This is a genomic window from Sphingomonas gellani (genome assembly GCF_900110035.1).
GTDB lineage: Bacteria > Pseudomonadota > Alphaproteobacteria > Sphingomonadales > Sphingomonadaceae > Sphingomonas > Sphingomonas gellani.
In genome coordinates this window covers 499,740-553,249 of the sequence record NZ_FOCF01000001.1, presented here as the reverse complement: position 1 = coordinate 553,249, position 53,510 = coordinate 499,740, and the positions used below count along the sequence as shown (strand labels likewise).

Genomic DNA, 53,510 nt, shown 5'->3' with positions numbered 1-53,510 from the left:
CGCCGTGAAGCGGCTCGGCTATGGCGCGATGCAGCTCGCCGGACCCGGCGTGTTCGGCCCGCCGCGCGACCATGATGCGGCGCTCGCCGTGCTTCGCGCCGCAGTCGAGGCTGGGGTCAACCACATCGACACCAGCGACTTCTATGGCCCGCACATCACCAACCGACTGATCCGCGAAGCGCTGTCCCCCTACTCCGATAACCTGCTGATCGTCACCAAGATCGGCGCGCGACGTGGTAATGATGCGTCCTGGCTGCCCGCGTTCGAAACGGACGAACTGACCCGTGCGGTCGAGGACAATCTGACGAACCTGGGGCTGGAGGCGCTCGACGTCGTCAACCTGCGTCTGATGTTCGATGTCCACGGGCCCGCCGAGGGATCGCTCGCCGCGCCACTGAAAGCGGTGGCGGATCTCCAGCGCCAGGGGCTGGTGCGCCATATCGGGCTGAGCAACGTGACGCCGACGCAGTTCGAGGAAGCCCGCGACATCGCCGCGATCGTCTGCGTGCAGAACCAATACAACCTCGCCCACCGCGACGACGATGCCTTTATCGACGCGCTAGCGGCGGAGGGTATCGCCTATGTCCCCTTCTTCCCGCTTGGCGGGTTCAGCCCGCTCCAGTCGGCGGCGCTCTCCGACGTAGCCGCGCGGCTCAAGGCCACGCCGATGCAGGTGGCGCTCGCCTGGCTGCTCCAGCGCTCGCCCAACATCCTGCTCATCCCGGGCACGTCGTCAGTGGCGCACCTCCATGAGAACCTCGCCGCGGCATCGCTGACGCTGCCCGAGGATGCAGTGGCCGAACTCAATGCGATCGGCGGATAATCAGGCCGGTCGGTTGGCGAGCACCGCGTCGAGCAGGCCGGGAAAGCGCCGGTCGAATTCGGCGCGGCGCAGCGTGTTGATCATCTCGCGCCCGGCCTGTGTCGTCTCGATCAGCCCCGCCCCGCGCAGCAACTTCAGGTGGTTGGACAGCGTGCTCTTCGGGATGGACTCGCACGGTGCGGCATCGGTGCAGGCAGATGGTCCGCTGGTCGGACAGATGGCCGGTCACGATCGGGATCTTCGCCACCGTGGCCTTGAGCTTCTCGAGCGAGGCGCGCCCCGGATAGCGGGTCATGCCCTCGCCACCGGTCCCCTTGTGGCCGGGCAAATCGTTGCGGAACTCGATGAAGACCTCCTGGTCCTTCAACTCGTCCGACACGGTATGGCGGGCGGAGTGCATCGCCTGACCGCGCTTCCGGTCGGGCACGCTCGGCGCGATATAGATCCACCACAGCTTGTAGAAGACGTCGCCCAGCTTCCGCTTGGTATCGCCGCCGGGCACGAATGCGGGGAACAGCAGTTGCTCCCCCGCCGCGCGCATTGCCTCGACATAGCGCAGGAAGCCGAGCCGGATCAGTTCGTCGGCAATGACGATCACGCGCCGGGCGGACTTGTTCTTGATCCGCCCGGTGATGGTGGGGCGGATCAGCAGATAGTCGATGCCATGCCGCTCCTCGACATCGTCGAGCATGAGCTTCGCCAATTCCTCGCGCCGCGCGCCGGTGTACCAGACGAGCAGCAGCAGGTAGTACAGGCCATCGTGGATGACCTTGGAGCCGGGCTTCAGTCGCTCCTCGACGCCGACGCAGCCGGTCCAAGGCGGCAGGCGGAAGATCGCCTCGCCCTGCTCACGTGTATAGCGCAGCCGCGCCTCGCGTTCGTCTTTGTCGATCGGGGCCGTGAACTCACCGAAGTCGATCGGTTCGGCGATGGGCACCGCCTTGCGCGTGAAGCTGTGGATCTGGCCCAGCTTGTTGAAATGCTTGTTGGCGGTGCCGGTGGACAAGCCGATCTGATCGATGGGCACATCGCCCGTCTCGACCCGATCGGCGAACACGACTGCCGCCTGTTCCAGGCTCTGCCCGAGGTCGTGGTCGCCAGCCGCCTTGCCATAATTGACGGAGAGCTGATCGAACCATTTGTCGAGCTTGACGATGTCCGCCTTGGTAACCCGCCACATCGGCGTGCCGGACGGCAACGACTTCTGCAGCAGCACGGCGGCCCAGCGGATCTGGCGCAAAGTCTGTTCGCCGACGCTGTCCTTCTCACGCTTGCCGCCCTTGCGATGCTCCAGCAGGCGGGGCGTTGTGGCGATCATTCGTTCCGCCACCTCGACGGGGGTGCAATGCAGCCAGTCCTCTGGCACCCCTGGAGCCGTACCGACCGGCGCAGGATGAACGCCAGCGACGGGCGAAGGCGACGGCTGCGCGGGTGTAGGCGTGGCCGAACTGCCAGGCGCCACCGCCCTGGGCGTGGCCGCACCTCGCAGTTGCGCCTCTGCGGCGGCATAGACATCGCGGTACGCCGGGTAGAGGGCGAGTTCCAGCATCCAGCGCAGCCGGTCATCGATCGCGAAACCGGCGGCGGCAAGATGGCGATCGATCTCGTCCTGCCGGATCGGGTCGATCCCTTGCTCCTCCCGCATGGCGATGATCGTGCGCAGGTCGGCGATCCGCTGCGCGCTCCAGCCCTCCGCCTGCAACTTCCGCTCTTCGGCCGGCAGGAAGGACATGCGACCGCCCTGGTTTTTCAGGCGCTCGAAATAGTCGACGAACGCCAGATTGGCGGCCGAGTGGTCCTCGACATCGTACGGCGTCGATCGCTGCAGGGTGCAGACCTCCGCCAGACGCTCCTCGTACATCGCCTTGGCGATCGCCTGGAGCTCCTGCTCGGTGATATCGGTCTTCTGCCTGGCCCGCCTGTCGAGCATCTCCAGCACCCTCGGCGTCACCGCCGTGAGCGCCGCCCCCATGTTGCGCGCTGCCTTCCGGTCGGTGGTCCGCAGCGACAGCCGAATATCTAGGGTGCCATTATCCAATAAACGATGAATTCGGCGCCACCAGAAAATGTGTCCGCGCCGATATACATGTTGAAGACAGTCCAAAACCGCGGCCTTCCCGGCCAGCGCATTGGCACAATCCGATGCACAATTGTGCAGGTGCCAACGGCCGCCCCTGATAGTCAGCCAGCATCTTCAAACACTTAGCAGCCAATTGGCTGGGATTTCAGGCAGATGGCTGGGGCGGCAGGATTCGAACCTGCGTATGACGGTACCAAAAACCGTTATAGGTCATTGAAGTTGCTCCGAATGATTGCGGAAACGTCCAGTTATCCACAACGCGTTTCTGCGGTTTTCTCAGCGATTTGCGGAACGGCTTGGGCGGCGCGCGCCTCCAGTTTGGCAACGGCACTATCGCTCAGGGCAGCGGTCATCGCCTGATAGGTGTCGAGCATCCGGTTGACGGTCGTCACGGTCCAGCCGAGCATCGCTGCGATCTCTGACGGCGTCGCGCCAGCCTCGGCCAGCGCCGTGCAGGTGGTTCCGCGCAGGTCGTGGAAATGCAGCCCGTTCAGACCGGCCGCGACCACCGTCGATCGCCAGTGGTGGTCGAAGTTGACCGCCTGTCCCTTGTCGCTCACCGTCCACGGCTTGCCGTTGTGGGAAAGGATGGTGGCCGTCCTGCGCGGCTCCGCATCGAGAAGAGCCTTCAGCGACTTCGTAACCGGCATGTCTACCAGCCGCTTGCGCTTGCCCTGGCGGAACCGGAGGCGCGTGCCGTCATAACTGGACCAGCCGAGCTTCAGCAGATCGACCTTCCGCTGCCCGGTACTCAGGCCGAGCTCGAACGCCAGCAGGATGGAGGGCGACGCAGCAGCCCGCAGCGCAACGATGTGCGGCGGCAGCCACAGGTGTTCGGATCGATCGGCTCGATAGACCTTCTTGGGTCGCGTCGCATGGTTGTGTCGAAGCAGGCCCCGATCGCGCGCCCACTCCAGCACGATCCGCAACACGCCGAACACCGCGTCGGCCTGTCGGGCCGATGCCTCGGCCATCTTGTCACGCCAGGCGAGAAAGCGCGGCCTGATCTTCGGATCCTCCAGCACCTCGATCGGATGGCGAGCGTACTCCGCCTCGATCTTGGCGATAGCGCCGGCGTAATCACGCTTGGTCCGCGGGGCGAGGCGGGCCCACTCCGGTGATTTCTGATAGGCGTCGAGCAGCGCTTGCATGGTGCCGCTGGCGCGCGCCTTCTTGGGCGCCCCGATGGCCTCGTGATAGGCGCGCATGAAGGCGGGCGTTCCGGGCCCCCACGCCTCGTCCTCATCACCGGCAAGCGGCTTCAGCGCACCAACGCCGCGCATCGTGTAGTAATAGCGGACCGTACCGTCTCGCAGCACCTTCCGGTGGCGATAGACCCCCTTAAGCGGCGCGCGCATTTTCCGCTTCCCACTGCTCGAGTGGTGACAGTTTGCGCGACGTCGCGATGCCGGTGGTCTGATCCAGCACGCGATCATGCTGGCGCACGTCATACCGCGTCGTGCCCTGCACCGCGCCGGGCACAAGGCCCCTCGCCTGCCACGCGTCGTACGTGGCCGGGCTGATCCCGCCCAGGTACTCGCAGATGCCCTCCTTCGTCTGAAGGCGCGCGTTAGGGTTGAAGCTGCTCACCCGCCCTCCCCTTCATCTGTGGTGGATGCCATGATCGAGGCGTCTTTCGCGTAGCACGGGCCGCCCATGAACCGATCGGCGTCTGCCGGAAGGTTCGAAACCGGGAAGCATGGCAAGCATGCGGTAAAGCCGTCGTCATCCGTGCGGTACTTATCGCTCCGCAGCTTCGCCCCGCACGCGCCACAGGCTGGACGCTCACCCATGGGCTTCATCCTTCGTCTGGAGGGCGGCGCGGGTGAAACAGCGGGCGAACTCACCCTGATCGTCACCGCATCGAAAGCAGGAGCCGTCGTGGTTGACTGGCGCGCCTTTGCAACGCCGTGTTTCTGAAAGTGCGTCAACCTCGGCCATGAACCGGGCTTTTGCGGCCAAGGATGTGGCAACCCTCATTGGGTCCACATCGCGCATCATTTGTTCAAGCCCCATGGCGCGTGCCCCACGCTGCGATGATTGCTCGAGCACCGACACGTCCGGTCCAGTCCATATCCAGGCTGTCGTCCAGCACATCTGCTAGCCAATCTTCGTCTGGCGCTACCTCCCCCTTATCGGTCGCGGGAGAGAGGGCGGCGACCTCAACCGGCTGGACCAGCAACGCTGCCCGCGCGATTTTATCCGTCGTCCCGCCCCAGAATGCCTCGCCGGTGCCCATGCAGTACGCGTCGGTCGGCCCATATTCGGTTTTGAAGCCGAGAGTGCCGTTGAAGATAAATGGCCCTGGCGGACAATTGCCGAGGCTGACCCGCTCCACAGGCACAGGCACCTCGTCTGACGGTGTGGGGGTCCGCTTGGGCCAGCGCGGATCATCAGATGCCTGCGACATGGCAAGTTCGCTCGCGCGCTCGTTGTCGTTGGTCACGCCCCCTCTCCCGTGGGTGTAGGGGCGGTAGCGTTACGGGCACGCAATGCCTTCAGCCGGGTTGCAGCTTCCAGAAGCGAGCCCAGATGCCAGCGCCACACGAGCGCAGTCTGAGAAGGCACCTCCCGCTGTTGCTGGACATAAGCCTTCCGACATGCCTCAATCGACGCCTCAAGCCGATCATTCGGACGCTCCGCTTTCAGCGGGTCCACACCGATATCTGGCCACCCACTCGGCACGGTAACGACATCGCTGCCTGACGAGAGGCGGTGGCGGGCGAAGACTTGGACGATAGGGTCATCGTCGCTCTTTCCACGCTCAATGCCACGCCTAATCTGGGCTTGGATTTCGACAGTCGCACCGTAGCGAAAGCGCCGGTAGATATCCGCAGCCGCATCCCTATCCGCCTGCGTCACCGGCACAGGGCCGCTTGGATCAGTATGGGTCATGCGGTGGGTCCCTGACCGGAGAGTTCGGCAGCGGCCTTCACGCAAAGCGCCGCGATCTTCGCGCGTGACGCCGCCATGTGCGCTTCCACGATGGGAACGGCCAACTCCCACGCCACGTGGTACATGCGGCGACTGCTGTCCCCGCTGGGGACGCCCAGCTGCAAGCCATCTTGCCGCCGTCCGAAGGCATCGCGCACGTCGGGCGGCTTGTGCCACGTCTTGGCTTCCGCCAGTTCCGCAAGCAGCTTTTCGGCCGTCTCAACTTCACGATATGCGTAAGCGATATCGCGTGCGGTTTCGAACGAGATCATGCCCTCACCTCCTGGTTGCCCTGACCACGCGCTTCCTCCGCGATCAGGGTGGGGTCCGGTGTGGGAGCCTTTGAGGCGGAAGCGACCGGGTAGAGGGATGGGACGACCTCGCCGCGAGCGGTGCGGACCATGCGGCCCCACTGGCCCGCGCAGGTCCGGCGGATCGCCTCGACGGAGGCGACGGCACTGCCCACGATCACCAGCTGACTGGTGACGCCGAGGGCTTGGTACACGGTGTCGGTCCAGGTCATGCGACGGGAGCCTCATTCCAGAGCCGTTCTGCGACATCGAACGGCGGACGACGGGTGGCCTGCACGCGGACGTGGCCGGGCCGGGTGGACTGGGCCGCGGTGCGTCGGCAGCGGAGGATATGGCCGGGAGCCACGGTGACGGTGCGGCACTGCGCGGGCATCAGGCCATGATCCCGTGTCCGAAGTAGCGGCGCGTCGGCCGGTCCCCGGCGGGCACGAACGGCTCGCCGGCCTCGATCACCTGCGCGCTGCGGAGCGACGCCTTGCGCTGCCGGCGCATCGCCCCGGCGGGGAACGGCGCCTTCACCGTGGCTTCAGGGGCCTTCAGGGTGCCGATGCTGGGGAGCGACACCGAACGACCGTCACGCAGCTGCGCGAGGATGGCGGCGAACACCGCGTCGACCTGCGCAATGGCAGCCTCGCGATCCTGACCGTCTTCGACCAGGCGCCTTACGATGCCGGGATCAGCCATGTCCGGTGTCCTTGTGCGTTGAGGTTGTGGGAGGCGCCGCGCTCAGGCGCAGGTATGTCAGCGAGGCTTCGCCTGCGGCGGCCTTGAAGCTGGCAGTGACCCGGTCGTGCTCGGCGAGGACGCGGCTGGCTTCCGCCTCATCACGATCGCGAGCGGCCGATTCCGTGATGATCGTCAGGGCGGTCGACAGCTCGCGGACGGTAGGCTTGCGACGTCGGGCGCGGCGCAGGCTATGCGCCTGCTCTACCACCAGCAGCAGCGCGCGGCCGGCAAGGCGGCGGTCGGCATCCAGTCGGAGCTTCTCGCCCCGCAACCGGAAGCGCTCCTCTGCGTCGGCCATGTCGACCTTCCGCGCGGTCAGTGTGCTGTAGTCCTTGATCGGATCGCACCGGGCGACTTGCGCTTGGAGGCGACGCAGCCGGACGGCGTCGAACTCCATCTCGCCGATCGCGGTGTCCAGGTCGGGGCAGTTGGTCATGGTCATCGCGGTGCGCCCCCATGCTCGGCGAACAGCGCGTCGGCAGCCGCGACCTGATCGATGCCGTGCAACTCGTTCCAAGGGCCGTGGCCAATCGTGTGGATCGCTTGCGGCCCGGTGCGGTGGCACTTGTGGCAGACCGGCAGCACCAAGCTATGCCGGCGGGTCAGCCGCTTAAATCCGTCGCTGACCACGTGGTGCACCTCAACCGGCCGTTGCCGGCAGGCGATGCAAGGCATGTCAGCGACAATCGCGTGGAAAGCGCGCTCTGCGGCAGACTTGGCCTTGCGGCTGTTCGTCGCCCGCTTGGCCCGGCGCGGGGTGTCGCGCTTTCGGCGGAGCGGCGTGCGACGGGTAAGAGGCGCAGACCTCCGCATCAGCCGGCAGCCCGGTCCAGATAATCACGACAGGCGGCGGCAAGCGCATCCTCGCCGTCCTTGCGCGGCAGGCCGATGCTTGCCGCCTCGGCGTCGTGCGACGCGATCAGCACCGCTTCCAGCCCGCTGGCCAGGCAGTGGATCACCTCATCCGCATACCGGCGGAACCGGGTGGCGAAGTGCTGACCACCGCGGGCGAGGATCAGAAGCTCGGGCAGGGCATCGGCGGCGTGGCCTGCGGCGTCGGCCAGCAGCGGCGCGATCGCGGCGGGGACAGGCGTTGCGCCCTCCCCTGCCCCGTCGATCAGAAATCGTTCTGTGGCGCTATCCAGTTCGGGCTGGTGAAGCACTGACGTTCCTCCAGGCCGCGTGGTGCGGCTATGAGAAGAACGTTAGTCGGATGTTTCCGACACGTCAAGCGCCAGTCGGATATTTCTTACTCATCATCCCATACAGGATCGGGCCAGAACCCGGCATCGTCGTTTGCTGTAGATTCGGTGTTTGGCAGGCGATCAGCCTGCACGCTCGGCACCGGTAGCAACGGCTGCTCGCCGTCGAACGCCACCCGTGCCCAGCCACCGAACGATGCCTTGCCCTGGAACACGGCCACAATCTCCCGGCCCTCACCGATCAGCTTCCCGATCCACGGCGCCCGCTCTGCGGTGACATAGCCCAGCTGCACACCACGGCAGGAGTAGACCGCGACGGCATAAGGGTCCTTGGGATTCTTCGGCTCGGGGCGGAGCTCGACCGGCTCACCGGGAGCGCACAGGTTCAATTCGAACCACCGAGTCGGGCCGCGACGGTTGGGATGGTCAGCGCCGACGATCGCAAGCGACAGCGCCAGCACTTAGCCGGCGAAATGGGCAATCAGAGAAAGGCCCCCTGTGATCCCGCCTACCGTGAGGGCAATGATGCCTACGCCGGTGGCAATCCACTGCCATTGCCAGCTCCGTAGATCCGCCTTTGTTGGAAGCTGAACAAGCTTGTCGTTCACCTTGTCGAGCTTGCTGTCGATAGACGCGAGCGCCGCGCTAACGTGCTCCATCTGAACCTCAAGCCGAGTGACGCGCTGTGTCATGGCATCTGATGTGCCCCCTCCTCCCCCTCCGCGCAAGGGGAGGTCGCCAGTCCCATGGTTTCGACCGCGAGACGCCTGCATAGCGCGCCAAGCTTCGCGCTGCGAGTCATCTATGCTCATTCAGCCGACGTCCAACCCGTGAGCTCCTGAAAGCGCTTAAAGGCATCGATGTTGATTTCGTCGAGACGCTTTTTTTCCTCTGTCAGATCGACACCCGTTTTTGCCTCAATCTTCTCTAGGGCAACGATAATGGGGTTAATAGTTATCGCGATTGACAGGTAAGCGCCGCCCGCTTCGCCGCGAACGGCTGCGCGATTCCATTCGTCCTTATCAAACGGCATTACAGATCCCTCGCAAACCGGATCACCCTACCCCAGATCACCACCTCGTCGGCGTCGACCTCGTAAGGCTCAATCGTCTTGTTGTCGGATATGACCAGGATGCGCTGACCGCCCGCGATCGGCCGCAACCGTTTGATGGCCGCGCCGCCATTGATCGAGGCTGCATAAATCCGGTCGGCGTGCAGCAACTGGTTCTGTGTCGTGTCGATCCACACCAGATCGTTCGGGACCAGCGTGGGAAACATGCTGTCCCCTGCCCCGCCAGCGAGACGCAGCCGGTGCGGCGGTGTGCGGGTGAACGAGCGGATGTAGCCGGCGTCGAAGTGCAGCGCTTCCTGCTCGACGTAATCGTCTACCAGCGCGCCCGGCCCCATGGGTAGAGACAGGTCCAAACGGGCAATCTCGACCATTTCGCCTGCATCGGCGGTGCGGGTTGGCAGATGGTCAGAAGCGGCATCAGGGTCACCGGACGCAGCCCGGTACAGATCAGCTTCCGTGCAGCCGATCGCGCCCAGCACCTTCCGCATGTTGTCCGATCGCGGCGACCCGCCGGCGGCTTTCTTCAGGTCGGTAAAGTACCCACGGTTAACCCCTGCTCGCTTCGCCCACTCGCCCTCCAGCAGGTTGGATGGCTTCAGCACCATGAGCGCTTCGTAGAGGCGCCGGCCCTTCAAATCTTCGGCAGATGCCATGTCGGACATGTCCCACACGGCGGCTTTTGTCGGAAGCCTGAAGTTTCCGACTTGCGATGTCGGATACATCCGACTATGTTTCCGACATGCTGAACGACGCGGACATACTTGCCGACATCGAACGCTTTCGAGCGAAGCACGGTGTCCCCGCCACTACCTTCGGTCGACAGGCTATTGGCGACGCAAATCTGATCGCAAACCTTGCGGCGGGCCGCGAACTGCGCCGGGCTACCGAGGCCAAGGTCCGCAGCTTCATGGCCGAGTACCGCCCCACCCAACCCGAAGGGATTGCGGCATGACCCGCTCGCACGAAGCCATCGTCGGCGGTTGGCGGCGTCAGACCGAGTGGGAAATCGCTCAATGCCTGCGGCCGATCATTCCGGCCGAGGCATTGAGCGATCTTTTGCGGAGTATGCGGACTCCAGCACGTGGCTCGTCCAATGGTTGAAGAACCGCCTTGCCGGCCCGTCCGGCGCAATTTCGGCGCGCAGCGATCCGTAACCAGCAAGCTGTACGCAGTCGGCTCCTGTGATTGCTCCGGATCGAGCAAGCTGCTCAATGAGGCGCGCCATGACATTCGCCGCCAAGTCGGCTTGTTCACGGGCGAAATCATATCCCATTCATCGTCTCCGGTGGTTGTTCGCACCAGCACCGTAGCCGAAGCCGGGGGCGTCGCAACCGCTCCCGGCGGAGGGCTGGCAGCATGACCACGTGTCGCTGCGGCGCTTGGGACGGCCACCCGGAAGCCCGGTCGTGCACCGTCGCTGATTGCGACCTTCGCCAGCCCTGTTCCCTTACCGATGCGGTGGTCCCCTCCCACCCGTGCACCCGCATCGGGGCCGGCGGCGTGACCGCCACTGCCGCCGGCCATCATTCACCCGAACCCATGGAGATTGCTGCATGAGTCCGCTTCTCGTCATTGCCGCGGCAGTCGCCATCCCCGCGTCGATCCTGCTCGCGATCGGCTTCGGCTGCTCCGTAGCGGGGCTGGTTCGCCATCGCCGCGACCAGCGCGCGAGCGATCGCCAAGCGGACTGGGCGCGGGGCGGCATGCAGGGTGGTGCTGTTCATGGGATGGGCGATAACCTGTGATACCGCGCAACGTCCTTCCGAAGCGCAGCGGTCCCGATGAAGCGACCTTCGCCACGCTGTTTGTCGCAGGACTCGCCCGCGTCGCGGCCAAGCTGGGCAAGGGCGCGCTGGCGGATCGCATGGGCCGTACCACGCGGTCGCTCGACAACATTCTGGGCGGAGGCTCCACCAGCGGCAAAGCGATGTTCGACGCGCTGCTGGCGGACGAAACCGCGCTGGACGAGGTGCTGGCATCCTACGGGTTCCGCCTGTGCCCGCTCCACTCCGAGGCCGCGAATGACCTGACCGTCGCCGCTGGCGTGATCGACGCCATGGGCGAGCTGGTCCGCTCCCGGTCGGACGGCCACCGCGACCACAACGAAACACTTGCCGTTGCCACGCTGCTCCGGCCGCACCTGCCCGCGATGCAAGCCATCGTGCGTGAGGCGGACGAACTGCGCGGCGCCGCCTAACCCCAAGGATCTAGCGCGGGTCCAACCCCGCAGGAGTTGAACAGATGGCTGGAATGATGGCGCGGGAGCCTGCTTCCGCGAACGAGAACGTGTGCCAACTTGGGTTAAGGAACGCTGCTCCTAACTGCGGTATGCTTGGAATTCGCCTGAGGTATCCTCTCGGCGCAAACTCGCCGGCTCCGCTGTGGCCCCACCTTTCAGCGGAGCCGGTGTCCTTCCGTTCGGACCGCCTTCACCGGTTCGAGCCCACGGCGCTCCCGACGCAGCTGTTCCGCCTCGGTCGATCAACCCTGGGGTGGCATCCGATCGTGGTGCCGGCGCGGGTGGCGGCATGAGCCAGAACCGCTCCACCGCAGTTATGCAGCGCCGGGTTGAGGCGCACGACAGCCTTGACGACTTCCCAACGCCACCTTGGGCAACGCGCGCCCTGTGTCGCTGGCTCGACGAACTCAGCCGTCCCCCGCTGGAGTTGATGACCTGCCGCGAGCCGGCGGCGAATCGCGGGTATATGGTCGCACCGCTCCGTGAGGCGTTCCACCACGTCGAGGCGTCGGACGTGCACGATTATGGCGCGGGCTTCCCTGTCGCCGATTTCCTCTTCCCCGGCCCCCTAGCCGAGGTCGACTGGACCATCACCAATCCCCCTTTCCGCCTGGCCGAGCAGTTCATTGCGCGAGCGATGGAGACCAGCCGCATCGGCGTAGCGATGATCGTGCGCGGCGCGTTCCTGGAAGGCGTTGGCCGGTACGAACGGTTGTTCGCAGTCAACCCGCCTTCCGACGTGCTGCAATTCTCCGAGCGCGTGGTGATGCACAAGGGCCGGCTGGCGCCGGAAGGCTCCACGGCGACCGCCTACGCGTGGCTGGTCTGGATCAAGGGCTGCGAGGACGTGACCCGCCTTCGTTGGATCGCGCCATGCCGGAAGCGGCTGGAGCGAGACACCGACTACGTCGCGCCGATGGTGGAGGCCGCATAGTGGCTGATCCTGTAGACCAGGCGAACGACTTCGCCGCCGCTGCGGCGGATCGCACCATCGCTGCCGCACGCGCGGCGGTGCGTCCCGATCCGGTCATCGGCACCTGCAACGCATGTCTGGAAGAGGACATGCCCGTGCTGACCTGTGGCGGGATGCTCCGCTGCACGGAATGTCGGGCCAAGTGGGAGAAGCGGCGGTGAGCCGGCCCGAAACCTCCGAACTCGTCGGCCGCCGCGTGAACGACGTCGCCGCGATGCTGGGCAAGAGCCGGTCGGCCGCGAAGGCGTGGTTGAACCAGAACGGCTTCCGCATCTCCGACGAGATCGTCCGGCAGCCGAAGTCGGCCAACGAACTCCAGCATGAGATCGCGACCCGCATCGCCGCGGCACCGCCCTCGGCCCCGTGCTTCCTCTGCGGCGCGGCGCGCGGCTGCGAACATCGGGAGCGCATGTGATGCAAGGACCTGTCACCGGTTCCTCAAACGAGGAACAACGTGCCACGCTGGCAAGCCCGGTCGTGCGGATGGTCGGACTGGAGCGCGCTGCCGAACTACTCGGCAAGGGCGGTCAAAAGGAAGTGGCCGACGCCATCGGCATATCCTCCCGCGGGCTTCGGTACAAGACGGATGGCCGTAGCCCGATCGACGGCACCGATCTGGTCTTCACGGCCAAGCTGCTGAACGCGCGCTCTGCCGCCCTGGCTGAACACGCCCGCAAGCTGCGCGAAGCGGCGGGGGTGGTGGCGTGATGCGCTATCTTGACGTCTGCGCAGGCATCAGCGCCAGCACGGTAGCGTGGAAGCCGCTCGGCTGGGAGGCTTCGGCGTACAGCGAGATCGAAGCCGCGCCGCGCGCGATCCTCGCGCACCACTATCCGGACACGCCGCTGCACGGCGACTTCACCACCATCCAGGGCGACGAATATGGGCCAATTGACCTTCTTGTCGGAGGCACCCCCTGCCAGGACTTCAGCGTCGCCGGCCTGCGAGCGGGACTGGATGGCGACCGTGGCAACCTCAGCCTTGAGTTTCTCCGGCTTGCTGATCGCACACGGCCCCGCTGGCTGGTGTGGGAGAACGTCCCCGGCGTCCTGTCCATCAACGGAGGACGGGCATTTGGCGCCATCCTCGGAGGGCTGGGGCAACTCGGGTATGGGTTCGCCTACCGAGTTCTGGACGCTCAGTTCTTTGGAGTTCCACAGCGGCGCCGTCGCGTGTTCGTTGTCGGATATCTTGGAGACTGGCGACGTGCCGCTGCGGTACTTTTTGAGCGCCACAGCCTGTCGGGGCATTCTGCGCCGCGCCGAGAAGCGCGGGAGGGAGTTGCCGACCGCGCTCCATTCGGCCCTGGAGAGTCGAGCAGCGGTGCCGGACGGACGGCCAACGGGAGGCCCCCCGACCAGGCATTCGGCGGTGGAGCAAACTGTCATCCCACCGATGTAGCTACCGCCGTCGCCGCCCATTCAGGTGGCCGCTACGACCTCGACTGCGAAACCTTCGTCGCTGAGCAAGCTGCTACTCTCGCGGCTGGCGGGAACGTGACTGGCGGCAATCGCTATCCGGGCATGTCGGCGGAGACGGCCGGTACAATGCTTGTCGCCCACGCGCTGCGCGGCGAAGGCTTTGACGCCAGCGAAGATGGCACGGGGCGTGGTACGCCGTTGGTGCCGGTGCCGTTCGACACGACGCAGATCACCAGCGCGGCGAACTATAGCAACCCCAAGTCGGGCGACCCATGCCATCCGCTCGCGCGCGGGATGCACCCGCCGGCCGTGGCGTTCACGGCCAGTGAACAAGCGAACAGCTTCGCATGGGAACGCGACATCTATCCTACGCTGAACGCACAGATTCCGAACGACAGCAGCAACATCCAGCAGGGTATACGCCTCGGCTCTGCCGTCCGCCGCCTCACTCCCCGCGAGTGCGAGCGCCTCCAAGGTTTCCCCGACGACTACACGCTGGCCCCGCATCGAGGAAAGCCGATGGCTGACGGACCCCGCTACAAGGCTCTGGGCAACTCCATGGCCGTTCCTGTCATGCGGTGGATCGGCGAGCGGATCGCGGCGGTGGACGCGCTGTCCGCGCCCGGGAGCATCGCAGCATGAGCGGCGAGCGCATCCACCACGTCATCCGCATCGGGAGCGTCGGCGCGACCGGGCGCGAGGCAAAGGACCGCGCCACCTCTGATCGCGTTATCGCGACCGCCCGCCCCGGCTATTACGTCGGTCGCTGGATCGTCCGTGACCACGACGCCACTTTGACAGGCCTGTGCGGGCCTTGGGGGCGCGTGTGAGCAGACCTCTACAATCCCGCACAACTCCGCAGCGCTTGCACCTCGATTGCAGGATTTCCGGTTGGAAACTGCTGAGCAGTTTCAAGGAGGTCGCCAAGAGCCTCTTCCATTGCAGCCGTTACCTCCGGCTGGTCATCACCGATCGCGGCAACGATCGTAGCAACTACCTTGCCGATGCTGAGCAGGTACTGCTGATTGAAGCGGGCAGCGTAGTTCGGCATCCGAGACATCCTTTTCCATTCGAGCAGAAGCAAAGTCCGCCCTCGCCTACTAAGACGATCGGCGAGAAAGGTCTCTGTGAAAGCCGGCACCTTCTTCCGGGCACGGCACGATCATGAGCGTCCGCATCATGACGGCGGTGTGGAGCATCGCCCTGCCCGACAGCGAGAAGATCGTGCTTCTCGCGCTGGCGGACTGTGCCAACGACGAGGGGCTGTGCTGGCCCTCCATGGCCACCTTAGCAGCCAAGTGCAGCAAGAGTGACAGGACCGTTCAGGCGGCGATCAAGTCCCTGGTCGCGGCGGGGCAAATGAGCCGGCAGGAGGTCCCCGGCCGGGGCTGCCGCTACATCATCCACCCCACCCCCGCAGCGGCTTCACCCCCGAAGCCGCTGCGGGGCGAAGCCGCTTCACCCCCGAAGGGAACGACGCCGACCCCCGAAGCCGCTTCGGACAAACCGTCAAGAACCATCACCTCTCCGGAGGCTTCGCCTCCTACGAGGCGCACGCGCCAAGCCGACCCCAAGGCCCAGCCTACCCGCATGCCTGATGACTGGAAGCCAATTCGCTTCGCCGACGGCACCGTGGCGCGGGAGATCGTCGATCGCCGCGGACGGGAATGGGGCCGCGCCGCGCTGGAGAGCTTCCGCAACTGGGCCGCAAACGCGGATGACCGGGTCGGCCGCAAGCGTGACTGGCAACGAGCATGGGCAAACTGGATCATCGAACAGGACAATCGAGATGGACGACGCACTGGGACACGAGCCGACGGCATGGGAGGAAACGGGCGCGGTCATTCGGCAAGCGGTATGGGACGCACGGTCGACGCTGGCCAACGCTGGCTCCAACGTCGCCAGGCGGGCTGATGACGCCGAGTTCATCTCGATCCTGACACCGTGCCTCAATCTTGTCGCACCGGTCGGCATGGACGTGGACACGCAGGACGCATGGCTGGAAGCCGCCACGATCGTGCTGGCGGACGTGCCGGCCGACCTCCTGCGAAAGGGGGCCGCTGTGGCCATGAAGTCGGCCGACCACCATTCCAAGGTCGTGCCGGCGATCATGGCCGAGGTGCAACGGCTGCGCGCCAACGACTTGCATGTCGCGCGCGTCTGGCAAGGTGCCGACAATCGGCCCGAAGCCCTGCCCGCGCCTGGCAGCGAGCGTCCGAATGCGGCCGAGCTGGACGAAATCTGCAAGCGGTTCAGCGTTGGACGCTACGCCAACAACCGCGCCGCTACGTCGTCGCCGCATGCACCAGCGCAAGTGCCGACCAACGCCGATCCCGACCGGCCCTGCCGCGCGCCGACCGCGGAGGATTACAAGCGCTTGTTCGGGATCGACCCTGAGGAAGAGCGGCGCAAGGGTGAGGCGATGCGCGCTGCCGCTGCGGCTCCGCACTCGGATGCCGCATGATATGCTCAAGCGCGAGTTCGCGTGTCTCTGCGGCTACCGATCACCCCAGCAAGAAACCTGCTGCGGTCAACCGATGTACCCGGTCGGGCAGCGTCCCTGGGTAATCATGTTCCACAAGTGTTCTATATACGATCAGGTGAGCGGGAGTTGATAATGGGGCGGGCTAGCGGCGGCATTGCTGACCAGGCGACGAACCGGTGGTGCATCCTGCGGACCTCAGGCGGACGGACACTGGCGCTGGCCGATTTCCTGATCGCGGCAGGGCTGGAGGCGTGGACGCCGCGCAAGACGTTCAAGCGGGACAAGCCGGGGCGCTGTCGGCTGATCGACGGGCGCAAGCCAACGGTGGAGATTGCCGCGGCGATCCTGCCGACCTTCGTGTTCGCCAGGGCGCGGCACCTGCCAGCGCTGGCCGATATGCTCGCCGATCCTGCCAGCCTGCACCCACCGTTCTCCATTTTCCGCCACGCCGGCCGCATTCCGGAAGTCGGGTCGGCCGAGGTGCAGGGTTTGCGCAACGAGGAAGCCGCCGCCGCCGAGCTGCTCCGCCAGCGCCGTGATGCGGAGAGCCGGGCCGAGGCAGATGCGGTGCGGATCGCCGCAATTAAGAGCGAGGAAGCGCGCCGCCGGGCGATCCGGCAGGCGGAGCATGAGCGGCGCATGGCATTGCGCAAGGAGGTGCGGACGCTCAGCGCTGGCGATCAGGTCGACGTGACCCAGATGCCCTCCCTCGCCGGGCTGGTGGGCACGGTGGTGGAGGGCTACGGCAACTGCGCGCTGGTCAGCTTCGGTGGCGCGCTCGCGATGAAGATCGAGGCTTGGCGATTGTCGCCCCATGATGTAGATAGCGTGGCAGCCTGAGAGGGCACCGCCGCCATAGCGGCATCGGGGCTAGATGATCTGGGACGTAGGCGCCTTGCACTCCCCACTACCAACCACCGGAGCGGTGCGCTCCGGGCGGTGTCCGAAGGCATCCTCAAATCTACTACGGTGAGCCAGATTAGCGGCTAGCCCGTTCCTTGCCTGAGGAACGGCATGGCTCACTCCTCGGGTCGGTCATAGATGTCGGGGAGTTCCTCGTCACCGCGAGATCTGGCCACGTGGACCTGCTCGACACAGAGTTCGTTCGCCCATGCGAGCCCGGCCGCCTCGGCAGCCTCATAAGTTGCGTAAGGCTGGCCACCGGTGATCGAAACCGACTCTGTGACGTCGCTGTCGCCGCACTTCATGAGAGCCGATCCGGCCAACTCAAATCTGCCATCGCTTGTCGTCTGGATCTGGATGCAATCGCATGTTTCAGAAGCGACTTCGCCTTCCGGTAGTCGAATGATCTCCATACAACCTCCTGCCGTTGTCGTGATCAACGGTATGCAGAATATTTTGATCCACCACCACGGCCCCGCCCGTGCCTCCATGCTGATCGCTGAGGGTGAGAGGATCGCACGGGCGATTTGGCGGGTGTTCCGTGGGTAAGCTGAAGGCGATCGGCAGCAACCTGTCGTCGCTCTCACCGCGCCTCGGCTCGCTGGAGCCGGCAGCGCGTACCGTCGACCAGCAGCGGACGCTCTTCGCCCCCTGGCGCAAGTGGTACAACACGACCCGCTGGCGTGCCTTGCGCATGGCCATCCTGACCCGTGACCGCTTCACCTGCCAGTGGCCCGGATGCGGCTACATGACCGCCGACACGTCACAGCTGGTCGCTGACCACAAGCGCCCGCACCGCGGTGACGAGGTGCTTTTCTGGGACGAGCGCAACCTTCAGACCCTGTGCAAGCCCTGCCACGACCGGAAGAAGCAGGCTGCCGAACGCGGCGCATCTGCGTAGAGTTACTCAGCTTGGGGCTGACTTACCTGATTGGAGAAGAGGTCAGGTATCGGCTCAGCGCGATCGTCCTCGATAACGCGGGAACAGCCAGCGTAATGGTAGTCTGGAGAGGCAAGCAGTTTCACCGCGCCCGCCATCGACAGGAAGCATAGACACCACAGTACGACCTCGCCCGCCGATCCTTTGACTGAGAAGCCTAATCCGGCAAACTCGATCGGATCGGAGGGTTGGCGGAACAGCGCCACAATAATGAAGGATGCAAGGCTCATAAACGGCAAGCCCAGAACGACTTTCCAGTTGGAAAGGACGAAATCGGTGGCGACGCAATCATAGCGGCTCACCCAAAGGCCCCAGAAGAGCCCCGCCAGCACCATCATGCTGATTATCGCTAGCGCAATTAAGAGCCAGCGCCGGTAGCGATCATCGTTGCTGTCTGTAGCCACGGAGCGACACCCCCTGCGATCCTTCGCAGAATGATTTACACCGACCCTGTTGGCAAGGGACGTGTGTGAATCCGCCTTTCGGGTCCTCTCCCACCCCACGCGCCGGGGGGGGGTGTCGGAAAGTCCGCTGACCCGCCGCCTTCTACACCGGTCCGCCCGCCACGCAGAGATTTTTTCCTCCCGATTGTCGGAGGTGCGAACTTTCGGCCGGGAGGGCCTTGCTTATGGCCAACCGGAAAACCGAGGCGGAATGGGACCGCATCGAGCTTGAATACTTGGCCGGCGACGTTTCGGTCCGGGAAATAGCTGACCGGTACAGTATTTCTGACACGGCTATTCGGAAGCGCGCCAAGGCACAGGGCTGGGTTCGCGCGGTTCGCAGGCTCCCACCGGTGCGAACTTCGGAAGCCGCGGCACCGCGCGCGCCCGCCGAGCCGCAGCCGGTCCCGGAATCGGCTGTCATCGCCGAGCGCGGGCGCGGGCTGGTCGCTAGGATGCTGGACGAACTCGACGCCACCACGACGCATCAGGGCGAGTTGGAGGACATGATCGAGAACGAGACGGCCGACGATCGTGACAGCAAGCGCCGCGACGGCATGTTGGCAGCGCTCAGTTTAGGCGGCCGGGCCAAGACGCTGAAGGAATTGGCCACCGCGTTCAAGACGATCAACGAGGCATCGGCGCCGCAGGGCAAAAAGGCGGCCGCGCAGGACCGGGCGCGCGAGGTGGCGGGCGGCAGCCGGTTCCGCCCGGTCGGTCCGCCCAACCTCACCGCGGTAAAGTAGGAGCGTGCCGGAGCCCACCTGGTCGACGGCATGCCTCGACTGGAAACGTCGCATCCGCGAGCGCCGGTCGCTGATCCCTTTCAGGCCGCTGTTTCCGGCATCTGCCGAGCAGAAAATGGCGGTGTTCACGTCCCTGCGGATCGTGGACCTGCCCGGCCAGCCGACGTTCGGTGAGGCGAGCGACGAATGGCTGCTGGACTTCGCCGCGGCAGTGTTCGGCGCGTTCGATCCCGAGACGGCGCAGCAGGTCATCAAGGAATACCTGCTGCTCATCTCGAAGAAGAACACGAAGTCGACCCTGGCGGCCGGCATCATGCTCACCGAACTGGCGTGCGGCTTTCGCGCCTATGACCGCAACCTGATCCTCGCTCCAACCAAGGAGGTCGCCGGCAACAGCTTCGATCCCGCGGTGGGCATGATCGAAGCAGATGAGGAACTGAAGGACCTTCTCCACCACCAGGATCACCTGAAGCTCATCACGCACCGCGAGATGAAGTCGACGCTGAAGGTGCTGGCGGCTGACAGCGCGACGGTCGCAGGGACGAAAGCCAGCCGGGTGTTGGTGGACGAACTGTGGCTGTTCGGCGAGATGGCAAACGCCGATTCCATGCTGAAGGAGGCGACGGGCGGACAGGTGTCGCGGCCCGAAGGGTACACGATCTATCTGACCACACAGTCGGACAAGCCCCCGGCCGGCGTGTTCAAATCGAAGCTCGCCCTGTTCCGCGACATCCGCGACGGCAAGGTTATCGACAAGCGCAAGCTGCCGGTGTTGTACGAGTACCCAGAAGAGATGGTCGCCAAGGGCGAACACCTCGACCGGGCCAACTTCTACGTCACCAACCCGAACATGGGCCGTTCCGTCACGCAGGAGTGGCTGGAGGACAAGGCGGCCGAGGCCGATCTGGATGCCGATGGGCCGAAGGCAGTATTTTACGCCAAAGAAACCAACATAGCCAAGGCGGCGGCTAAATAGCGCTGTAGAAACAAGTACTTAAGGCCCGTTTCCGACCCTCGGAGCGGGCCTTTTTCTCGCCCGGTCGACTTACGCGGCGACCCTCAACAAACGGCGGAAATCCGCCACTTTCGCGGACGCTCGGGCGCGTCCGTGACGCAAGGAGTGACGCATGAGTGACGCACAGAACGACTATGCGGCGGACCTACTCTACGGGGCTGATGCCATCGCCGCACACCTCCAGTTGACCAAGCGGCAGGTGCTGCATCTGCATGAGAAGGGCGAGCTTCCGACCTTCAAGGCTGGCCGGACTGTCTGCGCCCGCCGGTCCACCCTGGCGAAGCACTTCGCCGCACAGGAAGCCGCCGCCGCAGGGGACCGGGCCAATGGCTGACCCCGACGCGATCCCTGTCGCCACGATCCGCAAGAACAGCCGGGAAGAGGTACGCGTGTCCGTCGCCACCTATCACGGGACGCGGTTCGTGGACGTGCGGACCTATGTAGACGGCAAGGGCGCCGACCGCGTGCCGACGCCCAAGGGCATCGTCCTGCGACCCGACGCCATTCCGGCGCTGGTGGAGGCATTGGGAGCCGCCGTCCGCGCGGCCGACTGATCGAGCATGGCCCGGCTGATGGCGAATGGCCGCAATCGCCATACGCGGCATATTCGGCTGGATCACGCCATGCTGGCGTGCCCGGCCTTTCGAGACCTGAGCGGCGGCGCGGTCAAGGTGCTGCTCCACCTCGCCAGCCTCGACAACGGGAAGAACAACGGCGCGATCGTCCTCTCTGTCCGGCAAGCTGCCGAGGCGACGGGCCTAACGAAAAACCCGGCCGCGCGCGCCTTGGCCGAATTGACGGATGCCGGCTTCATCGTGCCCACATCGGTCGGGGCCTTCAGTGTGAAGGTTGGTCCGGCGGCATCGACATGGCGGCTGACTTGGGTGGCGTGGCCAGGCCGATCGGGGCCGAGCATGGATTACCTGACCCGCTGATCGGCCACCCTACACTGGTAACTGTTATGTGTCCCTCTGACGGGACCGTTCATAATTCGGCCTCTCTCGTGGAGCGGTCCCGCCAGCGGGACCGTGAGGCGCAACATTGTTGCCAATTGTCCCGTGAGCGGGACCGTGCGGTCCCTCCAGCGGGACCGAGGAAAAATCTCGACACCGTGCCCCGCCGCTGGCGAGGGCCAACATGGAGCATCCCATGAACGCGATCGTGCCATTTCAATTCGAGACGCGCCCTGTCCGGATAGAGGACCGGGGCGGACAGCCGTGGTTTGTCGCGGCGGACGTGTGTGCCGCGCTCGACATCGCCAATCACCGCGACGCGCTGGCTCGCTTGGATGATGACGAAAGGGGGTCGGTAGTAGTCGACACCCTTGGGGGTCCACAGTCTGCCGCCGCCATCAACGAGAGTGGCCTATACGCGCTCATCCTGCGCAGCCGAAAGGCGGCAGCGAAACGCTTCCGCAAATGGGTGACAGCCGAGGTGTTGCCCTCGATCCGCAGAACCGGCGGCTACGGCTTGGCGACCGCAGCGCCGAATCTTGATGACAACGCCACGCTTCGCGCGCTTCTCATGGGCCGTATGGATCGCCTGGATGGGCTTCAGCCAAAGGCGGACGCACTCGACCGGCTGACTGATGCTCGCGGCGCGATCAATGTGACCGAGGCGTCCAAGGTGCTGAAGATGGGCCGGGACGACCTGTTCAAGCACATGCACGCGATCCACTGGATCTATCGGCAACAGGCGTCGGGCCGCTGGCAGTGCTTCTCCGACAAAGAGCGTTCGGGGCTGGTGGAGCAACGAACCACCCGCATCCCGTCACCGAACGGGCCGGACAAGATCGGATCCACTGTGATGGTCACGCCCAAGGGGCTGGCGAAGCTGGCCGAGATGATGGGACCGCGGGCATGATGGCCAGCGACAAAGCCCTGCAAGCTGACCTGATCGCCCTGGCCAGCGCCCGCACAGATGACGCGTTGTGGGCGACGGCATCGCTGCTCGCTGCGGCTTCCGTGCTGCTCGGACAGGCCATGGGCGACCACGAGGCCGGCGAAGCGATCCTCGCCACCGTGCGCGCCGCAGTGAGCCGCGCACGCCACTGACCCCCGGGGGGGGTGTTCGAAAGTGCCCGGAGCCGTCGTCCTCTACACCGGTCCGCCCACCACGCAGAGATTTTTTCCTCCCTGATCGGGGGAGGTGCGAACTTTGGCGCGCACTTTCGACTTGCTGCGAACCAGTGCGAACCTCGCCAACACTGACCCGACCGCCCGGAAACGGCTGAATACTGCCGTTCTTCTATCCATCCACCATGCGCCGACAGGTTCGCAGTGGTTCGCGAAAGTTCGCACCGGTGCGAACTTGGCGGCCCGGTGCGAACTTTCGTGCGAACTTTGACCGGAGAGAGCCATGACACCCGACGAACAAGCCGAGATCGTTGCGCTTCAGCGTCAGATGCACGCCTATTTCGACAGCCTGACCGTTGCCGGCATCAATCCCGCGATCATCGCCACGGCGGCGCTGACCGCCGCGTCTGAGCGGGTGCTGGTCGCCAGTACCCCGACACAGACGGCGGCATGGCTGCGCGGCCAGGCGCTGGCGATCGAGAAGTTCGGTGCTGAGATGCTGCGCGAGTTGAGCAAGGGCTGATGTCCACCCGCGCCGACCGGCAGCGCAAGTATCGCCAGCGGCAGAATGAGGGGGTGGCAGTCTATCGCGTGCCGGCCAATTACGACATTCTCGACGCACTGATTACAGATGGCCGGATCACCGAACAGGAGGCGCTCAACAAGCAAGAGGTGGAGCGCGCCCTTGCCCGCGTCGTTGTTGAATGGGCGTTCAACTTTTTCGTTACGCATAACGCCGCGCGCTGATCCAGCGCTGTATCACGGTTCCCGAAATGTTCGACCATCACAGGAACCTTAACTCATGCGCAAACTGACCATGCTTTCCGGCGGGGCGGCGCTGCTTGGAGCCATGACCCCGGCCGAGCGGGCCAAGGGCCGTTACATGCGCGGCCCAGACCACCCGTTCCCGGCAATCCAAAGCAAGTCCGCAACCGAAATCGGCAACGAACTACGCGACTGGTTCACCAGCAAGTTCACCGGCTCCGAAACCAAGGCCGCGGAACTGATGGCGCGGATCGAGGAACTGGAACAGCGCGCCGATCGCCCGCGCGGTTCGGGCGGCGGGTTCGTGGACACCTACGGGGCACAGGTTGCGGCGTCGTCGGAACTGAAGGCGCTTCAGGATGGGCGCTACCGCCCCGGCCTCGGCGCACGCATCGAACTGAAGGCGATCACGACTGTCGGCGGCTCAGGCGGCGGCTTGATCTATCGGGACCAGGATCGCGAAATTGCCAGCGCGCCGCGCCGACTGATCCGGGTCCGCGACTTGCTGACCGTTATCCCGACCACCAGCGGGTCGATCGACTATGCGCAACAGACGCTGCGCACCAACAACGCGCGTCCGGTCGCGGAAGGGACGCAGAAACCCTACAGCGAATATGGCTGGACGAAGGTCAACACGCCGGTGCGGACCATCGCGCACCTGTCCAAGCTGACCCGGCAGGCTGCCGACGACGCGGCGCAGCTGCAAGGCGAGGTCGACACGGAAATGCGCTATGGCCTCCAACTGGCGGAGGACGTGCAAATCCTGTCCGGTGACGGCACCGGGGAGAACCTGACTGGGATGTTGACGGTCGCGACCGCGTTTGCCGTGCCGGCCGGCATGGCGATTACGAACCCGACACGGATTGACCGGATCGGGCAGGCTATCGCGCAACTCGCCCTGGCCGAGTTCGTGCCCGATGGCATCATCCTCAACCCGCTCGACTGGTGGATGATTAAGCTGCTGAAGGACGCGGCCGGAGGATACATCTCCCTCGACCCGATCAACGGCAAGGTCGGGGAGTCCGAGGCTCCGACACTCTTCGGTTTGCCGGTCGCTGTCACCACGGCCATGCCGGCCGGCAGCTTCTCAGTCGGCGCTTATCGGCGGCAGAAGCTCTACGATCGCCTTGCCCCGGAGGTGCTGATTTCCTCGGAGAACGCGGACGACTTCGAGAAGAACCTGCTGACAATGCGCTGCGAAGAGCGTGTCGCCCTGGCGAACCGCTACCCGGCTGCGATCATCAAGGGCACCTTCGGCTAACCGGATCGGCCGGCGCTGCTCCCCAGCCCGGCCGGCATCCCGCCCACCTTTCTGAGGCCGACGCGGCGCGGCCGACAACGACAAGTCCGATGCCTGGGCGGGGCCGCGCGGCGGCAAGGGAGGCTCAATCGGACAGCGCCGCACCAGAGTTACCGGGATGCCCGCCCGGCCATCGAGGGCGACGCGACGCGCCCAACAACGGGAAGCCTGATGCCTGGGCGGGTCCGCTTTGCGGGGATCTAGGCTCAATCGGGCAACGCCGCTCCAATTCAATGAGGTGGTCACATGGGTAAGGTGCTTCGGGCGGTGGCTGTCATCGCGGTCACAGCCGCCATTGCCGCCTACGCACCCCAACTCGGCTTGGCGTTTCTGCACGCCTTCGGATCGGCGGCGGTCGCTGGCAGTGCGGCGGCCCTGGCCGCTGGCGCTGCTGTGGGTGCGGTCCTTTCCGTGGCGGCGGCAGTTGCCGTCAGCGCTTTCGCGCCCCGTCCACACACCAGCACCGCGCCGGGGCAACAGCCATCACGCGGCCAGCCGATGGAGCAAGGCGGGTTCGGCTTCCGCTATCCCGCTGACCCCACGGGGCAGACCTTGCCGGCGATCCGGGAGCCTTGGTGGCGCGATGACGTGTTTCTGCCGTGGGGCCAGCGGGCGGTCTGTCCCGTGCGCGGGACCTGTATGCGGCCCGTCATGCCGGATAGTGCCAGATGGGTTGTGATTGATCGCTTCGCGCCGATTCGCGCGGGCGACCTGTTCCTGTTCCGCCCCGACGACCTCGTCGACTATATGAGGGCAGCGGGCGGCGATCCTCGCGTTTCAGGTTTGGTCAAGCGGCTGGTCGGCGTCGACCCGGAGCGGCGGGTGGTAGTGTACGAAACGACGAACCCGCCGAACCGGATGGAAACTGGACTGGACCGGGTGCTGCATGCCTACCGCGTCACGTCCTGGCACACGAGCTGGTGGGCGGCGGTGAAGGCGAAGCGGTGTTGCAACCGGCTTAAAAAGGCGGGCGACTTGATCCGACCTTAGCGTGTCGCCGTCTCACCTTTGTGAAACTACCCCGCCGGCCCAGCGCTTTTCCGGCAGTGGTTGCCAACTTGGCAGTGCCGAGTATCGTGTCATCTGTGCTTGAAAGGCGAATCATGGAGGCGGAGTCGGATCGGCCGCGCCGGCCATCGCGACCGGTAACACGCCCCGCGATCAGCGGCGGCAGTCGAGGGCTGCGCTACGTCCCGCCTGCCGAGGTGTTCGCCTATCCCCTGACCGGCCTACTCGCGATAAGCGGTCGGGAAGCGCTTGCCGATCGCCAGATGGACATGCTTGCGTCCGTCACCGCGTCGGATGAAGGCGGACGGGCGCAGGTGTTTTACGCCGGTGACGCGCACCTGATTGAGCGACGCTGCGTTGCCGTAATCGGCGCGCGGAAGGCGAGCGACATGGGGCGGCGGCGTGCGCGGCAACTCGGACGGCAGCTTGCCGAGGCCGGCATTGTCGTCGTGTCAGGCCTCGCGGAAGGCATCGACACCGAGGCTCTGTCCGGTGCCATGGAAGCCGGTGGGAAGGTAATCGCGGTGATCGGCACCCCCATCGATCAGGCTTACCCGGCAAAGAACAAGACGCTTCAAGAAGCCATCTACCGCGATCACCTGCTCATTTCGCAATTTGCTTCCGGCTCGCGCGTGTTCCCCTCCAACTTCCCGGCTCGCAATCGCACCATGGCAGCGTTGAGCGACGCCAGCGTGGTAATCGAGGCATCGGACACGTCCGGCACTCTCCACCAGGCGGCGGAGTGCCAACGACTTGGCCGATGGCTGGTGATCGCGCGCAGCGTCGCGGACGATCCAGGGCTATCGTGGCCCGCCAAGTTCATCGACAAACCTCGCACCCTGATCTTGGAGAGCACCCCTCAGCTGCTCGCAGCGATCTACGGCGGCTAGTGTGAGGGTGCACTCGGTCTGCGGCTATCCCGGCAACAGTGCGGCGTGGGCGAACAATTGGGAGCCAGAACACTGGCGGGCCCGCAATCTCGTCAAAGGCGTCAAGCGCGAGCCCTTCAACGGCTACGCAGAATGGGTTCGTCGGCCGGGGAACACGCGGGTTAGGCAATACTCCGACGCCGCAGGGCAGCGCCTCGCGCTTCAAGTCGCAGGCTCTAGGCTTGTTGACCTGATCGATGCCGCTGGCATTACGCACGCCACCATCGTGCCCGTACCATCATCGCAGACAATCGCGTCCGGCGGTGACTTTACCGGCGCGCGATTGGCGGCAGCGCTGCAAGCCCGCCGGCCAAATCTAATTGCCGCGCCGGTTCTCCACTTCGATCAACCCCAGCCAAGAGCGCATGAGGGTGTCGGCGAACGACGGTGGCACATGATCCTGCCGCACCTGCGCGGCGGCGCGGGCCTTGGCGGGCGCATCCTGCTGCTTGACGACGTGATGACCGGCGGCGGTCATTTGCGAGCCTGCCGGCGTTTTCTGGCGGGCTTAGGGCATGAGGTCGATCACGCCTTCGTGGTTGGCCGAACGGTGTGGGACCGGCCCGCGGGCATGTTCACGATCCCGGCGGAAACTCTCGCTTACTAAGCGAACGGCAGCGCAAGTTCCTCCGCAATGGAGGGGACATGACTATTGCGGTCGCGGATACCCACCATAGGGAAGAGCGTGCCCTGCCCGCTTCTCTCTATCGGTTGGAGGGACAAAGAGGCGTGGGTCGCTGCCCTGGGGGCGACAGCCGAACGCTTGGAACAGGGCTGGTCCATCAGGTATCCGCCGATGAGCCGAAACCATGTCGCGTTGGATAGCTAGGCAGCGGCGGTCGTTTGCCTCGCTGTCAGCAGTGGCGTTGTTGAGCATCGGGGTAGCGATGACCGAAGCCGCTACTGCAAGCAGAAGCGCAAGAGCGATCATGTACTTTGCATCCCTGTCACCGAAGTAGATCAACCCCCAATAACCAGCGAAGACGACACCTGCGACGAATAAGCCAAACAACTGCAAGACGTCAGGAGGAGTGAAGCGCAGCAGGGGGCCGGCGAGTGCGTAGCTGATGAGGATGGCCATGCCGTATCCCCACCAGTGGCGCTTAACCAACGCCTCCCGGGCTTCATCGATGTTGTTGGCCATCCGGTTATCTGGCCGCGAACCGCTGCCTGTGTCGAGCGGCAAATCCGGCGCGCGTACAACGCAAGTTTCCCTCCCTTGGCGGGGAGGGGCTTGCAACCGTGTCAGAATAGGGCATGTTGTCCGTGGGTGTGGAAACCCGGACTAGAGATAGCGATCAACCCGGTTGGCGCCGGCCTTGATCGTGAAGGACAGGTTTGGCGACCGGTCCCGCGTGAGCGCTTGGCGGCGCTCCGACTTCGGCTTCGTAGCCGGGGGCGGCGCGTCATGTCCAGCGCGAAAGCGTAAAAGCCGTCGACCTGTCTCTCTAGCAGGTTTCCACCCCCCGGCGACCGCCCGACGCGGTCAACGGCTGTGGAAAGCCGTCCGACTAGAGAGACGAGACATGCACCTACACCATGAGGCATCCCCGCCCCGCATATCGCGGCCGGTGGGCACCCTGGCCCCGTTCGGCCAGTCCCTCGACCCTGCCGGCCGCCTGGCGCAATTCATGCGCTGCGTGGCCGATTTCGAGCGCGACGAAATGGAGGCGGCGGTTGATGGGCTGATAGCCCTAATGGACGCCCGCGACGGCGACGCGGACCTTGAGCCGACCGGCGACGAAATGGACGCGGCTTGGCCTGAGGGTCGGCAGCAAGGCGCGCAGACACCCATGGCGATCGGTTTCGACCATGCCATGGCGCATGAAGATGCGGAGGACTGCGGCGACCTGCGCGACGCCAGCTTTCCCGAATGGCGACCATGGCAACCAGCCACCCCGCGCATGGAAGCAGGAATGTCGTCGGCGCTCGGGCACGAGGATGCGGAGGATTGCGACAGCGATCGATGCGTAGCCGGCGACGATCACATGATCGCCGGGCCGGTAGCGCAACGCGACTGGTGGGAACGGTACGATCAGCACAGCGGCGCAATGCCGGGCGGCGATGACGATCAGGAGCGACCCTGCCCACCAGCTTGGCAGATCAACCAGACGCTGCCCCTCATGGTGACAGCGGCCAACGACTGGCAGGATTATGCCGCGTGACCCCCGGCGACAAAGACCGCATCCACGACAGTGCCGTGGCCTGTCGTCAGGTTGCCGAGTTGCTGGATACCGTGGTCGACGCGCTCGATAGAACGGTGGCCAGAGACATGGGCCAGCTGATCGACAGTCTGGCCGGGATCGGCCGGCTCGCCCGGTACACGGCGGAGCGGCTTGAGGCTGTCGCCGCCTGACAACCTGCCCCGCCGGCCCTTTTTTGGTGTTTTCCGAAAAAGTCGGCCGGCGGGGCCTTTCACATGGAGAAGAGACTATGGCGAGCGTCAAAAAGCGCGAGGGCTATGGCTATGAGGTTCGCTACATCGACCCGGCGACCGGCAAGCGTCCCAGCAAGACGTTCCAGCTGAAGAAGGACGCGGAGGCGTACAAGCGGAAGGTAGAACGCGAGATTGAGGATGGAGTGCATGTCGGCCGCGCTTCGACAAAGACGGTCAACGAGGTGTGTGCCGAGTTCCTGGCCGATTGCGAGGTGCGACGGCGGGACGGACGAATAGGCGAAGGGCATAGCCGCCGGCATGACATGGTGTGTCGGCGGTACATCGGACCCGCGTTCGGGACCACGGCCGCGCGCGACCTCACCGTGCGGCAGGTCTCCGACCTCTACGCCTCGATGATTGGCGGCGGAGTCCACCCTCGATCGGCAAAGCAATACCTGAGCACGCTGCAGCTTGTGGAGAAGTTCGCCCGAAAGCACGGTTATCTAAAAGCTCAGCCCGTGGCCGACGCGATGATGGACCTGCGCGGCATCCCTGCGTTCAAGGTGGAGACGTTCGCGCCGGCGGAGGTAACGCACCTGCTTGCAGCCGTGCACAAGCGCATCCATGGCCGCCGCCGCCGCTCGACCGCGTTCATGGCGTGCTGCATCTCGCTGGCTGCGCTGTGTGGCCTTCGGGTTGGGGAAGTTCTCGGGCTGAAAGCCTCCAACCTCGACCTGGATCGGCGCGTGCTTCGGGTGCGCCACAACCTGACGGCTTATCGCGAATTGAAGGGGCCAAAGACGGCGGCGGGCATCCGTGACGTGCCGATCCCAGAACCGGTTGCGGCGGAGCTGATCCGCTGGCGCGACGACTTGTCGGTGGCGAACGACGGCGGCTACTTTTTTACAAGGGAGGACGGGCGCCCCTACGAGTACGGGGCCGTTCATGAGAGTTGGAAACGCCTGCTGGTGCGCGAGGCCCTGCCCCCCCGGCACTTCCATGCACTGCGCCACTTCTACGCAAGTTGGCTCCTGCGGCACGGGATGCCGGTTGCTGACGTGTCGAAGATGATCGGCCATAGCAGCCACGACATGACGCTCCGGGTCTATACTCACGCCTTGCTTGAGAGCGACGAAGCGATCAGCCAAGTCGACCGGATCGCGGGACTTCTGCCGGCAAATGACGCATCAAAATGCCTCAGCGTGACGCAAGGATGACGCAAACACCCTCAAATCATTGAAGATTTGACGTTTCTCTTTCTACGCCAAGCACCTGAACATCGAGATCGGCGTTGGTCTGCGGCACGATGCGTGGGTAGGCAGCCTCTACTGGCAGAAGGCGCGTGCCAAGCCGGAGATCTGGGACGGCTCGCTGGAGCAGTTCCTTGCGATCGTGGAAGTGGCGGTCGCCGGCGTCGACGGCGGCGGACTGGATGACCTGTTCGGCTTGGCGTTGATCGGCCGGCTGCGCTCCGATCCGACCCAGTGGCTGATGTGGAACCGGGCCTGGGCGCAGGATGATGTGTGGGAGCGCCGGAAAGATATCGTCAGTCGGCTGGACGACTTCCGCAAGGGCGGGACCGTGGTTCGCTGCGCCGAACCGACGCAGGACATCATGGAGATCGCTGACCTGCTGGAGCAGGTGAAGGACGCCGGCCTGTTTCCTGCCTCGGCAGCGATCGGTCTCGATGCGCAGAACATCGCCGCGCTGGTCGATGAACTCGCCAGGCGAGGCTTCACGGCGGAGCAGATGGTCGCGGTCCAGCAGGGCTTTCGCCTGACCGGCGCGATCAAGGGCACCGAGCGCAAGCTGAAGGACGGCACGCTGATCCATGCCGGCCAGGCGCTAATGGACTGGTGCGTGGGGAACGCCAAGGCCGAGGCTCGCGGCAATGCGGTCCTCATCACCAAGCAGGTGTCCGGTTCGGCCAAGATCGATCCGCTCGTCGCCGGCTTCAACGCCGTGGTGCTGATGAGCCGAAACCCAGAGGCGGAAGGCAGCTTCGACGCTGGCGCCATGATCGTCTGAGGAGGCGTAGCAGTGCAGATCATCCACAAGGCCACCGCCCGCGCGGCTGGCGACAATCCTTACGTCTTCGTCATGTCGGACGCGACGCGGGACCGGTACGGCGACATCATCGAGCCGGCAGGCTGGAAGCTGGCCGCGTTCAAATCCAACCCCGTGGCCCTTTTCGGACACGACAGCACTCTCCCGATCGGCGCCTGGAAGAACGTGCGTGTCGAGAACGGCGCGCTGCTGGGCGAACTGGAGTTCCTTAACGCCGGTCTGTCGCCGCGTGTCGATGAAATCCGCGCGTTCGTGGAATCGCGCATGCTCCGCGCCGTGTCTGTTGGCTTTCGCGGTCTCAAGGCCGAGCCGATCGCCAACGGTGGACTGCGCTACACCGAAAGCGAGCTGGTGGAATGCTCCGTGGTGAGCATCCCTGCGAATCCCAACGCTCTTCAGGTGGCGAAGAGCCTCAACCTTTCCCGCGACGCCCAGCGGCTGATCTTTGGCGAGACTGCCGACGAGATCACCCCCGCTGGACGGAGCGCCTTCGGCGAGCCCGCCGTGATCCCCTCCAGTCTCAGGACCAAGAGCATGACGACCCTCTCCGAGCGTATCGAAAGCGCGCAGACCGAACTGACGCAGCTGCGCGGCAACCTCCAGACCACCATCGACAATGGCGGTGACATCGACACCATCACCGGCGAGATCGAGCAGAAGGACGCCGCACTGGCCTCCCTCCGTCGCGCCGAAGCGGCCCTCGCCGGCACGACCGAGCAGGGCGGCAACCAGACCGTGGTGACGCCCCCCGCCCCCGCGCAGCAGCGCGCGGCCGAGCCGCGTCGCCCGTTCGCGGTTGCCGCTCGCAAGGTCGAGCCGGTCGACCACATTTTCCGGTCCATGGTGGTCGGTCTGCTGGCGCACGCGCGGCACCAGAGCCACACCGACGCGCTGAAGATGGCATATGGCGAGGACGTCTCGACCAAGGCCGTGATGGACGTGCTGCTGCGCTCCGCCACCGTGCCGGCGGATACCGTCACCCCGGCTTGGGCCGGCGCGCTGGTCGAAACGGCTGTTGGCGACTTCTTCGACCTGTTGCTGCCGACCTCCATCTACCCGCGCCTGGCGGAGATCGGTGGCCGGTTCGGCTTCGGTCGCGCGGGCAAGGTCAGCCTGCCGTCGCGGTCCGCCACGCCGACCGTCGCCGGTTCGTTCGTCGGCGAAGGCGCGCCCATTCCCGTGCGCCAGGCCGGGTTCGTCAGCACGACGATCACGCCAAAGAAGATGGCGGTCATCACCACCATGACGCGCGAGATTACGGAGCACTCCACTCCGCAGATCGAGCAGATCCTGCGCGAGGCGATCCAGGAGGATACCAGTATCGCGCTGGATGTCGTGCTGCTCGACGCCAACGCCGCAACCACGGTGCGTCCGGCGGGCATCCGCAACGGCGCATCCACGGCGGCCGGCACGGCGGGCGGTGGCATGGCGGCGCTGGTCGCAGACGCCAAGGGCATGCTGACCGACCTGACCACGGCGACGAATGGCAACCTGCGTCGGCCGGTGTGGCTGATGAACCCGACGCAGGCGATCAGCGCCGGGCTGATCCAGGACGCGTCGGGCGCCTTCCCGTTCAAGGTGGAGATCGCGGCCGGCAACTTCATGGGCTACCCGGCGCTGATCTCGTCCACAGTGCCGGCGGGCGTGCTCGTCCTGGTCGATGCGGCCGACTTCATGTCGGCGGTGGGCGACGTTCCGCGCTTCGACGTGAGCGACCAGACGGTGCTGCACATGGAAGACACCGCACCGGCCCAGATCGGCGCGGCCGGCGCGCTTCCGACCGGTGGTTCGGTCCGCTCCATGTTCCAGACCGACAGCCTCGCGCTGCGGATGATCATGGACGTCAGCTGGGCGATGCGTCGCGCCGGCACCGTCGTGGTCCGCACCGCGGTCACTTGGTAACCCCCGCCGGCCGGGTGCCCTGCCCGGCCGGTCCCTCGTGAAGAAGGATCAGGCACATGCCTACCCCGCAAGAACTGCTCGAACAGTCCCGCAAGGACCTGGAAGAGCAAAACAAGGCCGCGCTGGAGCGGACCGAGAACGTGCGTCCGACGCCGACGCAGGACGAGGTCGACCTCGCCAAGCTGGCCACGCCGACGCTGGAAACGCTCGACGGCAAGGAAGACCACGGTGCGCCCGACGAGAAGTCGGTCGAGGCCGGCGGCGCTGCCGAGTATCGCACCCGCGCCAGCCGCGCGCGCAAGCCCGCCGTTCCGGCGGAGTAACCACTGGTGGGGATCCTTTCCAAGATGCTCTCGGCTGTCGGCCTGTCCGGCACGACCGAGAAGGCTGGCGAGGGTCCCTATCACCTGCCCGTGACCGGCGGCTGGCTGCCCGCTGGCGCGCCGCTCAACTGGTGGCAGACCGGCATGGACGTGTCGTCCGGCGGCAGGTCGTCCATGGTCGAGGCGTGCGTGTCCGCCTATGCTCAGACGGTCGCCATGTGCCCCGGCAATCACTGGCGGTTCGCGCCGGACAAGGGCCGTGAGCGGGTCGCCACGTCGGCACTGGCGCGGATCATCCGCTATCCCAACGATTACCAGTCCATTTCGGATTTCCTGCTCAACGCGGTGCGTAACCTGCTGGATGATGGCAACGCCTATGCGCTTGTCGTGCGCAACAACCGTTTCGAGCCGACCGAGCTTCACCTGATGGACCCGCGCGCATCGGCGCCGCAACTCGCGGTCGACGGCAGTGTGTTCTATCACCTGGCCGGGAACCCCATTGTGGACAGGCGCATCGGGCCTAACATCGTCGTGCCAGCGCGTGACGTGCTGCACCTGCGCCTCCACACGCCGCGTCATCCGTTGATTGGGGAGTCACCCCTCACCGCTGCCGCGCTCCAGATCGCCGCAGGCGACGCCGCGCTGAGGCAGCAGGTCAACTTCTTCGTCAACCAATCGCGGCCCTCCTACATACTGGTCACCGACCAGCTGCTGAAGAAGGAGCAGGCGGATCAGCTGCGTGAACTCTGGAACGAGCAGGCCAAGGGTATGAACGCGGGCGGGGTTCCGATCCTGTCCGGCGGGCTGAAGCCTCAGCCGATCGGCGTCAGCGCGAAGGATTCTATGCTCGCCGACATCCTGAAGCTGTCGGATCAGGCGATCGCCAACGTCTACCGTGTGCCGCTCCAGATCCTCGGCATCGGCGACACGCCCTATGCCTCGACCGAAGCGCTGATGGGCAGTTGGCGCGCAGGTGGTCTCGGCTTCCTGTTCAACCACATAGAGGAGGATTTCGGCCTCCTGTTCAACCTGGCCGGCCAGCCGGATGAGTATCTGGAGTTCGACATGAGCGCGCTGATGCGTCCGGACTTCAAGGACCGGGTGGAGGCGTGGTCGATCGGTGTGAAAGGCGGCATTTTCGACCGGAACACTGCGCGGGCCGACTTCGAACAGGCTCCGGTCGAAGGTGGGGGCGAGCCGTGGGTTCAGCAGCAGGACGTGCCGCTGAGCGTCGCGGCGAAGCTGGCGAAAGAACCACCCGCCCCTTCTGCCCCAGCCGTACCGCCTCAGCCGGATCCGGACGTTGACGATGAGGCGAAGCGCGCAGTGGCCGCGCAATACGGCAAAGACCTGCGGGAGGCGCTGAATGCTTGATACGCGAGCGCTTGCCGCGGTCACGGCCGAGATCGTGCGCGAGCATCTAGACTCGGCGCTGGCGCCTCTCCGCGCGGAGAACGTCGCCCTGCTCGCCCGGATCGAAGCCCTTGAAGGTCGCCAGCCGGAACGCGGCGAGGCAGGCTCGCAAGGCGAGCGCGGTCTGCCTGGCGCCGATGGCCGTGATGGTGTCGGCATGGCCGGGGCGCTGATTGATCGCGCCGGCAACCTCGTTCTGACCCTCACCGATGGCACGGTGCGGGAACTGGGCGTGGTCGTCGGTCGCGATGGCGTTGACGGCGCGCCGGGAGAGCCGGGCGCACGCGGGGCGCCGGGTAGCGCAGGGTCCGACGGACGTGACGGCCGGGACGGCACCGATGGAAAGGATGGCGCCAACGGCGAACCGGGCCGGGACGGGTCGAACGGCGTCGACGGAAAGGACGGAGCGCCCGGTCGCGACGGCGCTGATGGCGCTGATGGCGCGGCAGGCCACGATGGCGGCGACGGGAAAGATGGTCGCGATGGCATCGACGGCGCAGCGGGGCGCGACGGTGTGCACGGCGAGAATGGCCGCGACGGTGCGGACGGTCGTGACGCCTATGCCGGTGAAGCGCGCGGGCTGTTCGACCCGGAAGCGAGCTACCGCGCGATGGACGTCGTGGCGTCGAACGGTTGCGAGTGGCGCGCGAAACGCGATGTGTCGGGCGAGGTGCCCGGCGCAAGCGACGCGTGGATGCTGTCCGCCAGCCGCGGCAAGCGCGGTGCACCCGGAGAGCAGGGCAAACCGGGACGGGACGGTGCGGACGGGAAGCCGGGCGCCTCTCCGATCGCGGCAAAGATGGACCATCAGACCATGATCCTGTCCATCGCGCGTGATGACGGCGAGGTGTTCAGTGTCGACTTCGGTGAAGCCGCCGAAGCGATCCGGAGCGCTTGAGCTATGGCGGAACCGGTCAGCGTTGCCCAGCTTGAGGTGCAGCTGCGTTTGGCTGTTGGGGGCTCCGGCGAGGAGGCGTCTCTTGCCGCTCTTATCGTGGCGGCCCGCCGGGCGGTCGAGAATTTTCTTGATCGTTCGGTCGTGGGTGATGATGCTTCGTTGTCTGCGGACGATCTGCTTGTGGCAGCTTTGGCCATTCTGATGCTTGCCGCTCACCTGTATGAGAATCGCGATGGGGGTGATGGCCTGCCGGGCGTTGTTGGGGTGCTTCTGTGGCCCCTGCGCCGGTGGTCGGTATGATTCGTGTGTGTTTGGCGGGGCGGGTTCAGCGTGTCGTGGTTGTTGGGCGTGCGTGCGTCATTGCTCTGGCGGGCGGCGGCTCGGTTGCTTGGTCCGCGGTTGGGGTGGGCTTTGTCGGCGTGGTGGGTGCGGTGCCGGGCCGTGCGGGGCTGGTGATCGCTGGGGTGGCCGTCGCTGCTCTGCCGGCGTTCGTGCTGCTGTGGTGTCGGGGCGATGTCGCGTTTGGCGTGCGGTTTGTGCTGGTATGTTGGGTTGGTTGCGGGTGGTTGTGTGCCGTCGTTTTGGTGCTGGTTGTCGGAGGCCGGGCTGTTCTTGGTATGGGTGCTGTCCTGGAGTTGGTGTTGTGGGCTTGTCCTTTCGCTTGAAGGTGTGCGTGCTGGGCGGCTTGGGCGGTGGCCTGGGGGTGCTGCGGTTCGTTGCGGGTCTGGCGGTGGTGCTGGGGGGGGCGGTGCTTGGCGTTGCTGCGTTTGCTGGCGCCTGGGTGGTGGCCGCGGCCGGGTTGGCTGGCGTCGTGTCGGACTTGGTGGGCGTTGGGATGGTGCTGCGCGGTCGGCGGGTGCGGGTTCAGCTCGTGGTCGAGGTGAGGGTTTCGGTTGGGTTGTTGGGTTGGGTCGGCACCTGGGTTGCGTTGGGGCCGGATTTGGGCTTCGTTTCCGTGGGCGCCGAGCTGTTTCTGGGGCTGGGCTTGGGGGGCATCAAGGGGGATGTGCTGGCGGATGTTGCGGCCGGGCTGGTCGTCGAGGTCGATCCGGTGGGTGCCCGTGTTGCTCGGCCGGGTGCCACGCTCGCCGCGTTCGTGTGCGTGTTGCTGGTGCTGGCGGATCTGGGGGCGGTGGTTGCGGCGGTTTCGTACGTCCACGTCTGCGTGGGCGCGTTCGTTCTCGTTGGGAGCGGCGAGCGGGTGGGCGTTGCGTTGGTGGGGGCCTCTTGGTCGGCCCGTTGTTGCGGGGAGCGGGTGCTGTTCGGGCCCTGGTTGTGGTTGGCCTGCTTGGGGGCGGGCGGTTGCGCTGTTGAGTGTTTGTGCGGGGGTTTCTTTTGTGGCGGGTGCGCTGCCGGGATTTCCGGGGGCTCGCGGTTCTGGGGTGGGTTCGTGTCCGCGCTGGGGTGTTGGTGCGCGTGCGTGGGCCGTGGTGCTGCGTGCTTGGTTTGGTGGTTCGCCTTGTTGGTCTGGTTGCAGGCGGCCGCGTCGGCTTGGGCGTGGGCATGTGCGTGTCGCTGCTCGGCTCCGGCGCCGGGTTGGTGGTGAGCGGCCTGGCGGACTGTTTCGCGCTGACCCAGTTGTTCGGGGTCAGCTTTGTGTCGCTGGTGTGTGCGCCGGGGGCTGGGGTGTGGGTGCCGCCCTCGGAACGCCCCGGCCGGCGGTGTGCGTTCCTCGCGGGTTTGAGGGTTGCGGGCGCGATCAGGGTTTGCATTTTGTGGGTTCCGTGTTCGGGGAGGGGTGTGGGGCTCGTTGCCGTGCGGGCGGTCTGTCCTGTGCGGACCATGCGGGTGGTCGTTCGGGCTGGGTGTGCGACGGGTCAGCTGTTTTCCTTTCCGGGCTTTGTCTGCGGGGTCGGGCGTTGGGTGCTGATCGCTGGGAGGATGGACGTGGGTCTTCCGATCGGTGTGGGGTGGGCCGTCGTTCTGGGCGTTGGCGCTGCCGCTCCTCCGGTTGTCGGCGGGTGCCGGGCCCTGCGCTCGGTGTGGTCAGGTTTGTGGGGAGCGGTCGGCCGGATTGGCTCGAGTTTCGCGCCGATGGAGTTTGCGCGGTTGAGGGGCGGCCCGGCGACGCTGTCGTGCTCTTTGGGCTGTGGCTGGCTTTCGGGGCGGTTCGGGGTCTCTGGGTGGGCCGTGGGGCGGTCGGTGTTCTGTTCTGGGGTGGCGGGGGCGACGGCTGCGTTGTTTTGGTTCCGTGTGGTGTACTGGTGGGGGGCTTTGGGGTTCTTTGTGGGGTTGGTGTTGTGTTGGCCGGGTTCGATGGCGGGTTCCGGCCCGGTGATGATGGCGAGCCGCAGGGTGGCGCTGTGCACCCTGGTGGTGTGGGGGGTTTTTGGCGGCTGATGCGGGATGGTGCGGCCTCGGCTTGGGTCGAGCCTTGTTCTGGGGTCGGCTGGCTCTGGTGGGTGCTTGGGGGGTCGGTGGGCGGTCGGCCGTGTGGCTGCGGGATGTTGGAGCTCGCCTCCGTGGGGGTCGCTGGTCGGGCTTTTTTGCGCCTGTCGGGCTCCAGGGGCGTGTTGCTGTTTTGGAGCGGCTTTTGGGTGGGCATTCGGGTCTACGGGTCGTGCCGGGTCGCTTGTTCGGTGGTGGGGTGCGGGCATGGGTACGGCGCCGTTGGTCTGCGCTCGTCGGTGGTGGGTGCGCTGTGGGTGCCCGTCGGCGTGGATGCGGGTGCCTTTGTGGGCGGTGCTCTGGCCGCGGTGCGCGTTGGGTTCGTTCTCGTGACGTGTCTGGCCGCCGGTATCGGGCAGGGGGTGTTTGTGTTCTGGGCGGTCTTTGCCGCTGCGTTGGTTGGCTTGGTCACTGGGGCGGTGGTCGCGTTGGTGGCCGCGTGGTGAAAGTTGGGCTTCGGGTTTGCGGCCAGCTTCGTCTGTCTGTCCGGCCGCTGGGGTGGCTCGCCGCCGCGGCTCCGGGGGTTCCGCTTTGCCGGCGCGGTTTGGGGCAGGAGGGTGGGGGTGGGCTGTGCCGGGTGGGGGTGGTTCGGCGGGATTGTGGGGCTCGCGCGGTGGGGCCGCGCCGCTTGGGTCACGTTGTTGCTTTGCTTCTGGGTCTCGGGCTGCGCGTGTGCCACGGCGTTTGGGTGGCCGCTCTCCGGTGTCTGGAGGTTGCGGTGTGTCCGGTCGCGGTCTGCTTTGGGCTTGCGGCTTTTGGGGCGGTGCTGCTCCGGCCTTTGTGGGTTGCTTGGCTCGGGTCTTTCCGCCTATGCGGAAGTTGGCGCTGCGGGGGTTCGTTTCGGCTTCGTGTTTGGGGGTGCGGTCGTGCGCACTGCGGGGCCGGTCTCCGGCTGGTTCTGGGGTTTTCGGATGGTCCTGGGCTGGCCTTTGTCTTCGGCGTTGTTCCTGGTTGGGGTTTTCCTGGCGAAGGTGTTGCAGGTGGTTTTCGGTGGGTTTTCCGGCGTCGGTTTGTTGTGCTCGACGGCGGCGGGTGTGATCCGGGGCGCTTTTGGCGGCCTTTGCGATGTGTTCGTCCTGCTGCTCGGCGGGGCGGTTGCTCGGTTCGGGGGCGTGGGTGTCGAGGTTTGCGTGGTTCAGCTCGCGGTCGGCTTTGTGGTGGTGGGGTTCGCGTATGTTCGGCCGTTCTGGGTTGCTGTTGTTCGTGGGCCGTTCTTTGCGGGCCATGTTTTGTCCGCCTTGATTTCTGCTGCGGCGCTGCTGGGGTGTTATGATGCTGGTGGTCGGTTTGGGCGGGGTGGTTCTGGGTTTGGGGTTCATTGCGAGTGCTGGGGTGGGGGGGGGGTCGGGGGTTCTTGTAGTCGGGGCTTTTCCTGTGGTGGTGGGCTGGTCTCGCGGGCTGGTGCTGTTGCCGGTCAGGGCGGTCCCGCTTCGGAGGCGTCCGGCTTTGAGGCGGCCGGGTCCGCCCCTGGCGGTGGGTGTTCGTTTCAGTGTTGCGGTGGCGGGGGGCTTCATGCTTAATGGTGTTACTATCATTCGTTTGGGGTCAGTTGTTGTTGGGGCTTTGCCGGACATGGGTAACTGGGGGTTGTTTGGTTCGTTTGGGTCCATCTTGGGGGGGATGGTGTGTGTCATGGCGATGCGGCGGGCGCTTAGGTTGTCGGGCCGGTTAGGTGTTTGAGGGGTGGCGAGCGGGGCGGGCTTCTGGGTCTCCACGTCCGCTCTGTTGGTTTGAGGTTTTCTGGTCTCGGGGGCCAGCTGGCGGATCCGGGGTGGCAGTAGGGTGTCGGCCTGTCTCGGTGTCGTTCTGCCCATGAGCTTTGCTTCTTGGGTGGGGGGCTTTGCTTTGCTGGTTGTGCCGCGGAAGTCGGTTCGATGGCGGTGTTTATCCTTGGTTGCACCTTCTCTGTTCTGCTGGGGGTTTCGGCGTGCTTCGTCGTTCGTGCGTCCAGCTGGGTGAGTTGGTCGGGTTTTGGTCGCGCGCGGATCGGGTTGCTTGTTTGCGTGGCGGGCTTTTGTTTGGTGATGTCGCGCCTTGTGAACTTCGTGCGCTTGTGTTATTAGGTCGGCGGGCTGCGGGGCAGGTCGGATCTTCTCCTCGGCGCTTTCGCGTGGGTGGGGGCGGCCGGGATGCGCGGCGTTGTTGACGGGGTTTGGCCCGGGTGTGTCTGTTTGTCGTGCGTCGCTGCTGTGGTGGTTTCCGTTTGGCAGGTGGTGTTGGCGTTGGTGGTGCTGATCGGGCTCCACCGGGGGCTCGCGGCGGTGTTCTGCCATCTGGTTGGGTGGGGTGCCCTGTTGTGTGTGGGGGGCTCCTCGTCGGTCGCGGTCTGCGCTCCGGGGGGATATTGGTTTCTTAATTTTGGTTGTTTTGGTGGCCGGCTGGTGCAGGTGGGTGCTGTTGTCGGTGTTGTGTCCTACTTGGTTGGTGGGCTGGGCCGCGTATTGTTGGCGGGGGCTTGCGGGGGGTGGCTCTTGGGAGCTTCGGCTTTGGTGATGGGCTGTTCTGGGCGTTGGATTGTGCGGGTGCTGCGTGTTTCGTCGGGAGTGGCTTTTGTGCCGCGGTTGGAGTGGTCCCGGCTCGCGTGGGGGTTGGGCGGTTTGACGATGTCGGGGGTGGTTGGTTGGGCCTTGTTGCGTGGCTGGGTTGCTCTGGGCTGACGATCTTGTTCTCTGCCTCGTGCTTTTCTGTCTTCGGCTTCACGTGGGGGGGGGGGGGGGCCCCGTGGTTCGGGCGCTGGGTTTCTCCGGCGTTTCTGCTGGGGGTTGGGTTGCCCGGCTCGTCTTGGGTGGCGGCTACGGTTGTGTGCCCCGCTTGTGGGGTCGTGGCTGTTGTGGGCGCGGTGTGGACGGCCTGGTCGCGGCGCTGGATGGGGGCTTGGTTGGTGTCGCTTTTCACGTCTGGGGCGGTGTGTGGCCTGTTGGCCGGGTGCGGGTTGGTGGCGCTGTTGGGGTTGCGGGTTCGGGTGGTGGCGCTGCGCGCGTTGTTGTGGCTGGCGTTGGGCGGGCCGGGGGCGCGCTTCGCGTGGGCGGGTGTCTTTGCGGTGTTGTCGGCCGGCGCGTGGTTGTTGGTGGGGCTGCGGTGGGCGGCGCTGGTCGGTTCGTTGTCGGCGCCTTTTTCGGGGTGGTGTTGGCCGTTCGGGGCGGTTTCGGTGTGGCCCTGGCGGTTGGGCGGCTTGCTGGTTGTGCTGTTCGGGGCTGGTTTGGCTTTCGCAGTGATGATGGTGGTCTTCGGGCGCTGGCGGTTGGCTCGTTGTTGGACTCTGCGCTGGCGTTCTTGTCGGGTGTGGGTTTCTGCTTTGTCTGGCTGATCCGTGGGTGCTTGCGGTCGCGGTCTGGAAGTCGGGTTTTTGCTCTTTTTTGGGGCTTCGTTTGGCCCTGTGCGGTCGTTTGTTTGCCTTTTCGGGGAGGTGCTCGGTCGTGTTGTGGGGGGGGCTGTGGTGCTCGATCGGGGGGCTTGGATCATTGTGCACCCTCGGAGCGGGCCCGGTCGGATTTGCGGTTTGGGTGACGGCCCGTCTGTGGCGCTTGCGGTCTTCGTTCGGGGGCGCTGTGGGGTCGCGGGCTGTGGGGGGGTGCTTGTTTGCCCTGTTGGTCGTTGCGCTTGGCCCTTCTTCCTGGGGTGTGATCGGCTTCGCGCCTCTCTGGTCGGGTCGCCTGGTTTGGTCGGGGATCGTGGGGGGCTGCGCGACGTTGCTGGTCGTCTGGGGCGTGGGCAGGCGGTTGTGGTCTCAGCGGCGGCCAGCCGTGCGGCGGTTCTCCGGTTGGTGGCTGCTGCGGTGCTGTGGTGTGGTGCTGGGGTTGCTGTCTTTGCGGCGCTTGTTGGCGGTTCGGATGCTGTGGGGGAAGGCGACGCGGTTGGGGGTGTTGTTCTGGGTGCGGGTTGGTCTGCTCTTTGTGGCGCCCGCTGGCGGGTGCATGTGGTGGTGGCGGCCGGTGGTGGCCTGTGCGTTGTGGTCGGGCCGTCTCCGGGAGGCTCGGGCGGGTGGGTGGCGGTGTTGCGGGGGCTTGTGGTCGGTGCCGTGGCGGGGGTCGTCGGCTCTGTGGCTGGTGCGCGTATGCGTTGCTTGGCGGCGCGGCGGTTTGCCTTTGTGTTGCGGGGCTTGGTTGTTGGTGTGTTTCGCGGCGATAAGGCCGTGTTGTTCGGTGTCGAGTTGGTTGGGCTGTTGGCGGTGGTTGCGGGGTTGGCGGTGTGCGGTGTGGGGGTTTTCTGGCGGGCGCTTTCTGTCGTTGCTTTTTGCTTTGGGTCTTTCATCGTTGTCTTGTGTGCTTGGACGGCTGTGTTCGGTCTGTTTGTGCGCTGGGTGATCCGGGTTGTTTCGGGTTGTCGGCTTTGGGTTGCCCTGGGGGGGCTCGCTTGTTTTGGCCGCGGGCGTCAGCCTGCTCTCTCCAAGCTTCGTGCGGCTCGGGTTTCGTGTGGTGCGTCTCGCTCGGGGTTTTTGTGTTATGTTGGTCTTTCTTTTGCGTTTTCTTTCGTCGTCGTGATGATGCGGCTGTCTGCGGGTGTGGGGGTCGTGCTGGCGGTCATGATCGCGTCTTGGACTCGGCCCCTGGTGGTCATGTGTTCTTGCTTGTCGGTGTGTTTTTCGTCTGTTGTTGAACTGTAGAACGGTTGCGTGGCTTGCGTCTGGTGTGCTTTGTCCAGGCCCGGTTCTGTTGGTCTTTTTTCGCGGTTCTTTGGTTCTTCGTTGTGTGGGGTCTCTTGTTACTTGCTTTGGTTGGTTGGGCGTGTGGCGGTTGTCGCCGTTGATTCTGCTGTTCCGTTTCTCGTGGGGTGGCTCGGCTTCTTTTGAGGCCGCCCTGCGACGGTGGATGAGTTTTTCGGGCCGCTTTGTTGTGAGTCCGCTGCGTCGGGGGCCGTTCTCTGGCGTCTGTACAAGCTGGCCGCGGGTTGGCGGGTGTCTTTTGCTGTCGGTGTGATCGGGTCAGTGCGGTTGCAGGCCGTTCTCTAGGCGGTGGCGGATGGCTTCGGCGTGTGGGTGGTGGTTGTGCTTCGGGTTGGCCTCGCTCTGGGGCGTCGTGTCTGGTGGGGGGCGGAAGGTGCGCATCGGATGTTTGCGGGTTGCTGGTTGGCCGCGGTTTTTAGGTGTGTGGTTTCTTGCGGCCATATGGGCGCTGTACTGGCTGCGCTGCTGGTGGGGGCGCGGGTCTGGGATTTGCGGGTCGTTCCTGCGCTCGGGGGGTCTGGAGGGCTCGGGTTTGGGTGTGATGTCTTGTACGCGGCGGGGGCTCTTTGGGGCCATGGCGCTTGGCCGTGTGGTTTTTGTGGTGCCTGCCGCTGTGCCGAGTTCTTGGGGGTTGGTGTTGCAGCTGGTCGGGGGCTTGGCTTGCTGGGTTGTGAGCTGCGGTTGGTCGGCGCCCGTGTAGCGGCCGGGGCACTCTGGTTTGTGGTGGTGCGCGGGGGGGGTGCTGCGGACGCCGGTTTTGTGGCCGGGCGCGGGTTTGTCCAGGGCCCGGGGGCAGCGCGTGTGCGGTTCTCGGTCGGTCTGTTTTCGGTGCCGCACGGTGGCGGTGCGCTGTGTGGGGGGGTCCTCCTGCGGGGCGTGTTTTGGGCTGTTGTCTGTGGCCGGGTCGCGTGCGGCGGTCGTGGCGTGGCCTCTGGGTTCGGTGGCGGTGGTGACGGCATTGGCTGCCTGGCTTGTCTCTGCGTTGGGTTCCGTGCGGGCTGCGCTGGTGCTGTGCCCCGTCATTTGGGCTGTGTTGCTCGCGCGGAAGCTGGCGTGGCTCAGCAGGGCGGGCGGCTGGTGTTTGGGTTGCGCCCGTGGGGCGCTCAGATCGGCTTTTGCGGGGGTCTCGGGGTGGGGGGGGAGGGCTTCTTCATTTTGGGGCCGGTTGGGTATGCGGGTGTGCACGGGTGCTCTGAGGTCTTCGGCCTCGCGTGTCTGTCGGTTTTTGTGTAGGCCTTGGTGTCGGTTGGTGTGGCGATGCCGACGGGGGTCTCCAGTGTGGTGGCTGGGTGTGGGGGCTCCGGTTCCTCGGGTGTCTGCGTCCCGTCCCGGTTTCCCTTCGCGGCGGGCGTCGGCTGTGTGTGGGGCCCGGTTGCCTGTGTGGTGGCGTCTGTGATTTGGCTGGTGGGCGGGCTGGGCTGCGCGAGTGCGGCCTGGGTGCCGGCCACCTGTCGGGGTAGGTTGTTCTGGGACCTCGCCGCGTCGGGGGCGCGGCTCCAGCGCGCGTTGGTGCGCGTGGCGTTCGTGGGTTTCTTGATGTTCGCTTCGTGTTGCGAGATTGGATCGTGGCTCGGCTTGCTGGCTTGGGTTTTGGGGAAGGTTGCGGCTTTGGTGGTGCGGTCGGGCGTTATCGGGGTGTCGACCGGTGTGATTGTTGGGTTCCCGTCGACCTTGCTCGGGTGCTTTCTGTGGTGGGTGGGGGTGCTCGGGGGGCTGCTGGGCGGCCTTTTTTGGTCGCCTGCGAGGGTGGTGGGCAGGGGCCTGTTCGGGGGGTCGGCGTGGCTGGTCTCGCTGCTGTCGGGCGGGTTTGTTGGGTGGTGCTGTTCGGACATGTGCGCTGGGCCGGGGTTGCTGGGCTTCCGGGCCGTGACGCTGTTGTCGCGGCCGTTTGGGGGGGCCGGTGGCTTGCTGGCGTCGCCGTTCTGGGTGTTCTTGGGGTGGTTCGTCTGTGGGCTCCGGGGTGCGGCGGGGTGGTTTGGTCATTGGACCTCGGCCATCGTGTGGCGGCTGTCTGGGTTCGTGGTGTCTATCTGCTCTTTTGCGCTGAGGGGTTTGAGGGTGCGTTCGGTGGTGGCAAGGGTGTCGTCTGTTTTGGGGGCGGCGGCGGCGGGCTTGGCGCCGGCGGCGTTCTGCGGGATTCAGGCATTCGCGATGGTCGGTGCAGGTGCGTTCGAGAGGTTGGTTGGGGTGTTTTGGTGGTTGGTTTCGTTGGCGGGCGGGGTCGGCTGGTTTGGTTTCGGCGCGGGGGCGCTGGGGCTCGCTGGCTGTATTGTGCTTTCCTCCCTTTTCGGGAGTGTGTTGGCGCTGTTCGTTGGGGTTTCGTGCTATTTGCAGGCCTTTTGTACGCTTGGTTGTTCGGGGGCGGTCCCGGCTGGGGCGTTCGTCCGTTTGTTCGATGGGGTGGGCCTTGGGTTGCGGTCCAGGCTTGCCGTTTTTTGGCGGCTGGTGGCTTCGCAGGTCGTGACGCGGTGTGCGGGTTGGGGGACCTGGTCGCTTCTGCTCCCGTTGGCTCCTGCTTTGGTCGGTGTGGTCTGGGTGGTGTCGGGGGTGGGGAGGGCGGGTGTCGTTGTGTCGTAGGGGCCGTTCCTGGTCCTCCAGTTTTTTGGGTTTCGTGGTCTGGGGGTCGCTCTTGTGGTGGTTGACCTTGGCAATGTGTCTGTCGGCCGCCGGTGGGTGGGCGAGCATTTCTGTGCTGTGCGGGACTCTCCGGCTGTGGTCGGTGCGGCGTAGGTTCTTGGCGGGGCGTGTCGGTCGGTTGTTGCGCGCGTTGGCGGTTATGTGGATCGTTTCCGTTGTTTGTTCGTTCGGGCCGGCGCTGGCGGCTTTGTTTGTCTGCTGGGTCAGTTTCACGGCGCGTGCGGTGGCGCTCGTGGCGGCGACGGGGGTGCTGCGGGGAGGCTGTGGGGTGTCTGTCGGGGGCTTTTGCTGGCTTCTTAGGGTGCGGCGGCCGGCCGGCGGGATTTGTCTCGGGTTTAGGCGCCGACCGCTTGGAGCCTGGTGGCTACTCTAGGGTCGCTGGCGGGTCTGCGGGGTGCTTCTTTTGTTTCGCCCGGTCGGGATGGGCTGCTGGTGGTTGTTCCTGGGCGTTGCGTTGCCTCGGTGCCACGGCGTGCCCCTGTGGTTGTTGGGCGGCGGGTCGGTCTGTTTCGGGGGCTGGTGGAGGGTGTTGGTGGGGAGGTCTGCGGGGGCCGTGTGGCTCTGGTTGTCCCGGGGGGCCGCGGCTCCGCGGTGGTGGCGGCGGTTTGTGGCTGCGGCGGTGGGGATGTGGTCCGCGTGGCGCGGGGCGCGTGAGGGTGGTCTGCTCTCCGGGCGGTTCGATCTGGCTGGTGATGTGGTTGAGGCGGGCGTGCCTTGGCTTCCGGGCTTGTTGGCGGGGGGTGACGGCCTTTTTGGGCGTCGCGCCGGTGGTGGCGGGTGGCTTCGCCCGGCTGCTGTGGTTTTGTCTGGGTGTGTCGTTCTGTGTGGGGGGGGCGGTTGCTTGGGGGCTTGTGGCGCTGCGCTCGACTGGGGTTGGGTGTCTGGCGGGTGGCCGGTTTGCTTGGTTGTGGTTGCGGGGGTTGTTGGCGGCGTTGGGCGTTGCGCTCTGGACTGCTACGTTCAGCTCTTTGCCGCTGCCGGTGGAGTGGGTGACCGGGTGGTGAGGTGTTGCGGCTGCTGGTTGCGCTCTTGGGGCGGCCGGCTTGTGGTGCGGGCTGGGTCTTCTGTGCCGGCTTGAGGTTCCCTGCGGGGTGCTGGTGTGGCGGGGGGTCTCCCCGTCTGCGCCGTGGTCGTGGTTGGTGCGGTCGCGCTCTGGGTGGGGGGCGCGTGTGTTGCGCGCGGCCAGTCTCCGGGTGTATGCGTGCGCCGTCGGTGGCCGTTTGCGTATGGCTTGCGTGCGGGGTTCGTGGACGTGGCTCGTGTTCGGTCCGTCTATCCGGTGGGGGGTGTTCTCGCATGTGTTGTGCGGCGGGCGCAGGGCGAGCGGGGCGTTCGTTGTCCGGTTCGCGTCCTGGGCTTCGCGTTCTCTGGGGTTGCTCGGGTTGACCTGGGGGGCTGTGGGTGTGGCGTGTCCCGGTTCTGATTGCAGGTCAGCGGTTGGGGCGTGTGGCATGCTTTTTCGGTGGTTGTTCGGTTGGGGGCACGTGGCGGTGACGTTTTGGGGTTCGGATCCGGTCTGTGTCGGGCCGTTGGTGGTGGGCCGGATCTTGGTCGTGGGGGTGCGGTCGGCTTTATTGCCTGCTGGGTTGAGGGACTCGTGCTGGCGGGCGGTTGTCGGCTTCGTCTCTGTATCCTTTGTGCCGCGCGTGTTGGCTCGGCCGCTGTCGGCGTTTGCGCTGCTGCGCGCGTGTGCCGTGGCCGTGGTGTCGACGTTGATGGCGGGTGTGTGCGCGGGGTTGTGGCTTTGGCTCTGTCTTTCGTGTATTGCGAGGCTGCCGGTCTTGGGGTTGTTGCGGTCCTTTTGGCTTGGGGTGTGCGCTACGCCGGCGCGTTTGTCTCTTTTTCTTGGCGTGTTGGGCGCTTCGTGGGCGGTGTGGCCGTTGCAGCGCTGGGTGGCTTGGCCCGGGGTGGGGGCTGTGGTCGGCCGCCTGGCGGGGGCGGCCGCCGCTGTGCCGGCTTCGCTTCTTCCTGCCGCGTTTTTGGGATATATCGGTGGCTCCGGCCGGGCGGTTGTCGGTGGCCTGTTGGTTGCCCTTGGCGGTTGGCTTGTCGATCTGCTTGGTCGTGCTGGCTCTGGCGGGGAAGGTGGTGCGTTGCTGGGTCTGGCTGGCGGGTGGCCCGTGCGGGGGGTGGCTGCTGTGTTTTGCGCGTTTGTCGACGGCGTCTGGGGCTGTGTTTCGGTTCGTGGGTGGGTTGGTGGTCTGGGGGGTGTCCACGTGGTCCTTGTTGTTTCGGGTGGCGGTGACGAGCTTGGCGGCGTTTCCGGCCACGGTGGGGTTGTGGGGTCGGCGTCCGCTGTGGTGTGCGATTGGGGTTTCCTTGATGCGGGTGCTGTGGGGTCCGTTCGTGGTGTTGGGCCGCGGGCTTTCTAGTGTGTCGCGGGTGGTGTTTCTGCCGGCGGGCTGTGGTTCGGCCGTTTGCGGGTCCGGCGTGGCGTCGTTGCTGCGGGTGCCGATGGGCGCTGCTGGCTTGAGGGTCCTTTTCGGTGTTTTGGGGGCGCTGGCGTCGCTTTTGTGGGGGTGCTGCGGGTCTTGGTGTGGCTTGTCGGGTGGGGCTGGCTCGGCGTCGGTGTGTCCGTTCAGCGCGGTTTCTGGTCGGGGCGCGTGGCGTGTTTTCTGGCGGTCGGGGTGCGTGGGCGCCGGCTTGGCGGGCGCGGGGGTTGCGGTGTTTGGGGTCGCCGTGTTGTGGGTTCCTTTTGCCGCTCGTCTGTTTCTGGAGGCTGTGGCTATGTCGTTACTGCGCTGTGTGGGGGGTGGCCCGCCGTTTGGCTGGCTGGGCTTTCTCTTGGCGCCGGGGGGCGGCGGTTTTTGGTGTCTTGGTGTGGTCGCTTTTTTGTCGGGTGTGGCGGGTGGTGGGCTCGTGTTGCGCTTGCTCGGTATGGATGGTTCGCTGGCGTTGCGTGGGTGCTGGTACCTGGTGGTTCCGGATTTTGTGTTTGAGTCTGCTTGGACTGGCCTGGTCGTCGCGGGGCCGGTTGCGCTGGGGGTGGTGTGATGTGTGCTCCTGTTGATCGGGGGTTCTTCGCCCCTTTGGTTGCCGGGTTCGGGGCTTTGCTTGGTCGGTGGTGAGTGTTTCTGCGCTGGGTGGTTGTGCATTCTCTTTCCTGGGCCGGGCCTTGGGGGGTTTGGGGGGGGGTCGTTGGTGGCCTGTCTCTGCTGTTGTCGGCCGTCGGCGCTGCTTCATGGATCGGGCTCTGCCTTCGTGCTGTGGGATCTGTGGGCCCGCTTCTTTTCGCCGATCAGCTGGGCCGGGCGTCCTTCGTGGTTGTTGCTTCGTTCGTTGCGGTGGTGCGCTACGGGGTGGGCGGTGCGGGCTGTGCCGGTGCGTGGGGTTGTCTGCGTTCGGAGTTCGTTTGGCCTGGTGGCTTTCTTCTCGCCGGTGGCGGGGGATTGGTCGGCTGGTTCTCGCGGTCCATGGCGGTTTTGGGTTGGGGATGTTGGTGTGGTACTGCCCGGCATCGTCCTTGCGGTCTCTGGCGCGAAGGACGCCTATGTCCGGCATTGCGACCTCAGCTACACCACCGACCTGCCCAGCAATGCGCCTTCGGCGAAGCACATGGGCATGCGAGTGCTGGGCATGGAGGGCGCGCAGATTGAGGACGTGGTGACCCACGGCTTTCCCATCGCTGTCGGCATGGACGCCTCCTATCTGGCGCCCTTCCGCCTGTACAATCAGGACATCACCTTCCTACGCCCGCGATTCTACGACTCGCAGACGGTCTTCCAGATCTACGAATGTCGCGGCACGCTGCGGATTACAGAGCCAAGGACCAGCTGTTCCCTCGGCAGCACCGACTATTCTGTCTTTGCTGACGCACAGACCAATCGCGAGGTGTCCACTGTCGCAGGCAAGCCCACCGAACTCGGCAACCTGATAGTCGAGCGAGCGGACGTCCAAGGGGTGTCGATGTTCATCTCGCAGGACGGCACCATGGGCCGGCTAGAGGTTTCGACCAACGCCGTCATTGGCAATGCCAGCACCTCTAACGACGACAAGCGCCGCGGTGCGGTGATCTGCGGCGGCCTGGTCGGATTTCCGTCGTCCACCAAGATTGCCGACAACGACTTCATGATGACGGGACCCGATGCGGCTCCGTCGATCGTCGTCGGCTGCGACCAACCCGGCGACCTGGTTGAAGTGCGCGGCAATGCTCTCCCGGAATCGCCTACCACCACCCCGATCTTCGCCAACGGCCTGCCCGCCTTCTACTCGGACGCAAGGGAGCAGAGGCCATTCACCGGCCGCGTCAATCTGGGCACGAACAGTATCCACCGGGTCGGCACACTGGCGCAGGTTCGCGACGGCACCCCGATGCCCGCCCCTGCCAAGCCGGTCGTCGCCATCTGGACCCGCAACCAGGTGAAGGTGATCGAGGGGCCGGACAACATCTTCACCAAGAACGCGGGCGGCTCGGACTATGACGCGGCGTTTTGGAGCGCCGAGAAATACGCGTCGGACTTCGAACTGGTCTATCGTCTGGGCCAGATCAGCGCGCGGCTGCGGGTCGGGCTGGCGTCAAACCCCGGTCAAGCCCCCTATGGCAACATGGACTGGTGTATCGAGTATCAGGCCGCCCCGAACGGCTACGTACTGAGCAGCGGTGCCTATCTTTCGCTGGTTGGAGCTTATGATCCAACCACGATCGAGCGCTGGCGCCGGCAAGGTTCGCGCCTGATCTTCTCGCGCGGCGGCGTCGACATGTTCGACACAGCCGTATCTCCCGATACCGCCTTCGCGCTTCAGGCAGCCTTTGCCCGCGTCAACGACAGCATCGAGATACTGCGCTTCGGCGCGATCTGATCGGAGCATCATCATGACCATCATCAACACGCGCGGCCGTGAGGCCGGGCGGGAGGGCGCGCGCCTGTGAACAACGCCAGCTATGCCGCGCAGGCGGTCGCCCGCGGGCCAAAGACGCTCGCCCCGCCCTCGTTCGATGGTCAGGGATGGCTGGTCGCTCTGAACCTGGGCGCGATGACGGCGGGGTGCCTGATCGCCCTCATGGTAGTGGTGACGCTCGGCACCGACTGGTTTCGCTATCGCAAGACCGATCGACGACTTTCGCCTGCCTGGGTGTGGCGGGCGTCGATCATGCTGTTCGCCACAGGCATCGCGCTCCGCTGTGGCGCGGAGGCGGTAACGCTGTGGGGCTGGGACCCGCGCGAGCCGGAGGCGACCGCTGCATTCCTGACCGCCAAGCGCTTCGTTGATCCGGTGGCGGTCACCTGCGGCCTGTCGGGGCTGTTCGTGTCAGTTCTGTCGCTCCCCGGCATGCTTCGCCAGCTACGCCGCCAGCCCTTCCCGCTCGACCTGTGGCAGACGTGGCCGATCGTGCAGCGGATGATGTGGCTGGCGGGAGCGAGCATGCTGGCCGCGATTGCCGTGGTGTCGCTGCGATGATCTGGCGTCTGGGGGCAAGCATGACCGCGATCATCCCCGTCGCGGCAGCAGCGGCACGCAACTCGGGCGCGACCCTCGCAACGGCCGAGCCGGTGATCTGGACGTTCTTCGGCAGCCCGTTCCAGGCTGGCAGCATGGTGGCGGCCGTGTTCGGCTGTGGTGCCGCTCGCTGGTGGATCGGGGCGGGTGCGTCGCTGCGCAAGATGCACCGATGGAGCGTCGACATCCCGGTCAGCGGCATGGCGCTGGCGGTGTCGGCCGGCGTCATCATCGAGAAGAGCCCCGACCCGCTCTACGCGCTGCTGGTCGGCGCCGGCCTGGGTGTGCTGGGCGAAGGCATCTTCGCGCTGGCGGAGCGCCAGATCGAGCGCCTGACCGGCGGCTTAATCGCACCGGAAGCCGGCCCGACCGCACGGCCGCCCGTTCCAGCCGGGGACGCCGAGAGCACGGCCAAGCTGCTCAACGACATCTTCCCGCCCAAATCCTGACAGGAGAACAACCATGGCGAAAGAACCAGCGTGGCTGATCGCTGCGCGGGCGAAGCTCGGCACGCGTGAAGCGGCCGGGCCCGCCAACAGCCCTACGATCATGGGGTGGGCCAAGCGGCTCGGCACCAAGGTGCTGGGCATGGTCTACAATGCCGACAGCGTGCCGTGGTGCGGGCTGTTCGTCGCCACCTGCATGGACGAGGTGGGCATTGCGCCCGCTCCGATCGCGGTGCGGGCAAAGAGCTGGGCGACGTGGGGCCAGAACCTCGCAGCCGACAGGCTCGCGCCCGGCGCGGTGCTGGTGTTCGAACGGCCGGGCGGCGGGCATGTCGGCTTCTATGCGGGCGAGAACGCGACCGCGTACCGGGTTCTGGGCGGTAATCAGGGCGATTGCGTCAGCCTGACGTGGATCGCGAAGAACCGGTGCGTTGCGCGGCGCTGGCCGACCGGCCGTGCGGTGATCGGCGCGCCGGTGCAGCTGGCGGCGTCGGGTGCGCCGCTGTCGAGGAATGAGGCGTGACCCGGCTGCTTTCAGCGGTCCTTGCCGATTACGGGCCCGGCATGGTCGCGTTCTGGTGTCCCGGATGCCAGAGCAACCACCCGATCCGCGTCGGCCCTGAAGGGCATGGTGCGTCGTGGGGCTATAACGGTAATCCCGACAAGCCGACCTTCACTCCCTCCGTCCTGATCCGGACCGGACACCACATCCCCAGTCAAGCGGGCAAGCGCTGTTGGTGCGACGCCAATCGCGAGCGTGTGGAGCAGGGGAAAGAGCCGTACCACTTCACCTGTGATGTCTGCCATTCCTTCGTCACTGAAGGCCGCATCCAGTTCCTGTCGGACTGCACTCACGCGCTGGCGGGGCAGACGGTCGATCTGCCGGAGTGGCCCAAGTGACGGCGGCTCTTGCACTGCTGCGCCGCTTCTGGCCTGCGATCCCGGTTCTGCTGCTCGCCCTTTGGGCGGCCCGCCTCGACCAGCTGCGGGCCGGCTACCGTGCTGACCTGCTGGCCGAGCGATCCGCGCGCCAGCTGGACGCCGCGAACGGCCGCGCCGCGCTGGCTAAGGCGGAAGGAAGCTACGCCACGCGCCAGGCGCAGGCGACCGCCACCTATGCCGATCGCCTCGCCACCCGCGAGCCGATCATCCTCCACTCCACCAACACCGTGAGGGAATATGCCCAGACTGCTGCTGGCCGGGCTGTGTGCCTTGGCGCTGACCGGGTGCGCGGCATCGATGCGCTCGACGCCAGTCTCTTTGCCGACGATCCCGCCCGTGCCGGCGGAAGCGAGGAAGAGGTGCCTGCCGACCCCCACTGAGCGTCAGCCCGACGGCTCCGCCACCTCTGCTGATGCGGAGGCGACGATCCGCGCCGCCCGCGCCGACCTCGCCCGCTGTGACGCTCGCCGGCAACTCGCCGTCGACGCCTGGCCCCGCTGACCACCCCGCCACCCGGAGAAATCATCTATGGCCTACAACATCCCGACCCGTAGCGGTCGTGGAGCCGGCGCATCTGTGCCCTATACCCCTGCGCTCAGCGACCTCGTCCTGTCGGGGGCATTGGTCGCGGGCGTTGCGTCATCGGGCACGATCCTGAACGCCACGCCCGGCTCCACCATCACCAGCAGTCTGTCCGGGCTGACGGTGAACAGTGCGGCGCGCACGTACAGCTACAACGGATTGGGTTCGCCCGGCACTACCTCGGCCGCGCTGACCGAGACACTGGCGGGTGCAACCTACAGCCCGCGCAGCAATGCTGTCACGATCGTTGCGGGCGCGGTGCCGGCGTTCACCTCCAACCCTTCTATTAGCCCCGGCAGTGGAAGCGCCGATGCCACCTTCACTGGGATCGATGGTGCGATGAACAATGGTGGCTCCATCTTGGGCCGCCGCTGGCTGCTGAACGGAACAGCGATCGGCACGGGGACAACGATCGTTCCCGGCGCGGCCGGCGCGTTGGTCCTGGAGAACACCGGAACTGGCAACGTCGTAGCAACTTCGGCTTCGGCTACGGTTTCAGCAGCTACCCCCACCCCGACACCTACACCTACACCTACACCGACCCCCACGCCTTCCGGCAATGCAGCGCTCCTGGCAGCCCTCGCCAAGGACGGTACTGACTTGGTGGCTGTGGCGGGAGGGTCTCGCGATCGGCAGAACGGCGTTGGTGCGGGTGGTCAGGTTCGCTCGCTCGCCAGCGGCGGTCTCACATGGGCATGGGCGCTCGGCCGGCGCTTCAACACCAGCTGGTACTATTCGACCGGTGTAGACGCGAACTCGAACAACATGGGTGGCATGCTCTTCGCCAATGACGGCGAGGGAGCATGGTCGACGTGGCGTCGCCTGCCAGCGGTGATCGCCTCCGACGCAAAGGTCGTCATCATCCCGATGTCGTCCAACTCCGTGCAGTTCAACAACAACGATATTACCGGCAAAGACCTGGGCACCCAGTTCTCCGCTGCCAACTACGTCGGCCTATACCAGCAGATCGCTCAGCGCCTCATCGCCGCCGGCAAGGCGGTCATCATCGGCGACTTGATCGAGCGGGGCGTCTACCTCTCTGA

67 protein-coding genes (2 of these 67 cut by a window edge) are annotated in these 53,510 nt (G+C 65.8%); 47 read left to right on the top strand and 20 right to left on the bottom strand.

Going from position 1 to position 53,510, the window contains the following annotated elements:
* A protein-coding gene (locus BMX37_RS02925) for an aldo/keto reductase family oxidoreductase (RefSeq protein WP_093663940.1) crosses the window boundary here: on the top strand, nt 1-823 show its 3' portion. The gene continues 41 nt to the left of window position 1, outside the view; 823 of the gene's 864 nt are visible here — the last part of the coding sequence; its start codon lies off the left edge, out of view; the stop codon is at nt 821-823.
* Here the strand turns inward: BMX37_RS02925 and BMX37_RS19410 are convergent.
* From BMX37_RS19410 to BMX37_RS18415, 3 genes are all read right to left on the bottom strand, one after another.
* Entirely contained in the window at nt 804-2,795 is a 1,992-nt protein-coding gene (locus tag BMX37_RS19410; protein WP_425288425.1) for a site-specific integrase, read from the bottom strand. The genes BMX37_RS02925 and BMX37_RS19410 overlap by 20 nt on opposite strands.
* Nucleotides 2,796-3,151: 356 nt before the next feature.
* Nucleotides 3,152-4,111 carry a tyrosine-type recombinase/integrase gene (locus BMX37_RS02915; protein ID WP_170841808.1) on the bottom strand — a complete coding sequence of 320 codons (960 nt, stop codon included), beginning with the start codon at nt 4,109-4,111 and terminating at the stop codon, nt 3,152-3,154.
* A 133-nt stretch (nt 4,112-4,244) separates the two neighbouring features.
* Entirely contained in the window at nt 4,245-4,493 is a 249-nt protein-coding gene (locus BMX37_RS18415; RefSeq protein WP_139197973.1) for a hypothetical protein, read from the bottom strand.
* Between the two features lie 201 nt (nt 4,494-4,694).
* Between BMX37_RS18415 and BMX37_RS19275 the strand changes: the two genes are divergently transcribed.
* Entirely contained in the window at nt 4,695-4,823 is a 129-nt protein-coding gene (locus BMX37_RS19275) for a hypothetical protein (RefSeq protein WP_280139208.1), read from the top strand.
* An 85-nt stretch (nt 4,824-4,908) separates the two neighbouring features.
* Here the strand turns inward: BMX37_RS19275 and BMX37_RS18410 are convergent, their stop codons facing one another.
* From BMX37_RS18410 to BMX37_RS02860, 12 genes are all read right to left on the bottom strand, one after another.
* Complete coding sequence (locus BMX37_RS18410) at nt 4,909-5,349, bottom strand: hypothetical protein (RefSeq protein WP_139197971.1); 441 nt, start codon at nt 5,347-5,349, stop codon at nt 4,909-4,911.
* A complete protein-coding gene (locus BMX37_RS18405) occupies nt 5,346-5,798 on the bottom strand; it encodes a hypothetical protein (RefSeq protein WP_139197970.1) in 453 nt (150 codons plus the stop codon). Before BMX37_RS18405 ends, BMX37_RS18410 begins: the two co-directional genes overlap by 4 nt.
* Nucleotides 5,795-6,109, bottom strand: coding sequence for a hypothetical protein (locus BMX37_RS02905; protein ID WP_093663937.1), 315 nt, complete (start codon nt 6,107-6,109; stop codon nt 5,795-5,797). The genes BMX37_RS18405 and BMX37_RS02905 overlap by 4 nt, the downstream gene beginning before the upstream one ends.
* Nucleotides 6,106-6,360 carry a hypothetical protein gene (locus tag BMX37_RS02900; protein WP_093663936.1) on the bottom strand — a complete coding sequence of 85 codons (255 nt, stop codon included), beginning with the start codon at nt 6,358-6,360 and terminating at the stop codon, nt 6,106-6,108. The genes BMX37_RS02905 and BMX37_RS02900 overlap by 4 nt, the downstream gene beginning before the upstream one ends.
* Before the next feature lie 160 nt (nt 6,361-6,520).
* Complete coding sequence (locus BMX37_RS02895) at nt 6,521-6,832, bottom strand: hypothetical protein (RefSeq protein WP_093663935.1); 312 nt, start codon at nt 6,830-6,832, stop codon at nt 6,521-6,523.
* The gene (locus BMX37_RS02890) at nt 6,825-7,316 is read right to left on the bottom strand and encodes a hypothetical protein (protein ID WP_093663934.1); all 492 of its coding nucleotides are present in this window, start codon (nt 7,314-7,316) and stop codon (nt 6,825-6,827) included. Before BMX37_RS02890 ends, BMX37_RS02895 begins: the two co-directional genes overlap by 8 nt.
* On the bottom strand, nt 7,313-7,687 hold the full coding sequence (locus BMX37_RS19405; protein WP_093663933.1) for a Ref family recombination enhancement nuclease: 375 nt from the start codon (nt 7,685-7,687) through the stop codon (nt 7,313-7,315). The genes BMX37_RS02890 and BMX37_RS19405 overlap by 4 nt, the downstream gene beginning before the upstream one ends.
* Nucleotides 7,687-8,037, bottom strand: a complete 351-nt coding sequence (locus BMX37_RS02880) for a hypothetical protein (protein ID WP_093663932.1) — start codon at nt 8,035-8,037, stop codon at nt 7,687-7,689. Before BMX37_RS02880 ends, BMX37_RS19405 begins: the two co-directional genes overlap by 1 nt.
* 86 nt (nt 8,038-8,123) lie before the next feature.
* The gene (locus tag BMX37_RS02875) at nt 8,124-8,537 is read right to left on the bottom strand and encodes an HIRAN domain-containing protein (RefSeq protein ID WP_093663931.1); all 414 of its coding nucleotides are present in this window, start codon (nt 8,535-8,537) and stop codon (nt 8,124-8,126) included.
* The gene (locus BMX37_RS02870; RefSeq protein ID WP_093663930.1) at nt 8,538-8,768 is read right to left on the bottom strand and encodes a hypothetical protein; all 231 of its coding nucleotides are present in this window, start codon (nt 8,766-8,768) and stop codon (nt 8,538-8,540) included.
* 116 nt (nt 8,769-8,884) lie between these two features.
* Complete coding sequence (locus BMX37_RS02865; RefSeq protein ID WP_093663929.1) at nt 8,885-9,109, bottom strand: hypothetical protein; 225 nt, start codon at nt 9,107-9,109, stop codon at nt 8,885-8,887.
* On the bottom strand, nt 9,109-9,810 hold the full coding sequence (locus tag BMX37_RS02860; RefSeq protein WP_170841806.1) for a S24 family peptidase: 702 nt from the start codon (nt 9,808-9,810) through the stop codon (nt 9,109-9,111). Before BMX37_RS02860 ends, BMX37_RS02865 begins: the two co-directional genes overlap by 1 nt.
* Nucleotides 9,811-9,857: 47 nt before the next feature.
* Between BMX37_RS02860 and BMX37_RS02855 the strand changes: the two genes are divergently transcribed.
* Entirely contained in the window at nt 9,858-10,100 is a 243-nt protein-coding gene (locus BMX37_RS02855) for a hypothetical protein (protein WP_244501351.1), read from the top strand.
* Nucleotides 10,101-10,175: 75 nt separating this feature from the next.
* On the opposite strand, the gene BMX37_RS18400 is transcribed toward BMX37_RS02855, so the two are convergent.
* Nucleotides 10,176-10,421, bottom strand: a complete 246-nt coding sequence (locus BMX37_RS18400; protein ID WP_139197968.1) for a hypothetical protein — start codon at nt 10,419-10,421, stop codon at nt 10,176-10,178.
* A 280-nt stretch (nt 10,422-10,701) separates the two neighbouring features.
* Here BMX37_RS18400 and BMX37_RS02850 point away from each other — a divergent pair, with 280 nt between their 5' ends.
* From BMX37_RS02850 to BMX37_RS02815, 8 genes are all read left to right on the top strand, one after another.
* Nucleotides 10,702-10,893: a hypothetical protein gene (locus BMX37_RS02850; protein WP_093663926.1), complete on the top strand. Its 192-nt coding sequence runs from the start codon at nt 10,702-10,704 to the stop codon at nt 10,891-10,893.
* Nucleotides 10,890-11,345 carry a hypothetical protein gene (locus BMX37_RS02845; RefSeq protein WP_093663925.1) on the top strand — a complete coding sequence of 152 codons (456 nt, stop codon included), beginning with the start codon at nt 10,890-10,892 and terminating at the stop codon, nt 11,343-11,345. The genes BMX37_RS02850 and BMX37_RS02845 overlap by 4 nt, the downstream gene beginning before the upstream one ends.
* Nucleotides 11,346-11,640: 295 nt before the next feature.
* Complete coding sequence (locus BMX37_RS02840) at nt 11,641-12,321, top strand: hypothetical protein (RefSeq protein ID WP_212611383.1); 681 nt, start codon at nt 11,641-11,643, stop codon at nt 12,319-12,321.
* The gene (locus tag BMX37_RS02835) at nt 12,321-12,521 is read left to right on the top strand and encodes a hypothetical protein (protein ID WP_093663923.1); all 201 of its coding nucleotides are present in this window, start codon (nt 12,321-12,323) and stop codon (nt 12,519-12,521) included. The genes BMX37_RS02840 and BMX37_RS02835 overlap by 1 nt, the downstream gene beginning before the upstream one ends.
* Nucleotides 12,518-12,775, top strand: coding sequence for a hypothetical protein (locus BMX37_RS02830; RefSeq protein ID WP_139197966.1), 258 nt, complete (start codon nt 12,518-12,520; stop codon nt 12,773-12,775). Before BMX37_RS02835 ends, BMX37_RS02830 begins: the two co-directional genes overlap by 4 nt.
* The gene (locus tag BMX37_RS02825) at nt 12,775-13,068 is read left to right on the top strand and encodes a hypothetical protein (RefSeq protein ID WP_093663921.1); all 294 of its coding nucleotides are present in this window, start codon (nt 12,775-12,777) and stop codon (nt 13,066-13,068) included. The genes BMX37_RS02830 and BMX37_RS02825 overlap by 1 nt, the downstream gene beginning before the upstream one ends.
* Nucleotides 13,068-14,423, top strand: a complete 1,356-nt coding sequence (locus BMX37_RS02820; RefSeq protein ID WP_093663920.1) for a DNA cytosine methyltransferase — start codon at nt 13,068-13,070, stop codon at nt 14,421-14,423. The genes BMX37_RS02825 and BMX37_RS02820 overlap by 1 nt, the downstream gene beginning before the upstream one ends.
* On the top strand, nt 14,420-14,611 hold the full coding sequence (locus BMX37_RS02815) for a hypothetical protein (protein WP_093663919.1): 192 nt from the start codon (nt 14,420-14,422) through the stop codon (nt 14,609-14,611). Before BMX37_RS02820 ends, BMX37_RS02815 begins: the two co-directional genes overlap by 4 nt.
* Before the next feature lie 8 nt (nt 14,612-14,619).
* Here the strand turns inward: BMX37_RS02815 and BMX37_RS02810 are convergent, their stop codons facing one another.
* On the bottom strand, nt 14,620-14,832 hold the full coding sequence (locus tag BMX37_RS02810) for a hypothetical protein (RefSeq protein ID WP_093663918.1): 213 nt from the start codon (nt 14,830-14,832) through the stop codon (nt 14,620-14,622).
* A gap of 113 nt (nt 14,833-14,945) precedes the next feature.
* On the opposite strand from BMX37_RS02810, the gene BMX37_RS02805 reads away from it, so the two are divergent.
* The 3 genes from BMX37_RS02805 (at nt 14,946) to BMX37_RS02795 (ending at nt 17,106) form a co-directional block, all read left to right on the top strand.
* Nucleotides 14,946-15,695, top strand: a complete 750-nt coding sequence (locus BMX37_RS02805; RefSeq protein WP_093663917.1) for a helix-turn-helix domain-containing protein — start codon at nt 14,946-14,948, stop codon at nt 15,693-15,695.
* Nucleotides 15,696-15,753: 58 nt separating this feature from the next.
* Nucleotides 15,754-16,245, top strand: coding sequence for a hypothetical protein (locus tag BMX37_RS18645; protein WP_093663916.1), 492 nt, complete (start codon nt 15,754-15,756; stop codon nt 16,243-16,245).
* 153 nt (nt 16,246-16,398) lie between these two features.
* The gene (locus BMX37_RS02795; RefSeq protein WP_093663915.1) at nt 16,399-17,106 is read left to right on the top strand and encodes a hypothetical protein; all 708 of its coding nucleotides are present in this window, start codon (nt 16,399-16,401) and stop codon (nt 17,104-17,106) included.
* A 179-nt stretch (nt 17,107-17,285) separates the two neighbouring features.
* Here the strand turns inward: BMX37_RS02795 and BMX37_RS18395 are convergent, their stop codons facing one another.
* Nucleotides 17,286-17,582, bottom strand: a complete 297-nt coding sequence (locus BMX37_RS18395) for a hypothetical protein (protein ID WP_139197962.1) — start codon at nt 17,580-17,582, stop codon at nt 17,286-17,288.
* A 128-nt stretch (nt 17,583-17,710) separates the two neighbouring features.
* Between BMX37_RS18395 and BMX37_RS18640 the strand changes: the two genes are divergently transcribed.
* Nucleotides 17,711-18,070: an HNH endonuclease gene (locus BMX37_RS18640; protein WP_170841805.1), complete on the top strand. Its 360-nt coding sequence runs from the start codon at nt 17,711-17,713 to the stop codon at nt 18,068-18,070.
* A gap of 2 nt (nt 18,071-18,072) precedes the next feature.
* Here BMX37_RS18640 and BMX37_RS02780 read toward each other — a convergent pair whose 3' ends face one another.
* Complete coding sequence (locus BMX37_RS02780; protein ID WP_093663913.1) at nt 18,073-18,513, bottom strand: hypothetical protein; 441 nt, start codon at nt 18,511-18,513, stop codon at nt 18,073-18,075.
* Nucleotides 18,514-18,737: 224 nt separating this feature from the next.
* On the opposite strand from BMX37_RS02780, the gene BMX37_RS19070 reads away from it, so the two are divergent.
* The 13 genes from BMX37_RS19070 (at nt 18,738) to BMX37_RS18390 (ending at nt 26,997) form a co-directional block, all read left to right on the top strand.
* Nucleotides 18,738-19,298 (top strand): hypothetical protein, encoded by a 561-nt coding sequence (locus BMX37_RS19070; RefSeq protein ID WP_244501350.1) that lies wholly within the window; start codon nt 18,738-18,740, stop codon nt 19,296-19,298.
* Nucleotides 19,299-19,302: 4 nt separating this feature from the next.
* Nucleotides 19,303-20,274: a terminase large subunit domain-containing protein gene (locus BMX37_RS02770; protein ID WP_139197960.1), complete on the top strand. Its 972-nt coding sequence runs from the start codon at nt 19,303-19,305 to the stop codon at nt 20,272-20,274.
* 151 nt (nt 20,275-20,425) lie between these two features.
* Nucleotides 20,426-20,647 (top strand): hypothetical protein, encoded by a 222-nt coding sequence (locus BMX37_RS02765; protein ID WP_093663912.1) that lies wholly within the window; start codon nt 20,426-20,428, stop codon nt 20,645-20,647.
* Nucleotides 20,640-20,867 (top strand): transcriptional coactivator p15/PC4 family protein, encoded by a 228-nt coding sequence (locus BMX37_RS02760; RefSeq protein WP_170841804.1) that lies wholly within the window; start codon nt 20,640-20,642, stop codon nt 20,865-20,867. Before BMX37_RS02765 ends, BMX37_RS02760 begins: the two co-directional genes overlap by 8 nt.
* 6 nt (nt 20,868-20,873) lie before the next feature.
* The gene (locus tag BMX37_RS02755) at nt 20,874-21,248 is read left to right on the top strand and encodes a helix-turn-helix domain-containing protein (RefSeq protein ID WP_093663910.1); all 375 of its coding nucleotides are present in this window, start codon (nt 20,874-20,876) and stop codon (nt 21,246-21,248) included.
* Nucleotides 21,249-21,462: 214 nt separating this feature from the next.
* Complete coding sequence (locus BMX37_RS02750; protein ID WP_093663909.1) at nt 21,463-22,176, top strand: phage antirepressor; 714 nt, start codon at nt 21,463-21,465, stop codon at nt 22,174-22,176.
* Complete coding sequence (locus tag BMX37_RS02745; protein WP_139197958.1) at nt 22,173-22,367, top strand: hypothetical protein; 195 nt, start codon at nt 22,173-22,175, stop codon at nt 22,365-22,367. Before BMX37_RS02750 ends, BMX37_RS02745 begins: the two co-directional genes overlap by 4 nt.
* Before the next feature lie 304 nt (nt 22,368-22,671).
* Nucleotides 22,672-22,911: a hypothetical protein gene (locus BMX37_RS02740; RefSeq protein ID WP_093663907.1), complete on the top strand. Its 240-nt coding sequence runs from the start codon at nt 22,672-22,674 to the stop codon at nt 22,909-22,911.
* The gene (locus BMX37_RS02735; RefSeq protein ID WP_093663906.1) at nt 22,911-23,135 is read left to right on the top strand and encodes a hypothetical protein; all 225 of its coding nucleotides are present in this window, start codon (nt 22,911-22,913) and stop codon (nt 23,133-23,135) included. The genes BMX37_RS02740 and BMX37_RS02735 overlap by 1 nt, the downstream gene beginning before the upstream one ends.
* 55 nt (nt 23,136-23,190) lie before the next feature.
* Nucleotides 23,191-24,414, top strand: a complete 1,224-nt coding sequence (locus BMX37_RS02730; protein WP_093663905.1) for a phage major capsid protein — start codon at nt 23,191-23,193, stop codon at nt 24,412-24,414.
* A 285-nt stretch (nt 24,415-24,699) separates the two neighbouring features.
* Entirely contained in the window at nt 24,700-25,443 is a 744-nt protein-coding gene (locus BMX37_RS02725; RefSeq protein ID WP_093663904.1) for a S24/S26 family peptidase, read from the top strand.
* A 113-nt stretch (nt 25,444-25,556) separates the two neighbouring features.
* Nucleotides 25,557-26,351 (top strand): DNA-processing protein DprA, encoded by a 795-nt coding sequence (locus tag BMX37_RS02720; protein ID WP_212611381.1) that lies wholly within the window; start codon nt 25,557-25,559, stop codon nt 26,349-26,351.
* A 1-nt stretch (nt 26,352) separates the two neighbouring features.
* Nucleotides 26,353-26,997 (top strand): hypothetical protein, encoded by a 645-nt coding sequence (locus BMX37_RS18390; protein ID WP_139197956.1) that lies wholly within the window; start codon nt 26,353-26,355, stop codon nt 26,995-26,997.
* A 42-nt stretch (nt 26,998-27,039) separates the two neighbouring features.
* Here the strand turns inward: BMX37_RS18390 and BMX37_RS02710 are convergent, their stop codons facing one another.
* A complete protein-coding gene (locus tag BMX37_RS02710; protein ID WP_093663902.1) occupies nt 27,040-27,534 on the bottom strand; it encodes a hypothetical protein in 495 nt (164 codons plus the stop codon).
* A gap of 382 nt (nt 27,535-27,916) precedes the next feature.
* On the opposite strand from BMX37_RS02710, the gene BMX37_RS02705 reads away from it, so the two are divergent.
* The 19 genes from BMX37_RS02705 to BMX37_RS02585 form a co-directional block, all read left to right on the top strand.
* Entirely contained in the window at nt 27,917-28,555 is a 639-nt protein-coding gene (locus BMX37_RS02705; protein ID WP_139197954.1) for a hypothetical protein, read from the top strand.
* Complete coding sequence (locus BMX37_RS02700) at nt 28,552-28,746, top strand: hypothetical protein (protein ID WP_093663900.1); 195 nt, start codon at nt 28,552-28,554, stop codon at nt 28,744-28,746. The genes BMX37_RS02705 and BMX37_RS02700 overlap by 4 nt, the downstream gene beginning before the upstream one ends.
* 77 nt (nt 28,747-28,823) lie before the next feature.
* Nucleotides 28,824-29,984: a tyrosine-type recombinase/integrase gene (locus BMX37_RS02695; protein WP_093663899.1), complete on the top strand. Its 1,161-nt coding sequence runs from the start codon at nt 28,824-28,826 to the stop codon at nt 29,982-29,984.
* Between the two features lie 175 nt (nt 29,985-30,159).
* Complete coding sequence (locus BMX37_RS02690; RefSeq protein WP_212611380.1) at nt 30,160-30,795, top strand: terminase TerL endonuclease subunit; 636 nt, start codon at nt 30,160-30,162, stop codon at nt 30,793-30,795.
* 12 nt (nt 30,796-30,807) lie between these two features.
* Nucleotides 30,808-32,736 (top strand): phage major capsid protein, encoded by a 1,929-nt coding sequence (locus BMX37_RS02685; protein ID WP_093663898.1) that lies wholly within the window; start codon nt 30,808-30,810, stop codon nt 32,734-32,736.
* 56 nt (nt 32,737-32,792) lie between these two features.
* Nucleotides 32,793-33,059, top strand: coding sequence for a hypothetical protein (locus tag BMX37_RS02680; protein ID WP_093663897.1), 267 nt, complete (start codon nt 32,793-32,795; stop codon nt 33,057-33,059).
* A gap of 6 nt (nt 33,060-33,065) precedes the next feature.
* Nucleotides 33,066-34,433: a phage portal protein gene (locus tag BMX37_RS02675; RefSeq protein WP_093663896.1), complete on the top strand. Its 1,368-nt coding sequence runs from the start codon at nt 33,066-33,068 to the stop codon at nt 34,431-34,433.
* Nucleotides 34,426-35,370, top strand: a complete 945-nt coding sequence (locus BMX37_RS02670; protein ID WP_212611379.1) for a collagen-like domain-containing protein — start codon at nt 34,426-34,428, stop codon at nt 35,368-35,370. The genes BMX37_RS02675 and BMX37_RS02670 overlap by 8 nt, the downstream gene beginning before the upstream one ends.
* Nucleotides 35,371-35,373: 3 nt before the next feature.
* The gene (locus BMX37_RS02665) at nt 35,374-35,670 is read left to right on the top strand and encodes a head-tail connector protein (protein ID WP_093663895.1); all 297 of its coding nucleotides are present in this window, start codon (nt 35,374-35,376) and stop codon (nt 35,668-35,670) included.
* A 349-nt stretch (nt 35,671-36,019) separates the two neighbouring features.
* Nucleotides 36,020-36,916, top strand: a complete 897-nt coding sequence (locus BMX37_RS18635) for a hypothetical protein (protein ID WP_170841803.1) — start codon at nt 36,020-36,022, stop codon at nt 36,914-36,916.
* A gap of 898 nt (nt 36,917-37,814) precedes the next feature.
* A complete protein-coding gene (locus BMX37_RS02650; RefSeq protein ID WP_093663892.1) occupies nt 37,815-38,204 on the top strand; it encodes a hypothetical protein in 390 nt (129 codons plus the stop codon).
* A 2,432-nt stretch (nt 38,205-40,636) separates the two neighbouring features.
* Entirely contained in the window at nt 40,637-41,065 is a 429-nt protein-coding gene (locus tag BMX37_RS18380; protein ID WP_139197948.1) for a hypothetical protein, read from the top strand.
* Between the two features lie 7,194 nt (nt 41,066-48,259).
* Nucleotides 48,260-49,858 carry a hypothetical protein gene (locus tag BMX37_RS02615; RefSeq protein ID WP_139197946.1) on the top strand — a complete coding sequence of 533 codons (1,599 nt, stop codon included), beginning with the start codon at nt 48,260-48,262 and terminating at the stop codon, nt 49,856-49,858.
* Nucleotides 49,859-49,924: 66 nt separating this feature from the next.
* The gene (locus BMX37_RS02610; protein WP_093663884.1) at nt 49,925-50,458 is read left to right on the top strand and encodes a hypothetical protein; all 534 of its coding nucleotides are present in this window, start codon (nt 49,925-49,927) and stop codon (nt 50,456-50,458) included.
* Between the two features lie 20 nt (nt 50,459-50,478).
* Nucleotides 50,479-50,946 carry a hypothetical protein gene (locus BMX37_RS02605; RefSeq protein ID WP_212611378.1) on the top strand — a complete coding sequence of 156 codons (468 nt, stop codon included), beginning with the start codon at nt 50,479-50,481 and terminating at the stop codon, nt 50,944-50,946.
* Nucleotides 50,947-50,959: 13 nt separating this feature from the next.
* The gene (locus BMX37_RS02600; protein WP_093663883.1) at nt 50,960-51,466 is read left to right on the top strand and encodes a TIGR02594 family protein; all 507 of its coding nucleotides are present in this window, start codon (nt 50,960-50,962) and stop codon (nt 51,464-51,466) included.
* Nucleotides 51,463-51,843 carry a ubiquitination-like system serine protease family protein gene (locus tag BMX37_RS02595; protein ID WP_244501349.1) on the top strand — a complete coding sequence of 127 codons (381 nt, stop codon included), beginning with the start codon at nt 51,463-51,465 and terminating at the stop codon, nt 51,841-51,843. Before BMX37_RS02600 ends, BMX37_RS02595 begins: the two co-directional genes overlap by 4 nt.
* On the top strand, nt 51,840-52,265 hold the full coding sequence (locus tag BMX37_RS02590; protein ID WP_093663881.1) for a hypothetical protein: 426 nt from the start codon (nt 51,840-51,842) through the stop codon (nt 52,263-52,265). The genes BMX37_RS02595 and BMX37_RS02590 overlap by 4 nt, the downstream gene beginning before the upstream one ends.
* A gap of 148 nt (nt 52,266-52,413) precedes the next feature.
* A protein-coding gene (locus BMX37_RS02585) for a beta strand repeat-containing protein (protein WP_139197944.1) crosses the window boundary here: on the top strand, nt 52,414-53,510 show its start. 2,122 nt of this gene lie beyond the right edge of the window; the window shows 1,097 of its 3,219 coding nt (coding positions 1-1,097); its start codon is at nt 52,414-52,416; its stop codon lies beyond the right edge, outside the window.

Coding starts and splice junctions, on each gene's coding strand:
- BMX37_RS19275 (WP_280139208.1), top strand. CDS start 4,695: ATGGGCTTCATCCTTCGTCTGGAGGGCGGCGCGGGTGAAACAGCGGGC.
- BMX37_RS02865 (WP_093663929.1), bottom strand. CDS start 9,109: ATGCCGTTTGATAAGGACGAATGGAATCGCGCAGCCGTTCGCGGCGAA.
- BMX37_RS02600 (WP_093663883.1), top strand. CDS start 50,960: ATGGCGAAAGAACCAGCGTGGCTGATCGCTGCGCGGGCGAAGCTCGGC.
- BMX37_RS02740 (WP_093663907.1), top strand. CDS start 22,672: ATGACACCCGACGAACAAGCCGAGATCGTTGCGCTTCAGCGTCAGATG.
- BMX37_RS02900 (WP_093663936.1), bottom strand. CDS start 6,360: ATGACCTGGACCGACACCGTGTACCAAGCCCTCGGCGTCACCAGTCAG.
- BMX37_RS02825 (WP_093663921.1), top strand. CDS start 12,775: ATGCAAGGACCTGTCACCGGTTCCTCAAACGAGGAACAACGTGCCACG.
- BMX37_RS02755 (WP_093663910.1), top strand. CDS start 20,874: ATGGCCCGGCTGATGGCGAATGGCCGCAATCGCCATACGCGGCATATT.
- BMX37_RS02855 (WP_244501351.1), top strand. CDS start 9,858: ATGTCGGATACATCCGACTATGTTTCCGACATGCTGAACGACGCGGAC.
- BMX37_RS02735 (WP_093663906.1), top strand. CDS start 22,911: ATGTCCACCCGCGCCGACCGGCAGCGCAAGTATCGCCAGCGGCAGAAT.
- BMX37_RS02650 (WP_093663892.1), top strand. CDS start 37,815: ATGTTGGAGCTCGCCTCCGTGGGGGTCGCTGGTCGGGCTTTTTTGCGC.
- BMX37_RS02895 (WP_093663935.1), bottom strand. CDS start 6,832: ATGGCTGATCCCGGCATCGTAAGGCGCCTGGTCGAAGACGGTCAGGAT.
- BMX37_RS18400 (WP_139197968.1), bottom strand. CDS start 10,421: ATGGGATATGATTTCGCCCGTGAACAAGCCGACTTGGCGGCGAATGTC.
- BMX37_RS02695 (WP_093663899.1), top strand. CDS start 28,824: ATGGCGAGCGTCAAAAAGCGCGAGGGCTATGGCTATGAGGTTCGCTAC.
- BMX37_RS19070 (WP_244501350.1), top strand. CDS start 18,738: ATGGCCAACCGGAAAACCGAGGCGGAATGGGACCGCATCGAGCTTGAA.
- BMX37_RS02750 (WP_093663909.1), top strand. CDS start 21,463: ATGAACGCGATCGTGCCATTTCAATTCGAGACGCGCCCTGTCCGGATA.
- BMX37_RS02915 (WP_170841808.1), bottom strand. CDS start 4,111: ATGCGCGCCTATCACGAGGCCATCGGGGCGCCCAAGAAGGCGCGCGCC.
- BMX37_RS02710 (WP_093663902.1), bottom strand. CDS start 27,534: ATGGCCAACAACATCGATGAAGCCCGGGAGGCGTTGGTTAAGCGCCAC.
- BMX37_RS02820 (WP_093663920.1), top strand. CDS start 13,068: ATGCGCTATCTTGACGTCTGCGCAGGCATCAGCGCCAGCACGGTAGCG.
- BMX37_RS19405 (WP_093663933.1), bottom strand. CDS start 7,687: ATGCGGAGGTCTGCGCCTCTTACCCGTCGCACGCCGCTCCGCCGAAAG.
- BMX37_RS02705 (WP_139197954.1), top strand. CDS start 27,917: ATGCACCTACACCATGAGGCATCCCCGCCCCGCATATCGCGGCCGGTG.
- BMX37_RS18395 (WP_139197962.1), bottom strand. CDS start 17,582: ATGGAGATCATTCGACTACCGGAAGGCGAAGTCGCTTCTGAAACATGC.
- BMX37_RS02725 (WP_093663904.1), top strand. CDS start 24,700: ATGGGTAAGGTGCTTCGGGCGGTGGCTGTCATCGCGGTCACAGCCGCC.
- BMX37_RS02795 (WP_093663915.1), top strand. CDS start 16,399: ATGGGGCGGGCTAGCGGCGGCATTGCTGACCAGGCGACGAACCGGTGG.
- BMX37_RS02765 (WP_093663912.1), top strand. CDS start 20,426: ATGAGTGACGCACAGAACGACTATGCGGCGGACCTACTCTACGGGGCT.
- BMX37_RS02870 (WP_093663930.1), bottom strand. CDS start 8,768: ATGACACAGCGCGTCACTCGGCTTGAGGTTCAGATGGAGCACGTTAGC.
- BMX37_RS02805 (WP_093663917.1), top strand. CDS start 14,946: ATGAGCGTCCGCATCATGACGGCGGTGTGGAGCATCGCCCTGCCCGAC.
- BMX37_RS02760 (WP_170841804.1), top strand. CDS start 20,640: ATGGCTGACCCCGACGCGATCCCTGTCGCCACGATCCGCAAGAACAGC.
- BMX37_RS02670 (WP_212611379.1), top strand. CDS start 34,426: ATGCTTGATACGCGAGCGCTTGCCGCGGTCACGGCCGAGATCGTGCGC.
- BMX37_RS02815 (WP_093663919.1), top strand. CDS start 14,420: ATGAGCGGCGAGCGCATCCACCACGTCATCCGCATCGGGAGCGTCGGC.
- BMX37_RS02680 (WP_093663897.1), top strand. CDS start 32,793: ATGCCTACCCCGCAAGAACTGCTCGAACAGTCCCGCAAGGACCTGGAA.
- BMX37_RS18405 (WP_139197970.1), bottom strand. CDS start 5,798: ATGACCCATACTGATCCAAGCGGCCCTGTGCCGGTGACGCAGGCGGAT.
- BMX37_RS02890 (WP_093663934.1), bottom strand. CDS start 7,316: ATGACCATGACCAACTGCCCCGACCTGGACACCGCGATCGGCGAGATG.
- BMX37_RS02745 (WP_139197958.1), top strand. CDS start 22,173: ATGATGGCCAGCGACAAAGCCCTGCAAGCTGACCTGATCGCCCTGGCC.
- BMX37_RS02730 (WP_093663905.1), top strand. CDS start 23,191: ATGCGCAAACTGACCATGCTTTCCGGCGGGGCGGCGCTGCTTGGAGCC.
- BMX37_RS02605 (WP_212611378.1), top strand. CDS start 50,479: ATGACCGCGATCATCCCCGTCGCGGCAGCAGCGGCACGCAACTCGGGC.
- BMX37_RS19410 (WP_425288425.1), bottom strand. CDS start 2,795: ATGGGGGCGGCGCTCACGGCGGTGACGCCGAGGGTGCTGGAGATGCTC.
- BMX37_RS02860 (WP_170841806.1), bottom strand. CDS start 9,810: ATGTCCGACATGGCATCTGCCGAAGATTTGAAGGGCCGGCGCCTCTAC.
- BMX37_RS18645 (WP_093663916.1), top strand. CDS start 15,754: ATGGACGTGGACACGCAGGACGCATGGCTGGAAGCCGCCACGATCGTG.
- BMX37_RS02720 (WP_212611381.1), top strand. CDS start 25,557: ATGGAGGCGGAGTCGGATCGGCCGCGCCGGCCATCGCGACCGGTAACA.
- BMX37_RS02810 (WP_093663918.1), bottom strand. CDS start 14,832: ATGCCGAACTACGCTGCCCGCTTCAATCAGCAGTACCTGCTCAGCATC.
- BMX37_RS02665 (WP_093663895.1), top strand. CDS start 35,374: ATGGCGGAACCGGTCAGCGTTGCCCAGCTTGAGGTGCAGCTGCGTTTG.
- BMX37_RS02905 (WP_093663937.1), bottom strand. CDS start 6,109: ATGATCTCGTTCGAAACCGCACGCGATATCGCTTACGCATATCGTGAA.
- BMX37_RS02850 (WP_093663926.1), top strand. CDS start 10,702: ATGAGTCCGCTTCTCGTCATTGCCGCGGCAGTCGCCATCCCCGCGTCG.